The sequence below is a fragment of the Maribacter polysaccharolyticus genome, assembly GCF_028882255.1.
Lineage (GTDB): Bacteria > Bacteroidota > Bacteroidia > Flavobacteriales > Flavobacteriaceae > Maribacter_A > Maribacter_A polysaccharolyticus.
In genome coordinates this window covers 315,704-373,374 of the sequence record NZ_JARBUY010000003.1, presented here as the reverse complement: position 1 = coordinate 373,374, position 57,671 = coordinate 315,704, and the positions used below count along the sequence as shown (strand labels likewise).

The window sequence follows — 57,671 nt, the reverse complement described above, 5'->3', positions numbered from 1 at the left end:
CAAGTATCGGGTAAGGTAGTAATAAAGGATGAATCTATCATATTCCATTTTTCCCTATCATTCTGTTGTTTCTGATAGAGGATCTCATAAATGGCACCACCGCTCTCGCCAACGGTAAAGCTACCGAATTCGGTAAAGATATGGGGAACGGGTACCTCGGCCTCCTGGCATGCGATATTGATCTGATTAATGATCTCATCGACCATATACTCATAATCATACTCAAAAGCCAAGGAGTTCTTTATCGGAAAACCACCCCCAATGTTAAGGCTATCGAGAGAAGGACACATTTTCTTCAATCGCACATAGACCTTTAAACACTTGGCCAATTCGTTCCAATAATAGGCATTGTCCCGTATACCGGTATTTATAAAAAAATGGAGCATCTTCAGCTCAACCTTATCATTCTCTTTGATTTGGTTTTCATAAAAGGGAACGATATTCTTATAGCCTATCCCCAATCGCGAAGTATAGAATTCGAATTTAGGCTCTTCTTCGGATGCGATCCTGATTCCAACCTTAAAGTTGTCGTCCACAACATCGGACAACAGATCGATCTCCTCATAATTATCAATGATCGGAATACAGTTGCGATGCCCCGAATTGATAAGGCGACCTATGTTCTCTATGTACTGTTCGCGCTTAAATCCGTTGCATAAGATGTAGGCATCATCTTTTAATTTTCCCTTTTCCTTTAGGTTCTCGATGATATTGATGTCAAAAGCCGATGAAGTCTCTATATGGATATCATTCTTAAGGGCTTCATGCAGTACATGCTGAAAATGGGAACTTTTGGTACAATAGCAATAATGGTACTTTCCCTTGTACCCATTTTTTTCTATGGCTTTTGAAAACCAATTCTTGGCCCGTAAAATATTATCCGAAATTTTGGGCAAATAAGTGAATTTTAATGGACTGCCGTATTTTTCGACCAGTTCTTTCAAGGGAATACCATGAAATTGGATACTGTCATTGCTAAGGGTAAACTCCTCTTGGGGAAAATCAAACGTTTGATCGATCAGATCGATATATTTTGTATTCATTGGAATAATTGAAATTTAATATTAAAACAATAAAAAAATAAAAGGATGGGGATTTCTTTTAGATGGAATGTCTTGTTTTAAAATCAAATGACAAATTGCTCCGCCGTAGTGGGAATGAAGAAATAATCGTGCTGACTGCAGACGATTGTAGAGAGGTTATCAGAAGTTAGCTTTAAATTCCGGTTTCCCAATCCCTGGGCCGGCAGTGGGTTTGACTTCCTAATTCCCAATGCCCCGAACATACAAACACTATTCATTATGTTCAGCTAATGCCAAAAATCAAACCAAAAACCTTTTTGGTTTGTGGGTGCAAATAAAATCAAAAAAAACAAAAAACAAGCTTTTTACGAAAAAAAATACGTATTTTTTTTATTGCCCCCACAACACTTATAACCAATTCATTTTTAGCTTATTAATTCTTATATTTAAAACCAAAACACCGTGGTATGAAAACAGTCGACAAAGTTACCTTCCTTTTATTTTTCTTGATCTGTACCGGAACACAGACGATGTATGCCCAAATTACCCCAGGGGTGTATTTTTCAAAGGTCAAAAAAACCGTCCATGAGGTCAAATTGACCGACAACTATTTTACCTATACCACCTATGACAAATCCCCCGCGAAGTTCATTAAAACCGTCGGCGGGTTTTATCATATTGAAGATAATCTAATGGAAGTACTTTTGGAATTCAATTCCAATTACACCCAAGACTCCGTGCGGCAATTGCGCTTACCTTTTGAAACCCGTGGGAATATATTGGTCCTTGATATGAAATCCAAGATGGAATTGAAGCAAGCCCCTAAATCAAATCAGGATTTGGACGGACAATGGATGTTCGGTACCCGTGGGCCGGATCAAGGTCAGGAACGAAGGGGTGATAGCAAGGCGCGGAAAACATTGAAATTCTTGCAAGACGGAAGGTTCCAATGGATTGCCTACAATACGGAGACCATGATGTTCAGCGGTACCGGTGGCGGTTCCTTCATCTCAAAGAATGGCGTTTACCAAGAAAATATCGAGTTTTTCTCAAAGGATGATTCCAGGGTCGGGGCCGAGCTTATTTTCGAGTATAATATCCAAGGGGACGATTGGCATCACCAAGGAAAAAACAGCAAAGGGGAACCTATGTACGAAATATGGGTGAAACGAAAAAGATGACCAAAACCCAATTTTAGTGCAATGCCATAAAAAATTTTGTTTGAAGGCCATAATTAGTACAAAAAACTTTACTTTTGCCTTCCTATTTCAAGGGCCTCGTAGTTCAATGGATAGAATAGAAGTTTCCTAAACTTTAGATGCAAGTTCGATTCTTGCCGAGGCTACTTTTTTAATTTTAAGATCCCTATCCCTTTTTTATTACTTTCCGCGTACGCCATCCCAAAATATATTTTGTAGGTAGGATTTCCTGTTCGACACCTTGCGGTAAAAATGATTTTTTTGGATATCTCCATACCATTTTAGGGGACACTCCCCCCGTTCGGGTCATTTGATAACCTGAAAGCCAAAAAATGTGAAACACGGTAACCTAGAAATCTAATCTTCAAAAACCTCTACCACCATTTCAATTTCAACAGCCATATTATTTGGTAATGAACCCATACCAACGGCAGCTCTTGCATGCTTTCCCCTATCGCCAAAAACCTCGACCATAAAGTCGGAATACCCATTGATCACTTTGGAATGATCTTTAAATTCAGGTACCGCATTGACCATGCCGGTAACCTTGACGATACGTTTTACCTTATTGAGATTGCCCAGCTCCGATTTAAGTACGGATAATTGCTGTACACCTATCGATTTCGCCGCAGCATATCCCTGTTCCACATCCAATTCCTGACCTAGCTTACCGGTAATCGTTTCCCCGTCGGCACCTTTCGGCCCTTTACCCGCCATAAAAATAAGGTTACCCACACGTACCGAATTGACATAATTTGCCAAGGGTGCTGAAATCTCTTCAAATGGAATCCCTAACCCGACCAAATTTTTTTCAGGATCATACCCTTCCGGTATTTTTTCTTTGATGATTTCCATTTTCACTTCTTTACCTTCACTTTTTCCATCCGTAGTACAGGATACCGTTAAGGCCAGCAAGGCAAACAATGTAATATATTTCATGTAAAAGGTCTTTAGCCCAAAAATACTAAAAATAACCTATGGAAAAAGAAAAAGGGATAACCGAAAATTCTTCCGTATTATCCCTGAGGGGAACATCACAAACACAATCCGCATCATCTTACATCATGAAATTGAACCCCTATTCGGATCACCTCAAGTATGTATTCAAATTTGAAATTCAGCCTTTATATTCTTTTTTACTTTCTTCCTTTTCTTCGTATTCGATCAAAACCGGTTACTGCGGGCTTTAGAATATACAAAGCAGGTTCATGATCCCTAAAAGTAGCAACAGCCCTTACCGTATTCCTTTTTCATAGCAATTTTATGGTTCGATAACCGTGATACCCCAATTACACAACTCCTTTCCTTCGCAATCCCGTACGGGTAATTCAAAATTTAAGACATCTCCTAAAAAAACCGAACCCACAAATAACCCTTCTTCCCTATTACTTTGACCCATCACTTATTTTATATCAGGGATTTCCCCATTTGATGTAATTGCGCTTATCTTCTTTTTATTACAGGTTTATAGCCCCTTAACGATCTTTCCTTCTTTAAAAAAAAGGCCCTGTATTCAGGGCCTTTTTAAACCAACCAAACTAGTTAAACCTAAATTACCTCTATTACTATCAAAACCCTGGTTGGTTTTTACGTCCACTGGAACAACCAATTCAAATTCCAGTGGACGGTTTGGATAAAACGGTTAGTGTTTATATAGCATTTTACCCATCTGTATTATTTAATGCGCCTACAAGTACATCTTACCATCCGGCACTTGATGCTTCATTTTCTTTTTTTCATGGTACTTTCAACATCGTTTCGAAGCACCCTTGACTTTACCATCGTTTTACGCTTTTGCAAGGTTGTCGGCACGATGATATATAGGGTCGTTAAAAAAACCATCAAACTGATTATGAAAAGAATATCCATTAAAATCGATGTATCCATAAGTGTCCTTTACATGTAAAATCGTTCTCTTTATTTCCCGTTAAGACAAATCTATGGCACTCTCCGATTTTTTTTGCTCTCAAAAATTTCGAATAAAATATTACATCGATGAAATACCTTATTTCATCGACGAAATACATTTTTGTAGGTTTTTTCTGATATTGTTATTTAAAAAACTACCTATACAACAAACGGATAAACGCAGTTGACGGTTAAGGGGCGTTTACCGTAGCGATTTAACAATGGCCTCAAGGAGTTCGTTGAAATCAAATGGCTTTGTAACCACGGCGTTCATCCCCATTTTTAAATAAGCGTCCATATCTTCCTCAAAGACATTGGCCGTAACCCCTATAATGGGGATTTTCTTTATATCCTTAAAGGGGAAATCGCGTATCAACCTTGTTATTTGATCACCGGGTACATTGGGAAGATCAACATCCATAAGAATCACGTCATAGGGATTGTTGATTACCGTTTCCAAAACCAATGCCCCGTCATTGACCAGATCAATATAAAACATATCGGTATCCATTAGGGTCTTGAACAGCACCATTTGTGTCCGTTCGTCATCCTCAACCAACAATACCCTATATTTCTTATTTGATTTGGGCTTTCGCAGGTCAAGGAGTTCCTTTTTGTTTTTTTTCAAGGGTTTGGACGCCAGGTCCAACGCATAGGTCAGGGTGACATCAAAATAAAAGGAGGATCCCTTGCCCAATTCCGATCGTACATAGACCTCACTCCCCATCAATCCCAGTAAACCTTTGACTATGGAAAGTCCCAAACCAGCACCTTCCTTTTTGCCTTCTTCCTCCAATTGTGTAAAACTCTCGAATATTGCCTTTGTCTTTTCCAAGGGAATACCGATCCCAGTGTCGGAAACTTCGAATCGCAAGCTCACTTTATTGGCCCTTTTTTGATTGAGTGATACCTTTAGGGCGATACTACCTTCCTCGGTGAATTTCAAGGCATTATCCAGTAAATTCGTCAAGATTTGGAATATACGTATACGATCCCCCTCGATATATTCCGGGATCCTACGATCATAATCCAGGTCGAATCGAATCGGCGTTCCTTTGGTTTTCGACCCATAGGTAAACGCAATGAGTTCAAGTAAGCTTATCAGGTTGAATACTTTATGGCGTAAAATCAACTTTCCGGAAGCGATCATACTGATGCTCATGATATCTTCGAGCAACAATTTTAAGTGGGCATTCGATTCTTTAAGGAAATCGACCATTTGACTTTGTTCCCTGTCCAATTGGCTTTTTTCGAGAAGGTTGGTAATCGAAACAATGCTGGTCAATGGATTTCTAAGTTCATGGCTGAAGTTCCGGATAAAGGTATTTTTAAATCGTTCCCTTTCTTCCAATTCCAGATTTTTCAGAACGACCAATTCGGAATTTATTATCGATTCGTTCCTTGCTTGGGCTATTTTTTGCAAGGACGTATAGTGTTCGGTAAGATCGTTTATGACCAGAAGGATATGGTTCCCTTTATTGATCATACCAACGTCGGTAATGAAATTTTGGCCCGCAACCCCAAGATGCACACCATTATAGGTAACCGATCCTTCCTTCGTTTCCAAAATGGAAGCATAGGATGCAAAGAACGGATGCACATCGTAAATAAAATCGCCTGGATTTATGGCTAAAAATACCCGATCGCTTTCCAGTACCCTACCATCCAAATCAATGACGACAAACTGAACATTCCGGCTAATGTATTGTTCCCTGTATTGTTTAAGAGTGGCCATTCAATAACATTGCTAAATGGGTGAACATTTCATTGACATCATCCCCTGTTTTTGCACTGGTCAAATAATCGGCCTTGATATCGTTGTCATCCAGAAGTATTTGAAGTTCATCCTCTATGGCCAGGTCTTTCTTGTTGCCTACGACGACCAAAGGGGTTTCAGGCATTTTATCCGCAACTATTCTTAAATCACGGTTTAGGTCCTGAAACGTTGAAGGCCTACTGATATCGAAAACAAAGACCACCCCATGGGTACCCAATAAATAGGCTTGCCGGATCATTTGCACTTCATCGGTACCTTCCAGATCCCATATAATAAGTGACACCGATTCTTCAGGACCTACCTCAACAACTTTTTTGGAGATATGCACACCGATGGTAACCTGGTATTTATCTGAAAAACTATTTTCAACAAACCTCCGGATCAATGATGTTTTGCCAACGCCAAAATGACCGAGGATCACGATTTTCTTAGATCTTTGTATTGCCAAAATATGCTGCTAGCTTTTTTTCAATGAGTTCTGTACTTATGGTAACTACCGGATGCTCCAGATGACGGCTTGTATAGATCAGATCAAGGTTCATCTCCATAAAGTTATGGTAAAAATCAAAAATGATATTTTGCACCTCATCCTTTGTTTTTAAACCATAGGCCCCGGAGATTACAACCGCGACATAATAGTTGACAAAACTTTGGATATGGATATTATACAACTCATATTCAATAAGTTCGAGCTCTTGGTTTTTTTGATTGAAGGCATCCTCGACAAAGGACTTAATGGCGGTGAGCATTCCGGATATCATCTCTTCATCTATGGTTTCGGTTTTGGAATACGCCGCTTTTAAAAGGCCCGAATCCCTTTCTATCAAAAATACCTGTTGAATTTTACCGGAAGCAAGATCGTCGAGCAATAGTTTTTTTTCATTTCTTCCCCAAAAGAACGATCTTATCTTTCTTTTCCAAGCAGAAATAAAACTCAACTGATTGTCTATTTTTTCCGATAGGACCCGGATTTCTTGGGCGACATATTTTTTGACCATCTTACCAAGAATGGGATAAATGGCATCTACGACCTCGTCTTTGTGGTTATTTATTTCCCGTTTTAAGGTCTCGGTAATTACGGGGCCCAGGCTTTGGGGTATGTTCTTGGTATATTCCTTTAACTGCCTTTCTACGATGGGATCTACCTTAGCGGCAAATTTCTCCCTATTGCTATAGGCTTCTTCCAACAATTCGATACGCTCGGCGATTTTATCAATATCTTGCCGATCCTCGGTGAACAAAATATCCTTAAGGATTTCCAATCTGTCTTTTTCGCTCATTCGAATTGCCGTTGGAACTATTATTTACTACTGACTTTCTCACCCAATTCGATGAGCAATTTCCCTAGGGTATCCTTTGCGATACTTTTTTCCTCTAAATCTTCCAACTTGGTTTCCAAACTTTTCTCCAAGTCCGTAATCCTGATATTAACGTCGGTGGAAACATCATCCAATGATTTTCTCAAGTCCGACCCAACCTCCTCGATCAAATCCTCCAAAATCTTCTTCTTATTGAGAATGTCCTCTTTTAAAGCTTCGAACTCGGCCTCGTAGGCCTCCATATTCTCCCCAAAAATCAGATTTTTTATCGCCTCTATCTTAGCGTTCGGATCTTGGTTTCCGTGCAATTTGATTACATCTTTTTGGTTTTTTGACATTTGACTTTGATTTGAAGGTTTTGATGCATTTAACAGCTTATGAAATAACGTTAGACCTTGTAGCCTTAAACTTCACTTAAAATTAAGGATAAAAGTCCAATGCTAGGGCATATAGTGGTTCTAAGTTAGCTTTCAAATATATAACAAATTTAATTTTGAACCCTTCCCGACCATTTTTAAACCCCGATTCATGGAAACGCTTGCCCTATGGCGGCAAAATAGGTTGATGTTGACCGAACCCCATATTCAAAGGTCACCGGTGGCATTAAGGTCAAAATTACGGACGGAAATCGCCGATCCGATAGGCTAATTTCAACCCGGCGATCCTCAAGGTACGGGTTGCTTTACGCACGACGACCTCAAATAAACCCGTTTCAAAGGCCTCCTAGATTACATATTTCATGAATATTCGCTTTTGCGAATCCCGCACTACCGGTCAATCCCTTCCCACCAATTCCGGTAACAATATGGATGTTATCGTCGATCGTTGCCTGAAAGACGTCTGCCGTTTTACAATGGGAAAACAGTCCGTACCATCTTCTTTGTATGTTGTAGGTGGGTAAATCGATGATTTTTTTGGCCTCTTTAAGGATATAGTGGTCAATCTCCATATCCAAATCCGTTCCCAGGGAATTGATTTTGGACACATCGACCGATCGATGCGAATCCCCAATAATGATCGAACCGTCCAAGGTTTGGTTAAAGTGGATCTGCACCCCATATTCCTTATCCGTGAAGCCTTTACCACCGTTGGAAGGTATATGGGCATAGGACGGACATTCTTGAAAAGCCCCATAGGCACGTATGCTCTGACCGGCAAGTACCGAACCCGACAATTTATAGTGCTTTTGTGGGGAGGTTTGCATCAGCTGCATTTTTGACACCATGAGGTCACTTTCTTGGAACAATGTCGGGTACAAGGTCTTAAATTCGGTACCATTACAAATGATAACCTTCGCAGCAGACAAAGAAGTATTGTTGGAGCACTGTACTTCTATCCCGTTAGACAAGGCGATACAATCGATCACTGTACAGTTTAGATAAAGTACCAACCCTGAAATTTTTAAGTATGCATGCAATTTATTGAGCATGAGCCGTGGGGCCACCACCAATTCCTCAGGAAAAAAAAGCCCGGAGCGAACATAATCATTACGTAATCCCGGGTAGGCCTTGAGGCATTCGTACTTCGTCAATAATTCCGATCGATAGTCGTTGTCCCTATTGATTTGATGCAGCTCTACAAGCAATTGTTCCTCTTCAGGATTGGAAGCAAAATACACACTACCTTCTTGGCGAACCGAAATATCGAAATGTTCCTGTATTTCTTTGTAGATCCTTAAACTTTCCCGTCCAAAAAGCTGCCATTTGCTATTCATCGCAGAGGGCACCACATGTCCGTAATTGGTAATGCTGGCACCTTGGGGGGTACTGTCTTTTTCTACCAAAGCCACCTTCAACCCTCTTTCAAGCGCATGGTAGGCATGAAAAGTTCCTAGAACCCCTCCTCCTACGACAATAAGGTCATATTGTGGTTGTATCTTCATATAACTGTCCATTGAATTCTTGCTACCTACATCGTCAACCTAAGATAATTTCATGTGAATTACTTCCAAGCCAACAAATCCCCAATACATTGACGATAATCACTAAACCCTTTATGGAACGGCAAGCCCATGATACCGGGGGAAAACAATATTCATGAATATTATATTGAAAATAAATTTTTGAAGGTTATAAGATGGTTATTTCATGCCGTGTAAGAAGTATATTATTAAACTTCGCTTAACCAAACATTAAAATCGATTTTACAGAAGTATCGAAATTTATTCGAAACCTTTGTCCTGGTTGAAGTCATGACAATGAAAAAAATTTCGGTTTCGCTTACAACTTTACTGATCGATCTTCTCCATATTCGATCGGTTAGCTACGCCCCTGCCTTTAGAGGTGGGAAAAAACAACAAACCAATCCGACCCTTCTTAAATGAAAAAAAGACCTGTGGATATAGTGGTCATTTCCGATGTACATCTCGGCACCTATGGTTGCCACGCCAAAGAACTCCTAAAATATTTAAAGTCGATCAAACCATCCCATGTCGTCCTCAATGGTGATATTATCGACATTTGGCAGTTTAGCAAACACTACTGGCCCAAATCGCACATGAAGATCATAAAGCTCCTGTTGGAATGGGTTTCCAAGGGGATAAAGGTGCAATACATTACCGGCAACCATGATGAAATGCTCCGTAAATTCGTGGGTTTTAAAATGGGATCGTTCAGTATCGAAAACAAAGAACTCCTTAATGTCCATGGTAAAAAGGCCTGGATTTTCCACGGCGATGTTTTTGATGTTACCATGCAACATTCCAAATGGATCGCAAAACTAGGGGCCATAGGGTACGACTTTTTGATCTTACTGAACAGTGCCGTGAACTATATTTCTAAAAAAATGGGTAAAAAGCCCGTTTCCATGTCCAAGAAAATAAAAAACGGGGTAAAGTCTGCCATTAAGTTCATCAGTGATTTTGAACAGACCGCCGCGGATATCGCCATTGAAAAAGAATTCGACTATGTGATCTGTGGACATATACACCAACCGGTCATTCGAAAGGTAACTACGGCCAAAGGCTCCGTAATGTATTTGAATTCGGGGGATTGGATCGAAAACCTTACGGCCTTGGAATATTCCAAAGGCCAATGGGAATTATATACCTACGATAAAGATATCGCCATACATTCCCGGGATATGGAGGTTATGGAACCCACCGAATTACTAGGTAAAAATGAGCTTTTTGAACGAATGATGCTCGAATTCAAAACCTTTTCCGTAACCGGCAATACCCTAAAAACCAAGTAAGCCCTCATGAAAATATTATATGCCATTCAGGGCACCGGTAATGGTCATTTAAGCCGGGCCCGCGACATTATACCCGAAATCCACAAAAAAAATGTTGCCCTCGACATTTTGGTCAGTGGCAGCCAAGCCGATGTTCAAATACCTTATCCCATTAAATATCGCCTAAAGGGCTTGAGTTTTGTTTTCGGGAAAAAAGGTGGGGTAGATATGTGGCGAACCTATCTGAAATTAAATTCGGCCCAATTACAAAACGAAGTCAAACGTCTGCCGATTTCCGATTACGATTTGATCATCAATGATTTTGAACCCGTTTCGGCATGGGCCTGTAAATTAACCCAAAAGGATTGCATTGGTTTTAGCCACCAAGCAGCGGTAATCGCCCCCAATACCCCGAAACCGACAAAAAACGATCTTTTAGGAAAGATGATCCTAAAAAAATACGCGCCTACGACACAATCGTACGGCTTGCATTTTAAGGCGTATGGCGAAAGGATATACACCCCCATCATACGTAAGGAAGTACGGGAATCCACAAAGACCGCTGGTGATTATTATACGGTGTACCTACCGTCTTATGGTGACGAAAAGATATTGAAGGTATTGTCGAAACTGAAAGGGGTAGAATGGCAGGTTTTTTCCAAACATACCGATACGGACTTCTTTTATAAAAATATTACCGTTCGCAAAATCAACAATAAAGCCTTTGTACACAGTATGGCAAATTGCAAAGGTATCCTTTGCGGTGCCGGATTCGAAACCCCTGCAGAGGCCCTGTACTTAGGTAAAAAGTTAATGGCCATACCCATGAAGGGGCAATATGAACAACAATGTAACGCCAAGGCACTCGAAGAAATGGGCGTCCCCATTTTGAAATCGCTGAAGATGAAACATTTCGAAACCTTACGCCATTGGGTAGATACCAACCATAAGACCGAGGTTTTTTATCCGGATATCACCGCTGAAATTGTCGATCGCCTTCTACAAGAAGCTCCGATCGGCCAAAAGTATCATTCGATTTGACAAAACCACTGGCTTCGCTTACCGATTTTGATCTACATAAAAGGGATTTCGGTCCTGAATTTATCTGGGGGGTTTCCACCGCCGCTTATCAGATAGAAGGTGCCCATGATAGCAATGATAAGGGCGAATCGATCTGGGACCGGTTCACCCTCAATACCAAGAACATCCATCTTGGGCAAAATGGCCAAAAAGCCTGTGACTTTTACAATCGCTATAAGGAAGATATTCTTTTGATGCGATCCATGAACATCCGGCATTTTCGATTTTCCCTATCTTGGTCAAGAATAATGCCTGACGGTCAAGGCACTTTGAGTACCGCCGGCATTGATTTTTACAATCGGGTAATCGATTTTTGCCTGGCCTGCGGCATCACCCCTTGGGTCACCCTTTACCATTGGGACCTTCCACAGGCCCTTGAGGAAAAAGGGGGATGGACCAATAGGGACATCCTGAATTGGTTCGAAACCTATGCCATACATTGCGGACAGCTTTTCGGGGATCGTGTAAAACACTGGATGGTATTGAACGAACCCATGGTTTTTACCGGGGCAGGTTATTTTTTAGGTGCCCATGCCCCCGGAAAAAAAGGGCTAAGCAATTTCTTGCCTTCGGTACACCATGCAACACTATGCCAGGCATTGGGCGGGAGGGCGCTGCGAAAGGTTGTCGAAAATGCCTGTATCGGCACCACCTTTTCCTGCTCACAAATTAGTCCGTACTCCTCAAGAAAAAGGGATATTAAAGCGGCGAAAAAGGCAGATGCCCTATTGAATCGTTTATTCATAGAGCCCAGTTTGGGATTGGGTTATCCTTCCAAAGACCTTAAAGTATTAAAGCGCTTGGCGAAGTACCAAAAACCGGGAGACGAAAAAAACATGGTTTTCGATTTTGATTTTATCGGTATCCAAAATTACACCCGGGAGGTGATCAAATACAGTTTTACCGTCCCCTATCTTAGGTCTAAACTGGTACATGCCACGAAACGCAAAGTACCCACTACGTTGATGGATTGGGAGGTGTACCCTAAAAGTATCCATACCATGATCTCTAAATACAATGCCTATGAAGGGATCAACAAATTGATCATTACCGAAAATGGAGCTGCTTTTGAGGATAAGGTCGTACATGGGGAAGTTGATGACCGGCTAAGGCTGTCCTATCTGCAGGCCTACATAAAAGAGGTATATAGGGCGAAGAAGGAAGGCTTGCGTTTAGACGGCTACTTCGTATGGACATTTACCGATAATTTTGAATGGGCAGAGGGCTATCGCCCCAGATTTGGATTGGTATACAACGATTTCGATACCCAAAAAAGAATCGTCAAAAGCTCAGGGAAATGGTACAAGGAATTCCTGGTCGACCCCTAAAACAAAGAGGGACAAAAAAAGCCAATGTCACCATCAGCTTTAAACTAAACTAACTCATATAAAGAACGTTTCCTCCTTAAAAGGAGGCCCTACAAAAGTATAGATCATTGGGAGTTAGGCGGTTAATTTACCTTAAAGCTTAGGTTAAGCTATTGTCGCCGAACGAACCTTAGTAATCCCTTGAAAATCGGCCTTGGATCATTCCATGATCAAGGCGTTCACATCAAGGACCAATTGGGCGATCGACGCCCTATTAAGACCATTGTAAATTCCCCGTATGTGCCTGTTCTTGTCAATAAGCAGGAAATTCTCGGTATGTAGAAAATCGTTTACATCTTTGGGAACTCCTAAATCATTTTCCACGAAATATTGATTTCTGCCCAAATCGTAGATTTCGGATTTATCCCCGGTGACCAAATGCCATTTATCGGCCAGCACCTTGTTTTTATCCGCATACCTTTTAAGGACGGAAACCGAATCTATACTCGGTGTGACCGTATGTGAGAGCAATAACACCTCAGAGGTTTCCTTGAACTCTTCCTGTACCTTGATCATGTTTGCCGTCATTTTAGGGCAAATTCCCGGGCAGCTCGTAAAAAAGAAATCGGTGATATAGATCTTATTCTTAAACGTATCCTGGGTAACCGAATCCCCAAGTTGGTTCACCAACTTAAAATCGGGAATTTTATGAAAAGCCTTTTCTTCTTCACTATTGGGAAGCAACCAATGGGGGGTAAAAGATCCGTCATTGTAATAGGGTAAATGTACCACCGTATTGGTCATCCCTGTCTTGGCCTCCCTATTGTCCTTTCCTTGATTACAACCCATAACCAAAAGGAAAACGGCCAATAGCCCGACTAGGGCCTTATTTTGATTTGACGACAACTTCATCTTCCAACTGATAACATGAATTCGCCCTTCGCATCCCGAAGATGCGCCCGTCTTTGGCCTCATAGTTCACATATAATTTTCCGTTCTGCAGCCATGCTTTTTGCAAGCCTTGTTCCTTACTGTTGACCAAATGCCGTTCTTTGGCCAATTGCCCATTGGGGTACCATTCTTTCGCAATACCCTCCAATGTTCCGTTTACGTAGTGCGATTCCGAAGCCAATACCCCATTTTCCCACCAGGTCCTATACCTGCCTACCAATCGGTTTTGTTTATAATGGGATGCTATCCTAAGTACACCGTTCTCTGACCATTTTCTTGCCACACCTTCCCTTTTCCCTTGGTAATAACCAAGCCTTTCGCCCAAGGTATCGTTTGGGTGGTATTTTAAGGAATACCCATTAAAAGGTTTGCCCTGATAATACCACTTCCCCTCTATGGGACGGAGTTCCAATGCGCTTTTAAGCACCTCAAAATCGGTAATTGCGATCGCATCGTCTGCCTTGGCCTTATCTCCCGAAGCATCTTTACAACCGAAAAAGGAAAGCGGTATGATCAATAAGTAAGGGAAAAAAAGTTTCATGATCGATCTAGTAACCTTGAAAGGGTCCGGCAAAGGCCAAATAGGATCCTGTAGTGGAATAGACCTCGTTGATAATGTGATAGTGGTACTCCGCTTCACCGTCGGTGTACTGGGTGGTTGATGTATGTCCGCCAGAAGCATCCAAATCGGTAGGGTAAGTCCCTGTTGAATTGCATTTTCTTCCATAAAGGAAAATCCCATCAAGTAGGATCCCCACTAAATTCCCATCATCATTGGAAAACGCCTTGGGCTCTAAATGATAATGGTATACCCCAGGACCAATATGGGCACCGGTCCAATCCAAACTGGCAGCTGCCTGATCCAAGGCCCCAGCCCCTTCTTGGTCATTGAAAATAGATGATCCGCTTACCGCTATCCCGATCGTATTCAATTCGGTTTCTACCGTATTACCCGTTAAATCGGGTGTTGCATCGACCCTTATGGTGGTGGCATTGTTGTTACTTGACATGATACTCGGGGTAACCGCCACATCGGGCTCTTCGATATAGAGGTCGTTACCTTCCCCCCAATATACGGTTTCATGGTTTGGCAGCCCCGTAGTTTCTATGACCACTTCCGAACCATCCAAATAAATGGTCGTGGCATCGGAATTGAATGCCGCAAATGCCGCATGCAATTCCGTTACAACCGTATCATCTTCACTAAACTCCACATCATCGGTACTATCAGTACTACAAGCCGTAAGACCAAAAAAGCACGGGGTTAAACCAAACAACATCAACACTAAATTTTTCATATGCAAAATGTCTTTTATATTAATAATCATATTCATCAAACCTACTTTATCCTTAGGGTCGCAACACCCTCCTTACCCAAAAAAATCATGTAAAACAGTGAATTACAACCCCCCTTTCGACCAGCATGGTGGTGGAAACATCGGGCTGATCGGCATTTACCGCCTATGTCAAAAACAATATCCCCAAACTTAAAATCCTCTTGCACATTCAACTCTTTTTTATGCCTTGTAAATACCTATTGGACTTGGGTAATTTTAGCAAGGATGATAGCGACCACCACCATTAACGCCTCCATATCGTTTTCACAAAGATGCATAATGCCCTCATGGAAATGGAGACCATTAAGTGATCGGTCCATAGTTTTCAGCGAATACCCAGCCTTGGTCCGTTAGCGTTCCTTTTAGGTAGTCTTATGCCCTTCTTGCCGATATTTGGATAAAAAATATTTCTCTTTATTTGCAGTATGAAGCGAACAAAGCGATTTCTATTCCATATCTTTTTATGGTTTGCCATATGGCTCATCGCCTGGATGGTCATCCCTGATAATGATAAATTTATAACGGATAACGGACCCTCGTTTTTAGTACAGATCGTGATTATAGGTGTTTTGATATTTTATACAGCACCGGCCCTCTTGTTCAAAAAGAAATATGTTCTTTTTATCGCTGTCTCCTTGGTACTGCTATTGCTCTGTGCAGGAATCACATCCGATTTGTTCATGGCACCATCCGGAACACCCCCTCCATTTCTACAAGAACCTCCTCCGGGAAGGCGACCTGCTACCCCCCCAAAGTTCCTTATCCAATTTTTGGTACTGGCCATTGCGTATTTAATAGCCACTTTCGTAGAAACCTTTATTTTCGCACAACAGAAAGAGGAGGAAACCATTCGGAATAAGAGTGAAAACCTGGCGACCGAATTGAAATTATTGAAGTCCCAAATCAATCCGCATTTCCTGTTCAATTCACTCAACAACATCTATGCCCTATCGGTAACCGACTCCGATAAAACCCAACAAAGTATCAGTACCTTGTCGAACATGCTCCGTTACGTACTCTATGAATGTGAACAGCCATTTGTACCTATACGGAAAGAGATCGCCTACATCGAGGACTATCTAAAAATGTTTGCCTTAAAAAGCAGTAAACCTTATCCGATAACGACGAATTTCAGGATATTGGATAAAAATATTTTTATTGCCCCGATGCTATTGATCCCCTTTGTTGAGAATGCCCTTAAACATGGTAATATTGAAAAAATAAACAATACTTTTTTAAGGATCGATTTATATACCGATGCCAATGAAGTCATTTTTAAAATCGAAAACAGCGTTCCTGAAACCCCGTCACAAAAGGATGAGGTAGGCGGCATAGGGATCGAAAATGTAAAAAAGAGGCTGCATATCCTCTACCCCAAAAAACATAAGTTGGTTATTAAGGATGATTCGGCTACTTTTAAGGTGCACTTGAAGTTTTATTTGAATGGCCAAGATTAAATGTCTAATCATTGACGATGAGGAACTGGCAAGGACCTTACTAAAGACCTACATACAAAAACTGGATTCCCTATACTTGGTGGATTCCCTTGAGAACCCCCTAAACGCGTTGCAGACCATTAAAGACCACGACATCGATCTGTTGTTTTTGGATATTCAAATGCCTGAATTGAAAGGAACCGATTTCGCCAAATTATTGCCCACGGGCATCCATGTCATTTTTACCACCGCTTATTCGGAATATGCCTTGGAGGGTTATGAACTCAACGTTCTTGATTATTTAGTGAAACCGATCACTTTCGAACGCTTTTTAAAGGCCGTGAACAAAGTGCAGATCAAGTCCGTACCCCCACCCTCGAATGAATTGGATACCTTGACCGTAAAGTCGGGCTATGACCTTCACAAAGTTAAATACCAAGATATCCTATTTATCGAAAGTGATAGCGAATATGTGATCTACCATACGGCCCAAACAAAAATATTGAGCAATCAATCCTTAAAGAAATTGGAAGAAAACCTACCGGCCGATTTGTTCATGAGGGTACACCGATCATTTATCGTCAACCGTAAAAAGGTGACGGCTTTAAAGGGTAGGGATTTGATCATCGGCGATCATCGGATACCTGTCAGTACGCGCTATTATGATTCAGTCAAGGAAAGATTATTCTAAAAGCTGTCTTTTTTTGTAATCGTCATCGCATTGGCAAAACCAAAAACGACATGGATCATTAAAATTACTTTTTTGCACGATTGATCTCCTCGATCAGATTGGCCACCAATGCCGTCCAGCCCGTTTGGTGGGAGGCCCCGACCCCACGGCCATTATCGCCATGAAAATATTCGTAGAAAAGAATAAGGTCCTTGAAATGTTCATCGGTATAATGATTTTTGTGCAAGGCATGTATAGGCCGATGGCCTTTTTCATCCTTATCGAACATCGCAATCAGCCTTTTGCTGATCTCAAACCCTATTTCCTTTAAATTCAAATAGTTACCACTTCCTGTAGGGAATTGGTATTTGAGGTCATTTTCATAATAGTTGTGATATTCTTTTAAAGTACCGATAAACAGATAATTCATTGGCATCCATATGGGTCCCCGCCAATTGGAATTGCCCCCGAATAAATTTGTTTGTGATTCGGCAGGTTCATAGGTGATTCCATAAGTGGCCCCATCAATCTCAATGGAATAGGGCTTTTCATGCGCCTTGGAAAGGGAGCGGATACCATGATTCCCTAAAAATTCCGATTCGTTCAACATGCTCTTGATCAAAATATCCATACGCTTTTTGGGCACCAGGGAGAGCAATACATCCTTACCCGCGGCATAATCTTCGATAACCTGGTATTTGGCATTTTCCTTACGGTATTTACGAAACCACTCCATACTTTTACGAAAACGGGGTAATTTGTCCAAGGTTTCCTTTCTAATGTTCAATACTGCCGCAAGGGATAACAAGCCCGAAATGGAACGGACCTTGATGGGTATCGACTGTCCATTGGGCAAGATCAACGTATCGTAGAAGAATCCTTCATTCTCATCCCAAGATCCAGGGGCTCCTTCCTTAAGTTTGTTCAAGGCTTCGGCAATGAACACGAAATGACCAAAGTATTTGATGGCCATATCCTCAAAAGTTTCGTCCTCAATGGCTATTTCGAGGGCCATTTCGAGCATATTAAGACAATAGAGCGCCATCCAGGAAGTACCATCGACCTGTTCCAGAATACCTCCTCCCGGAATTCCGTTACTCCTATCGAATACCCCGATATTATCCAAACCCAAAAATCCCCCTTCGAAGATATTCTTATCGAACCGATCCACGCGATTTACCCACCAGGTAAAATTGAGCGCCAATTTATTGAACATCCGTTTTAAAAATTTCAGATCCCCTTTTCCGGTGCTCCGTTCCTCAATTTGATAGATATGGATGGCTGCCCAGGCCTGTACGGGAGGATTCACATCGCTAAAATTCCATTCATAGGCAGGAATCTGTCCATTGGGTGCCATAAACCATTCCTTAGTGAACAGCAACAACTGTTCCTTGGCAAAATCGGGATCTATCATAGCGAAGGTAACACAATGGAAGGCCGAGTCCCAAGCGGCAAACCAAGGGTATTCCCAAGTGTCGGGCATCGAGAGGATATCATGGGTGCGCAAGGTTTTCCAATTGCTATTCCTTAAATATGCCCGTTCAATTCCCGGCAATTCATCATTCGGATCGGGATGCAACCATTTTTCCACCTCGTAATTATAGTATTGTTTCGTCCAAAGGAGTCCGGCAAAGGCCTGTTTTTGGATTTCCCGTTGTTCTTTTGAGGATTTTTGTGTTATCCCCTTGTAAAATTCCTCCGATTCTTCTTCCCTATCCGAAACAACGGTATCGAAATTTTTATCAAAAGGTGTTTCCAGGCGTCCTTTTACCAATCTCAACTTAACGGTTTGGGTTTCCCCTGCTTTCAACTTCAACCTGTAGAGTGGTGCGAACTTGGTTCCTTCCCCTTTCTTTTTGGCCAGCGAATAATCATCTTTGATGACCACATCATGAAAAAAGTCTTTTTTATAGGGATGGTCATTTTCATCACCGAAAATCCTTTCCCGATTCGTTTCGTTTTCGGTAAACAAAAGTTCGGTTGGCTTCTCGAAATAAAGGGTATATTTCCCAACGTAGGAATGGTTTATGGTAACATGGTCCGGATATTTTCCTTTTTTGATAATGGGTTTTTCTTCCATTTCACCGAAACTCCAGAAATTGCGTATCCACAGCGTAGGCATTAAATAAACCGGTGCTGTCTTGGGTCCCCGATTAGCGATCGATATCTTTATCAATACATCTTCCCCATCGGCCTTGGCGTATTCCGTAACGACATCAAAGTATTCATTGTTGTCAAAAATCCCGGTGTCGAACAGTTCATATTCCAGTTCTTCTTTGCCCCTTTTTTTGTTCTCCTCTACCAGTTTTACGTAAGGGAACTCATTCTGGGGATATTTGTACAGGTGTTTCATGTACGAATGGGAAGGTGTGTTCCCCAAATAATAATAAAGCTCTTTTACATCTTCCCCATGGTTGCCTTTTGGTCCGGGAAGCCCGAACAAACGTTCTTTTAGAATGGGATCCTTTCCGTTCCAAAGGGTTATCCCGAAACAAATGTTGCAATACCGATCGGAAATACCCGCAATACCATCTTCGCCCCACCGATAGGTTCTACTCCTGGCGTGATCGTGTGGGATATAGTTCCATGCATCACCATGTGCACTGTAGTCCTCACGTACGGTACCCCATTGACGTTCACTTAAGTAGGGACCCCATTTTAGCCAATCTTTTTGTTTTGAGTAATGCGCTTTAAGTCGCTTGAGCTCTTCAGATTTTTCTTTCATAGCAATTGTGAAAAGAAATGAATATAAGGTAAAGTTAAAGTTTTGGAAGGGTTATATTACCTTTCAGTACCTCATATTTTCAACAAGCCTTCCCCCAATGGAGGCTAAAAAGAGCTTTGTTGCTCACCTATTTAAGGAATCAACCAACTTAATATACTATGAATGGATTACGGTACCCAACTTCAAAATAAGACTAACATAAAATGCCAACAGTCTTAAATTACGTGGATAAAAAAAATTACCAGGTTAGGAACATTGAAAAAGCCATTCTTACGAATGGCCCTTCCGATGTTCATTAATGGACACAAACCAAGGTTTCCTTGTTGGCGTCCCAAAATTTCATAAAAACAAGGGTTTAATTCCCCGTTTCCGGTTCCGTTGCGATAAGTTCAAAATCTTGAACGGTCTTATTGGCCGCAGTAATGGTAACTTCCTCGACAGTCTCGGAATCGTACCCTTCCAGGTCTACGGACACGTCATAGCTTCCAGCCAAAAGTCCCATGACCATATAAGAACCCGTCTCGTCGGTAAACGTGGTGGTATTCAAGGTGTCGGCAGCCATAACCGATATCTGCGCCCCTTCCAGGCCTACGGCGACTTCCTCTTGTATGGTGGTCACGCTACCTATTAGGCTTCCGGCGGTAGAAAGGTTACAGGCTTTGATGACAGGTTTAAAATTAAATCCGGTGATACCGGCCAAAACCTTACTGTTTCCCTTAGCTACAAAAGAATTGCTTACATCAAAATCCAGCAGCAAGTCTGCACTCAATCCACCAACAACAGTCAGTCCTGGCTTAATAAATACCTTTATACCGGTCTGTTCGCCACTAGGAACCTTTAAGTCGTATGTCGTACCATCGGTCAGGACCACATTGACCCCCTTTACATAGACCCGTACCAAATCATAGGTACCCACGGGGACTTCTATATCGGCAAGATTTTCAGTAACACCATTGGTGAGCTCCAAAAGGTTTACTTGGATTTCTTCCTCCATGAGTACAACAAATGGTGAATAACTTTCATCGGATTTTTCCGTTTCCATAGCAGTATCGGATGCCAAATCCTTATTACGGGCATCCACCTTAAAGATAGTAACATTGGCCTCGGCCACCAGATCATGCGGAAAAGGGGCATCGGTCAATTTTACCGACATTCTTCCTATATCCGAACCTGTATCGTTACTATCCGAACAACCGATGAACATCGCCAAAGATGCCACTAAGCATATTGAAAAATTCTTGACTCCCATAATTCCTGATTTTTTTGATTAAAATGTTTATTTAGGTTATGCCCATGAGTTAATGGGCCTGACCCTTACAACAATACAATATTCATGAAACCCTACCTCAAAACTTGATTTTCTTGAATTTTTTCGATGAAATGCATGTTAACACCAGATTTTCAGACCACAAGTCGTTAGGCACAGACCGATATTAATGTCCATTTCACAACAATATTTTTAAATTTCCTCGAAAAAGAGCCATCTTTCGAACAATACTCAGTCCAACTCCAAAGTGGCGTTAAAATCCTTTGGCAACTATTGCTCATGAAAAAGCCCACTATAGTCCATATTCGTACTTTAGGGAATGGTATCCGGTGTATTCTTTATAAACTCACCCCGTTATTCCTGTTATTAATGCTCACCGTTCCTATCTATTCCCAAACAGGAACTGGGGCGAATTTTGGCATTGAGGCAGATGCCTATTCCGGAGATATTATTTCTGGGATTACTTCAGATGACTGGTTTCACAACGGAGGAGTATTATCTGCAGGGGTAATTGATGAGGCCACGGCGGTTTCCAATGGGTACGCCGGCCAATTATCGGCAGGTAACAACATTGCATTCGATCTAAGGCAGAGCATTCCAAATTATGCATCCAATTCAGGTTATATCTGGTACAGTTCCCGCTACGGCAGGGATTATGTCAATTATTCCTCAAATGACCAGACTTCTTTCGCTGGTGGTAAGAACGGGGACAACCCTGAGACTTCATGGCCAGTGGTCAGTGGCCCTGTTCCCAACAAATCGGATATTGTCGACACTGGAGTACATATGCGAAGGGATGGCATCAATGTTACGGATGACCTGTGGGTAAACCTAATGATTTCTACCTTGTCCTCTTCCGGTAATCATTTTGTCGATTTTGAACTCTTTGTTTCTGAGTTGGCCCAATCGGGTTCGGGGTTTACCAACAGTGGTAGTCAAGAAGGCCATACGGCATGGGAATTCGATGGCAGCGGTAACGTTACCCAAATAGGGGACATGATCATCGGTTTTGCCTATGGTGGCGGTGGTGTTTCAGGGGTGGAAGTGCGGTTATGGGTAGACCGTTCCGTATTCAATTCCGGGACTTCCCCTGGAGGGACATCCACTTTTACGTGGGGTTCCAATATTGACGGTGGGAGTACCTATGGTTATGGAGAGATCGTAGTGACTTCAGGAGCCCTTTTCAGCAATGTAAATACCTTTTCCACTACTGCTCCACCTTGGGGAACCACCAACACCTCTGGCTATACCAACACGTATAATGCGGGCTATATGGCAGAGGTAGGGATAAATTTTACCCAATTGGGATTTGATCCTAGGGCATTGTTCGGTACTTCCGCGGCATGTGATTCCCCGTTCAGTGCAGTACTTTCCAAATCCAGGGCTTCGTCTTCCTTTACCTCCAATCTAAAGGATTTTGCAGGACCCTATGATTTTTTGGGAAGCTCAGCGGGAACCCAAGTGAACACTACTTTAGTTGCACCCTCTAGTTTTGATTCCTGTACATCCGGTGAAACAAGGACGATACAGGCGGAATTTACTTCTACCACCGCCGAATATACCTGGTATTCCCTTACCCCTGGGGTTGTCTTTCCCGCAAACGGACTTTCAGAAATATCCGGAGTAGGAATGGATAATGTTTTAATAGACACCCCTGGAGATTACCAACTGGGTATTGCGCCACTTTTGGGGTGTACCCCGACCACCGACCCGGCGGATATTATAAGTGTTAATGCCAATCCCTGTGCGACAGCAGACACTTTCAATGCCACTGAGAATACGACACTGAACGTTTCCGCAACAGGAATTTTAGCCAATGATACCGATATGGAGACTAATGATTTGTTGACGGTTAGCACCACTCCCATAATCGATGTGTCTTACGGGACATTGACCTTGGCAGGCGATGGAAGTTTCACTTATGTGCCCGATCTCGGTTTTACGGGCACCGATACGTTTACTTATGAAGTCTGCGATGACAGCAATTCGAATTTATGTGATACCGCAGTGGTCACCATCACGGTATTCGATGATTATGATGGTGATGGAGTCAAGGATATCGATGACCTTGATGATGACAACGATGGTATTCCCGATACGGTAGAATCCAATGGTAACGATCCGACTGCAGATCCCGACAGTGATGGAACACCGAATTATCAAGATGCGGATTTCTGTACCTTGAACACTTTTTCAATATGTTCCGATTTGGATATGGACAATGATGGTATTCCGAATCATTTAGACCTTGACAGTGATGGAGACGGTTGTTACGATGTGTTGGAAGCTGGGTTTACCGATGATAATAACGATGGCCTTTTGGCAGACCTACCCACTACCGTGGATGGTAATGGCCAAGTCACCGGTTCCAATAAAGTCGATGGTTATACCGCACCGACAGATGCAGATAGCAGTGGTACGGCGGATTATCTCGAATCGGGAGCTGCACCTACCATCACAACACACCCCTCCGATGTTACGGCCTTTGCAGGATCGGGAGGCAATTTCACCGTTTCGGCCAACAATGCAAATGCCTATCAATGGCAGTTAAGCACTGATGGGGGAGTGACTTTTACAGATTTGACGGACGGGTCCCTATATTCAGGTTCTTCAACTGCTACCTTGACATTAAGTACAACGGACTTATCCATGAACGGCTACCAATATAGGGTAGTGGTACAAAATTCCTCTTTTATCTGCGCATCTCCGGTAACCTCCAATGCCGCAACGCTTTCGTTAAATGTACGGACCGTGATTTCCAATAGAAGAATTACCTATCGGGTCAAAAGTAACTAGGGATGTATAGCCTTGGTGACTTCCCGTAGAAAAATACAGTAGCTATAAAAGATCGTTGTACTTGGTAATAAGTCCCGCATGGAACATCATTTATCCCATGTGCCCCATTTTTGTCGAACAGATTCCGAGAATGAAAAAAGCCATTCTATCGAATGGCTTTTGTTAGTTTGAAAAAAATAATTTGTTAGCTCGTGGCTCATTTATATCCTTATTCCCTATTTCATTGTTTTATCATTAACTAGGCACAAGAAACCCTTACGGAATGTGTATGTCCGTCTCCAGTGGATGACCCTACTGTAATAGCGTTATTACTTTTCAAGGCATCGAAATTTGCCACGGTTAAGGTAACTTCATGATTATGCCCCGAACTACCCTGAATTGAATAAACCTTCTCTACGCCAGCTTGTACATCGGCTTGGGATACGTTCAAACTGTGACCATGATTGGCAGAAATATTAATTTCAGTCCCGTTTTCCAAACAATTACCTTGAGGGTCTGGATCCGGTTCTGGATCCGGATTATTATCCGATCCATTATCGGAACTGGAACACCCGATCAATGAAAAGGCAGGCAGTGCAATAAGCATGGCCCCCATTGTTTTTTGTATAAAAACTTTTCTGTTCATTCTGATCCTATTTTATACAATATACTAATTATTAGCCAATTACAAGCAATTTATTGAAGTAAATAAGGTTTGGAAATGATTTGGACCAGCCTTCTTGCCCAAGATTTTCGAAATAAAAAAAGCCACACTTTCGTGTGGCTTCTTCTTTGTTGCTCCCCCTCTTGGGCTCGAACCAAGGACCCTCTGATTAACAGTCAGATGCTCTAACCAACTGAGCTAAGGAGGAATTTATCCTGCTTTATTACCTAAAGCGGGTGCAAATATAAATGCTTTTTTCAAATACGCCAAACAAAAAAGGTTTTGCAATTAAAAAAATGATTTAAAATATAGGGGGGACGCCCCCCTATATCCCAATTTGATTTAAAAAATGACCTATATTAATGCTTATTGTGCCCACCAAACATCAACGGTAGGTTCTTGCCAATTGGCATTTACAACGTCTTCATTGGAATTTTGTTCAGAATCTGGATAAACTGCCCTTCTATACCATTGTCCGGCATATTCCGAATCATCCCCTTCGCCTTCCAATCGCAATGCCAAGTCCATGAAAACGTCACTTGAAAAATCATATCGCCTAAAATCATTATAAGTTTCCACATTTAAATAATTGGCTATATATTTTTCCTTCATAATGTGGTTAAGCATCAAGTTGCCGACTCCCACATCCACTGAAGTATCAGCCATATAATCCGTTCCTTCCGCTCCCAATTTCTCCATACTTGCCGCAATTCCATCCATATAAGCCTCATAGGCCGTATTATTGGCCCCTACACTGGTTTCATTACCTCCATTAGCCAAGAAAGCGGCTTCGGCCTTTATGAACATAGCCTCAGCATAAGTTATAAGGATCAAAGGGGCGGTAGCGTTGGTATAATATCCTCCATCCTTAAAAAAGGTATTGGCATCTTCTCCATCAAAGGACTCTCCTTCCCCTCCATTTATAAACCCCCTCCAGGGATCACCTTCTGCCCCTTCATTCTGAAACATAATCGGTAAACGAGGGTCAATATCAACTATACCACTCTCAAAAGGATAGCTGTTACCGTTCATCATCCCAACTATTTGGTCGTTTGGGGCCCTATAATAATTCCCGGTGTTCCGGGTCAATACATTATTCGCATACCATGGATTAAGTTCATCACTCGGAAAGTCCAAAAGGAAATCATCATCCACAGTGGTAAAGCCATTTTCGATAGTAGTCAACACATCGGATGCCGAATACACCCCCTTATAGATCAAATGCAATTGAAGTCTCGCCTTAATGGTATAGGCCGCCCTTAGCCATTGATCCATATCCCCTCCATAGATCAAATCCTCATCCCCAACAGAGATATTGGAATTATCTTCAGATAGGAGGGCGGAAATAGCACTGTCCAAAAGATTTATGGCCGATGCATATACCTCTTCCTGTGTATCGAAATTCGGATAAGGATTCTCCGTTCCGTCTGTAGCTTCGGTAAACGGTATGTTGTCCCACATATCGGCAGCCAATCCAATATTCGCTGCCTCAAGAATCTCTGCTATGGCACCATAATGTATAGCGCCAGTTTCTTCCGCTTTGTTTTTGATAGCCTCTGTATTGGGCAAAATATAAAGATAAATCTCGCTCCACGTAGCGGACAATTCTGAGTATCCCGCAGCAGCATAACCATATCCACCGAAATATTGCGTATAATTTCCTACAACAGTTTCAGCATAATATTGGGCATAAAGGGTACTATGTATCACAGGTCCCAAAAGATCACTCATTCCCAAATCTTCAACATCCACCGAGGCAGAAGGTGTGTTCACGTCAAAATAATCGTCGCTGCAGGCCATAATACCGACAAGCAACGTTCCAATAAATATATTTTTTAATACTTTTCTCATCATTCCTAATTTTTATTAAAACCCTATTTTAAGACCCATGGAATAATTTTCCGTCAGAGGAATCCCTTTTCCTGAGAAACCATAAATATTGCTTCCGGCACTATATGCGCTTCCTTCTGGATCATAACCATCATAAGGGGTCCATAACAAAATATTGTTGGCACTGACGCTTAGCACCAAATTATCGAAAAGATTCTTTTTCCCGAATAACTCCCTAAGATCATAACTAAGGCCTACACTTCTTAACTTAACCCATGATGCATCCTGGAGGTAATTCTCCGCAGCACCCGTAAAGTAAGTCCAACTCCTATAATAGCTTTCATCGAGCCCATATGCAGTAGGGGTAGTATTGGTAACATAAGTTCCCGGGGCATCGGGATCTTCCATAACCCCTTCGAAGACATAATCATCAATATTCCTATATTCTGTTACCTTACTTGTACCATTACGGATCATTGTACGTCTTGCCCAACTGTACTTATCCCCTCCTTTTTTCCATTCTACCAAAAAATTCAACCCTAAGTTTTTCCACTTGATATTACTTCCCAAGGACATTGTAAAATCCGGAAGTGCATTCCCCACGATAACATATCCTTCACTATCATCTATTTCCGGGTATCCAGCGGAATTAATAAAAAGTTCCCCATCTACATAGGTCCAGTTGTATCCGTAAAGTGATCCCATTTTATCCCCTTCCTTGACCCTTAGGTACAATTCCGGGGCCCCGTCACCTGCAAATGTCACGTTTTCAACATCATCAGGAAGGTCCAATACTTCCCCTCTATTCGTTGAAAAATTATAAATCAATTCAACATTTAGGTCTTCCGTTTTTACAACATCGCCACTTATTAAGAGTTCGTGTCCCCAATTCTTATAGTTCCCTGCATTTCTGGTTACTGAGGAAAGGCCGGTTGAATAGGCCATATTGACATCAAATATTTGATTATTGACCTTTGATGTGAAGTAAGAATAGTCAAACCTCAATCTATTTTTAAAAAACCTAAGGTCTGTACCTACCTCCCATGTTCTTGTGCGTTCGGGAACAAGATTCAAGCCTGTACTTGTACTGGACCGAAATCCACCCACGCCATTAAAAGGAAAATCCCCATCGGCCACGAAATAATGACCGCTGTCACCGAAGCCTGGACCTTTACCTACTTCTGCCCAAGAAGCCCTTAATTTTCCGAATGAGAAAATATCATTGTCCGAAACAATATCTTCCGAAAATAAATATGCACCACTAATAGACGGATAAAAGAAAGAACGGTCTTCTTGAGGAAGGGTAGAGACCCAGTCGTTTCTTCCCGTAAAAGTAACAAACACTTTATCCATATATTCCAATTTGAGTTCTCCAAAAACCCCTACATTTCGAACTTGGGTGACACTATTGGAATTGTCCAATATGGTTGCATTGCTGATATCATTGTAATGGGCAATGTTCAAATTTTCACCATACATACGGTCGTAGTTGCTTTTGACATCCGAAATTTGGTTACCCAAAGACAAGGAGGTATTGAAATCCTCGCTCCAATTTTTGGTCATAGTCGCTAAAAAATTCGACTCAATCCCTGTAAAAAGTACATTTTCATTTATGATAAATCCTCCCACTTGTGATCCTGTATCCAATTCAGGTGGCACAAATCGATTCCTATGATCCGAGTAATTATCAATTTGTGCTTGGTAAGACAGGTTGAGCCAATCCAAAGGGCTCCAATTCAGGGTAACATTCCCGATCCAACGGTTTACATCGTCTGTCAACGCACTCACTTCTGCAAAATAACGTGGATTGTCGATCCAAGGGGTGTAATTTCGTTGTGTACCATCTGCATTTTTATAATCGTTCAAATCGAAGGTGGGTGAATAATAGGCCAAAGAGCTGATAATGGACTTGTCCCCACCATTGGCCCTACGCCCCCCGGAATTTGTATACTGAATGGATGAACTGATCTTGAAATTATCGGTAACCTTGTAGCCCCCTTTAAACCTAAAGGACAGCTTTCCGTAATCCGAATTAGGGACAATACTCTGGTCGCTACTGTTACCAACCGAGAAAAAGTAGTCAAACCTATCATCGGCACCACTAATATTAAAGTTGATCTGTGTGTTTATTCCTGTTGAGAACAAATCGTCATAGATATCGTGGAACTTGTCATTACTCAAATCCAACACGGTATCCTCATCATACTGAAATGAATCTACCGAATATTCCGGCCCAAAGGAATAGAAGGGCGTACTAGTACCCGTTAAAGTATAGCCCGTTTCCGTTTCCGGGGTGTAAAGTACCCTAGGAGAACCAAGATAACCCTCCCTATAGGTGGTCTGTAATTCGGGTACTTTGGTCACTTTTCTGAACGTGGTATTCATGGTTACATTTATCCTTGCCTTACCGAATCGCCCTTTTTTGGTAGTGATTACTATCGCACCATTTGCTGCCCTAACCCCATACAATGCCGTTGCCGCAGCACCCTTAAGCACACTATAATTCTCAATATCCTCTGGATTGATATCTCCCGACCTACTTGAAAAAGCAAATTGCTCCGAGCTACTGGGCGCATTGGATCCGGAACTTGGCAAAATGTTTCCCGATATGTTATCGTTGTTGATCGCCAGACCGTCCACGATGATCAAAGGCTGGTTATTTCTACCGGGATTAATGGAAGATATCCCTCTGACCAAGATATCCACACCACCTCCAGCGGATCCCGATGCCCTGTTGATCTGCACGCCAGCCACCCTACCCTGAAGGGCTTCAACAGCACTTACCTGACCCGCCAATATAACATCCTCAGTATTGACTTTAGTCACAGAGTAGCCTAACGACTTTTCCTTTTTTTCAACCCCGAAGGCAGTGACAACAACTTCATCGAGTTCATTGGTGTCTTCTTCCAAGGTAACGTTCAATTGATTCCCGGTTACCTCAATTTCCTTGGTGGTAAAACCCAAATAGGAAAATATAAGAAACTCTCCCGAAGAAGCCCTAATCTGAAATTTACCATCAAAATCTGCAGAGGCACCACGTTGGGTTCCTTTTACCAAGATGTTCACACCTGGCAACACATTTCCCGTACCATCATATACGATACCCGTAACAATCATTTCCTGAGCCATAACAAAAGATGCCACGGCATTTAGAAAAACAAGAAAGAATAGAAAAGTTCTTTTTTTCATAAAATTATAGTTTGATTATAAGTTTAAAACTAACGAAAAATTACACTTTTATTTAACTTTTTGTTAAAAAAGTTATAATTATCATAATTTTTGTTACAAACTCAATTTCAAGCTATAATCTTTCTTTATTGTTGAAATATCACAAAAAAAGCACCCTTATTATTAAAATATTGTTAATAATGGCACGAATGAACCCAATAAAAATATGTATTTCTACTTAATATGGAATAATTAAGCAATTTCTAAGAGGTTAAGATCGCTTTCTCTATTTAAATAACCATTTGTATAGATCATTACCGTTGGCAAACAGCAATAATGCTATTAAAATAAAGAAACCGATCATCTGGGCATACTCCAAAAATTTGTCGCTCGGCTTTCTTCCCGTAACGATCTCATACAACAGAAACGATACATGCCCCCCATCCAAAGCGGGTATGGGCAGAATATTCATAAAAGCCAGTATTATCGATATGAATGCAGTGGTGTTCCAAAAAACCGGCCAGTTCCAACTATCGGGAAACAGCCCCCCAATGGCCGCAAAACCACCCACTTCCTTATAGGCCCCGGTATCGGGGTTGAAAATCTTCTTCATGCCCTTGATATAGGTACTTAAGGTAGATACTCCCTTATCGACCCCGGCAGGAATGGATTCCAAAAATGAATATTTCTTCGTTTTTATATCAAAATAACCTTTATCCGCATATTCCTGCATCGTCAACCCCCCTAGCTGAACGCCTATGGTAGCTTCATCGCTTACTTGTACCTTCAAATCGACGATATCGCCATTTTTTCTTTTAACCGTCAACACCAACTCCTGTCCCTTATTGGCTTCCAAAATGGGCTTTACTTGATCTACATAGGATACTTCGGTACCATTGACCTTTATCACCTCATCAAAGGCCTGAAAATCAACCCCCTTGTTTATGGATCCTTCCGCCACGTTCTTGATGATAAATGGGAGCCTATAGCTCAAAAAACGGACCTTATCCTTATCTTCCGATAAAGTGGCGATAAAATCAACGGGGATAGCCTGCTCAAAAGTCCTCCCGTCGCGAACCACCGTCATGGTCTCCCCATAAACGATCTCTGGCAATATATTCCGAAATGCTTCGACCTTTTTACCATCTACGGCAATGATCTTATCCCCGGTGAGCACCCCTAACTTATCGCCCAAGGTTTTCTCAGTTACCAAAAAACCATCCTTTAGGCTTTCTGCGGGTACATACTCATCCCCATAGGCAAAAGCAAGGCCCACATAAATGATCACGGCCAAGATAAAGTTGACCGTTACCCCACCCAGCATAATGATCAATCGTTGCCAAGCCGGTTTACTCCGGAACTCCCACTCTTTGGGCTCTTCCTTTAAGGCTTCGGTATCCATACTCTCATCGATCATTCCGGCAATCTTCACATAACCCCCAAGAGGTAACCAGCCGATACCATAAACGGTTTCCCCGATTTTTTTCTTGAAAAGTGAAAATTTGACATCGAAAAACAGATAGAATTTTTCTACCCTGGTCTTAAAAATCTTGGCTGGAATAAAATGCCCTAGCTCGTGAAGTACGATTAATAGGGACAGACTTAAAAAGAATTGGATAATTTGTATAACGATCGGACTCATCTATAATTTCTAAAATTGATCGCACAAAAGTACGCTTTTACATAGTCTTACAAAAAGAAACTGTTAAGGCGAATTCCTTTTTGTGAAATTTTTAGCAGCATCAAGACCCTGATAATTTGAAAAGAAGGGCGGACTGCTGTACCTTTGAAAAAAGATCATGCGTTCCTTTTTCGGCAAATACAAACTCTTCGCCATAGTGTTTTCGACCATTTCGATCGCTATCATGGTACTCTTCTACAGGGCCCTCCAACCTAAAAAAACATTGACCGTTTACCAGCCAAGCATGGTGAATCCCGAACTGGTTGACAGTACTTTGCAACATGTAAAAAAATACCACACCGTAGCGGATTTCGCATTGACCAACCAAAATGGAAAGACCATTACCCAAAAAGATTATGAAGGCAAAATCTATATCGCCGATTTTTTCTTTACCACTTGCCCTACCATTTGCCCGATTATGACAAAGAACATGGCCGGGATACAGGAAATGATCAAAGATGACGATGAGGTACGCTTACTTTCCCATTCGGTAACCCCTGTCATCGATTCGGTTGCCCAATTAAAAAAATACGCTATTGAAAAAGGGGTCGATGATACGAAATGGAATTTGGTCACCGGCGACAAAAAACAGATCTATGAATTGGCCCGGAAATCCTATTTGGCGGTAAAGACCGTTGGCGATGGCGGTCCGTTCGATATGATCCATACCGAAAATTTCATCCTTGTGGATAAAGAACGTAGGATCCGTGGGTTTTACGACGGGACCAAAAAGGAGGACATCGACAGGCTTATGGAAGATCTTAAAATACTTAAATCGTCATATGCCGAATAAAATCTTGCAAGATTTGCTTTTGATTTCACGTCCTAATTCAGTTTTTTCCTTTACTTTTGCCCTTACTTATAATCATTCTAAATAAATGAGTACCAGTATTGCACATCTCAAGCCCGGGCAGAAAGGGGTCATCAAAGAATTCCCCGATGATCTTTTACCCATTAAATTGCTCGAATTGGGATGCTTGCCTGGCAATGAAGTTGAATTGGTGCAAATAGCACCCTTTAAAGATCCCATATACATCAATGTTAATGGCTCCCATATAGCCATACGGCGTTCCATGGCGCTTAAAATTGAACTTGATCTTATCGAAGATATCCAAAGAGTATGAGTAAGCAGATCAATGTTGCTCTAATCGGCAATCCCAATACCGGAAAAACCTCGGTTTTCAACCAACTGACCGGACTAAATCAAAAAGTAGGCAACTATCCGGGGATAACCGTAGAAAAAAAAGAGGGTATCTGCAAACTCCCAAGAGGTGTAAAGGCGCATATTATAGATCTTCCCGGTACTTACAGCCTAAATACGACCTCCCTTGACGAAAGTGTAGCCGTTGAATTGCTGCTGAATAAAAATGACAAGGACCATCCCGATTTGGCCATTGTCATTTCCGATGTCGAAAACCTGAAAAGGAATCTCTTGCTGTTTACCCAGATCAAGGATTTGAAAATACCTGCCATCCTGGTCATTAACATGGCCGATAGAATGGTGCGAAAGGGGATATCATTGGATATTGCCCTGTTGGAAAAAAAGTTGGATACCAAAATCGCCTTGGTCAGTACCCGTAAAAAAACGGGTATAGACCGATTAAAGGTATTGATCGCCGATTATAAAAACCTGTCGATCAAACCCAACCTGGATATGACGGTCATTGCGCCCGAATACTTTAAAAGTCTACAGGAAACCTTCCCCAATGAGGATCTTTATAAACTTTGGCTGGTCATTACCCAAGATGTAAACTTTATGCCCTTGGAGAAAAACTTGGTCAAGGATGCCTCTTCGTTCAATACCAAATCAAAATCCGAGTTAAAGCGTCTGCAACAAAAAGAGACCATCAAAAGATACCAATTCATCAACTCCATTTTAAAGGAAACCTATAAGGTCGATATCAACGCAGCCAAAGGTATTAAAGCGACACTCGACAAAATATTGACCCACAAGATATTCGGTTATTTGATTTTCTTCGTCATATTGATGACGATTTTCCAGGCCATCTATGACTGGAGCAGTGTTCCCATGGATTTCATTGACGAAACCTTTGCCGCTGCGAGCGAATGGGTCAAAACGTCATTTCCACCGGGCATGCTTACCAACCTGATTGCCGAGGGAATTCTCTCGGGTATCGGAGGTATCGTGATCTTCATTCCCCAAATCGCCTTCCTGTTCCTGTTCATTTCCCTTTTGGAGGAATCAGGATACATGAGTAGGGTGGTTTTTTTAATGGATCGTGTTATGCGCCCCTTTGGATTGAGTGGCAAGAGTATTGTCCCTTTGATTTCCGGAACGGCATGTGCCATTCCGGCCGTTATGGCCACACGTACCATCGAAAATTGGAAAGAACGTCTGATTACCATCCTGGTCACACCTTTTACCACCTGTTCCGCGAGGTTACCGGTTTATCTTATCATAATAGCTTTGGTCATCCCTGAAGGACGGATTCTCGGCTTGGGGTACCAGGCCATGACCTTAATGCTTTTATATTTAATAGGATTCGTTGCTGCCATTCTTTCGGCCATGGTACTCAATAAGATCTTAAAGATCAAAAGCCATACCTTTTTTGTGATGGAAATGCCCAATTATAAACTTCCCCTGTTCAAAAACGTCGCCTATACGGTTTGGGAGAAAACCAAAAGCTTTGTTTTCGGGGCAGGTAAGATCATTTTGGCCATATCGATTATATTGTGGTTTTTGGGCTCCAATGGTTTTACCGACAATTATGAAAATGCAGCATCTATAATAGAAAATCGCATTCAAGAAGAAGGATTGTCCGCATTCAATCAAGAAAATATTGCCAAAGATATAAGGACCTACCAAAATGCACTGAACGATAGCATTTCAAAAAATGTCTATGACCTAACTCCCCAACAGGTATCCGATTCCGTCCATAACTTCAAGCAAGAATTGCACCATAAGGCAAAGCTTCAGGAAATTGCAAGTTATAAATTGGAGAACTCCTATATCGGAAATATGGGCAAGGCCATTGAACCCATGGTACAACCATTGGGTTATGATTGGAAAATAGGTATCGCCCTGATAACCTCCTTCGCGGCAAGGGAAGTTTTTGTAAGTACCTTGGCCACCATCTACAGTGTTGGCAGTGACGAGGAAGATACCATTAAAAACAGGATGTCGGCCGAAGTTAACGCAGACACCAATAAACCCTTGTTCAATCTGGCTTCCGGTATATCCTTACTCCTTTTTTACGCATTTGCCATGCAGTGTATGAGTACCTTGGCCATTGTTAAACGGGAAACCAATTCTTGGAAATGGCCTGCGGCCCAATTGGCTTTTATGAGTCTTTTTGCCTATCTTGTAGCATTGATCGCTTATCAATTACTGAAATAACATGGAACTCTTTCAACACATAGTGGTTTATGCCATCGTAATTCTTGCCTTTGTGTACCTCATAAGCAAATTCGTGTTGCCCAAATCCCTGTTTTCATCCAAAAAAAGCCCTAAGAAAATTTGTGGGGAAGATGGTTGCGGCTGTCATTGAATACCGGCAACGGCCTTATTTTTACCATCAGGATTTATATTTCCCCCTACCTTCTGTAACGAATTGACCAAAAGGTCGTCTTCTTTATATTCATCCTAACGCATAATAAAAAGCTAAAGGTGTCTTAAGGAAACTAAAAACCGTACGGACATTTTTACGGCTATGTGTTAGTTTGTGATAACCAATCATCGATCATTCGCCCATGGACAAAGTAATTTTATGGCTGTTCGCCATGCTGATCATTGTTTTTTGCAGTACCGTACAAAGTCAAACCCTGACCAACCGGGTGTTGGATTCGGTTACACATGAACCGATCCCCTACGCCACGGTACAATTGAACAAGAAAGGGGTCATCACCAATGAGGAAGGTCGGTTTAGCCTTCCAGTGGACGATAATGTCCTTGCCACCGATTCGCTCTTGATCTCTTGTATCGGCTATGCATCCTTAGGCAAACCCTTGAACGAATTTGAAGGGGATGTCATTTATTTAAGCCCTAAGGCCATTGAACTGAATCCCGTGGTAGTTACGAACAGGAACTATTCCGCCGATGAGATCCTGGCATTGGTAAAAGAAAACTTGGACAAGAATTACGACAAGGAGCTTCGTAAAAAAAGAATGTTCTTTAGGGATTCGTACTTCCAGGATTTCAATAAGATGGACTATACCTTCGTAAAATCGACCATCAAGGAACTCAATAAAACGTTCCTCGATAGTGTGTTGAACACCGTCCCTAAAAAATCGAGTTATTTTACCGAGATCCTTTGCGACCTATATGGCAATATGGACGCGGAAAATCAGAAAATAGCTATCATCAAGGCCTCTGAACTTTATGACAAGAGCAAAGAACTCGATGAGGGGAAGCTGGAGGAAAAATTCAATGAGATCCTTACATCGAATATCAAAAGGGATTCTTACTTCAAGATCAAATCCGGATGGTTCGGAACCAAGATCAAGGGGGAGGATTTTCATCGGATCTTTGAATCCGATATCGACTCCACCGATCAAGCCGCCTTGGAAAAAGAGTTGGAAGAAAAGAGAAAGAGGGAAGCCGAACGAAAGACCAATTTCGCGAAATACGGCAAAAACAGTATTGTGGACATGATGGAAGATCTCTTTTATTTGGAAGGTTCCCCCCTTGACTTCATCAATAAATCAAAAAAATACGAATACACCTTAAAAGAGTTTACCTATATGGGTGAGGATGCGGTCTATATTTTGGAATTCTCCCCTAAAGGTACCGCAGATTACAAAGGCCTACTCTACATCAATCCCGACGATTTTGCCATTGTCCGATTGGATTATGAAAACGTAAAATCGTTGCGGAAATTCAATTTACTGGGCATTCATATGAACAATTATTCACGTAAGGGGAAAATGATTTTTGCGAAATCGCCCAAGGGTACCTATGACCTTCGTTTTATGGAACAGGAAAAAGGCACTACCGTTGGTATTCGAAGACCCTTGAAGATCATTGAAAAGAACAAACATGTAAAAGGCCGGAACAAACAAAACGAACTTTCGTTAAAGATCGATATGGAAACCACAGGGGTCAAAAAACAGGAACTCATTGTCTTTGATTCCAATTTAATATCCCATGCCGCCTATACGTCATTTACCGAGAACAATTCCGTTTTACCCACCTATATGCCCAACTACGATCCTGAATTTTGGAAAGGACAAACGATCATTGAGCCGAACCAAGCCATTCGTGATTTCACTTCCGATGTGGAAATTTCCAAATAGGGATCAAATAAGATTGGTGATAAAATTATAGAACAACAGGCCCCAACCGATAACCAGAAGAAGTCCGCCCAGGGGGGTAACCGGACCGAGGAAAGCCATGTTCATTCCTTTTGATTTTCCTAGGACCAACGCATAAATACTGAACGAAAACAAAACTATGCCAATCATGAAACAGTAGACCATATAGCGCTGTATACCGGTATCGAAATTAAGGTTGAAACTCAATACCAACAACAAAATAGCATGGTACATTTGGTATTTTACACCGATTTCAAAGCTTTTTAACTGCTCATTATCCAGTGATTTCTTTAAGGCATGGGCACCGAAAGCCCCAAAAATAACCGCCAATAAACCTAAGAGTGAACCGACAACCTGTGCTAAGAGAACCATATAACAAATAATTTTGCCCTAAGATATGGAAACGTACCGAAGTGGGAGGTTCCTAGGGATACATACTTGCCAAAAAACAGGTTCAGGGTTAAAGGCCCCTTTAATAAAGGGTCTTTGTTACCACCGTGATTTTATGGGCATCGTTAAAACAAAAGGCGGTTGTTCCTAAAGCAAACGGCCAACCCAACAAAAAACCCGAAGCAAGGGGCTTCGGGTTTTTCTTCTTTTCATCCGGTTTTAATCGGCAGGCGTTATTTTACCCTTCAATAAATTGAACAGGCCTACTGTCTCCAAACTGTCCTTGTAATTTACATACAAGCTTAAGGAATCCTTATAGACTATTTTTATTTTTCCGTTCGAAAAGTTATCGATAAAGACACTCACTTTTTTAGTGGTAAGGGAGTCCTTGAATTCCCTGAAAATCCCCTTTTCCTTATCAAATCCCGAAAATCCATTCAGCCGCTCCATAGGGGGTATCCTTTCGACCCAAAGCACACTGTCCAAATCGGCATATTTCAATTTTTTATAATAGAACCCCGACAAGATCTTGAATTGGTCATCATCGGTTTGAGTCCAATTTTTGGAATGGGCCAAAAAAGCCAATAGACATACACTGATGGTCACTACAATGATCAGATTCCAAAAAAGAGTGCTTTGTTTTCCCATTTAATTCCCATCAGATCCTTTATACTTATCAAACCAAGCCAATGTATGGGTGATCTTGGCGATCAAATTACTTGGCCTATTGGCTATCCCATGACTGGCACTGGGTATTTCTACGAATACCGTTTCCTTTTTCCTCAATTTAAGGGCATGGTATAGTTGTTTCGCCTCACTGGGCGGGGTCCTTAAATCGTCCATCCCTACCATAACCATGGTTGGGGTCTCAATATTACCAACGAGAGAGAGGGGGGAAAATTTCCAATACCCTTCAAAATTTTCCCAGGGTTGACCGGGATAACGGGAATTCGCATACCCAAAGTAATTATCGGCAACAAGGGTTTTACTGATCCAGTTCATAACCGGTTTGGCTACCACCGCAGCTTCAAATCTATTGTTCTTGCCAATAATCCAAGCCGTCATTATACCGCCTGCACTTCCGCCGGTCACAAACAGTCGATCTTCATGGGCAATACCCTTTGCAATGCAATAATCCACACCATCCATCACATCCTGATAATCATCCCCTGGATAATTATTATAAAGCAGGTTTCCGAATTCTTCCCCATAACTGGTACTCCCTCTGGCATTCGGGTAAAAAACCACATAGCCCGCGGCCGCATACAACTGCATCTCCACCGAAAAACGGTCCCCATAATTTAATATCGGGCCCCCATGGTTCTCTACCAAAAGAGGATATTCCTTTGAGGCATCGTACCCCGGTGGATAAACGACCCATCCTTGGATATCGCGCTGATCCACGGATGATTTGTACCCTATTTCCTCCACCTTGCCCAAGTTCCTATACGATAACAACCCTTGGTTCAAATCGGTGATCCTTAAGGGTGATTTGGCCTTACTTTTCAACACCGCCAAATCCGCAGGGTACTCAGGTCTTGTCTTGGTGTACGCGAGGGTGCCGTTTTTTGATACACTGAAAGACCCACTACCGTACGGACGCCCTATGGTCGTTCCGCCCATATCATCGGCGAGTTTTGTAACCTTTCCTTTTAAGGAGATATGACCAATCTTGCTATTGCCCTTATCATCGAAAGAAAAATACAACCCTTCACTCTTTTGGTCCCAAACAATCCGGGACACACTTCTATCCAACGCTTGGGATACCACCCGTGGGTTACCGCCATCAACATCCATCACGTAAAGGCGACGAACCTGATAGGTCTGTACCTTATCATCAAAACCTATGTAGGCGATATATTTCCCATCGGGGGATACGACCGGATTGCTATCGGGCCCTTTTCTATCGGTTAAAGCCGTAATCATGCCATCTTCGACACCTACCCCATAGACCTCACTGTTTCTGAAATCATATTCCCAATCCTCATTTCTATTGGCGGAAAAGTAGATTATATCGGCCTGTGGGCTCCAACTTAATTTCCCCCTATGCTGAAAATCCCCAGAGGTAAGCTGACGGGGCGCCCCACCATTGGCAGGAATGGTGAAGATATGGCTGAAACCCGGTTTTATATACCCCCGACCATCGGCCTCGTGATACAGTCTATCGGTAATCCTGGGGGTTTCGGCCCATTTGGCCCCTTTGGGTTTCTTGGGCATTTTAGCAACAACCGGAGCTTTGCTCTCTACCTTCATGGTAAAAGCCAATCGATCTCCTTTTGGCGACCAGGTCAAAGAACCCGGACTTGATGGCAATTGGGATATTTTGGCGGTTTTCCCCGAATTGAACCAATAGATGTAGATTTCAGCCCCTTCATCGGTACTGCTTACATAGGCTATCCGATCCCCATTGGGCGACCATTGTGGACTGGATTCACTTTGTTCCTTAGCCGTAAGTTTTTGATGTTGGGAACCATCACTCTTGATCAACCACAAGTCGCCAACGGCCCTATCTTTCATGACGTCCATTTTCATCCTTCGATACACGATCCACTCACCATTGGGCGAAATCTGTGGATCCGTAGCGTATTGAAGGTCAAAAAGGTCCATATAACCAAAATCCTTTTTCTGCGCGTTTCCGTAAAAGAAGAAACACAAAAGTACCAGTACAATCGGTAGGGTCTTAAATCTCATAACATTAAAATATTGATAAGCTAAACTTAAACAATAACCCGGATACTACAAAGCGATCAACCATATGGCAGAGTAGACAGGCCCACGAAACCAACACCTCCCAAAGTTCCTTTGGCACCATACACTTAATATTCAACAGGCTTTCAATCAAGCCTTTCCCGAATATACCTCGTACGGAACATCGCATATCCAACTATAAAAGTCTTAAAATTATTAACAGAATCGTCCTTATGGATTGAAACAAAGCCGTATTTTTGCCCTTATTTTTATTTTGTCTAAATTAATATTGTGTTCATGCAGCCACTATTTCGCCTATTGGCATTCGTACTTTTGATTTTTCCTTTCGCCCTGACCGCGCAACAAAGCCAAATACAGGGTACCATTACCGAAGGGGGTATTCCCATTCCATATGCCAATGTATTTTTGGGCGGTACGAGCCATGGTACTTCCAGTACTGATGACGGCACCTATGCCATTACGGGCTTAGTTCCGGGAAAATACGATCTGGTGGTTTCGGTAATTGGGTATATGCCCTATTCAAAACGCATTGAATTGCAAGGGGAGGAGTCTAAAATATTTAATATTGAACTTAAACCCAGTACCGAACAATTGGAAGAAATGGTGGTAACCGGGACCCTAAAGGCAGTTAGCCGCTCGGAAAGCCCAGTACCCGTTGAGGTGTATAGCCCAACGTTCCTAAAAAAGAATCCTACGGCAAGTATCTTCGAGGCCCTTCAAAACGTGAACGGGGTAAGGCCCCAAATAAATTGTAACGTGTGCAATACCGGGGACATCCATATCAATGGTCTTGAAGGCCCATATACCTTGGTATTGATAGACGGAATGCCCATAGTAAGTGGATTGGGCACGGTATACGGCTTAACGGGCATACCGAATTCGTTGATAGAACAAATAGAGATCGTAAAGGGACCCGCATCGAGTCTGTATGGCAGTGAGGCAGTCGGTGGCCTTATCAATGTCATCACAAAAAGTACCGAATTGGCGCCCGTTATTTTCGCCGATAGTTTTGTTTCCGATTGGGGCGAATTCAACCTGGACGTTGGCACCAAATTCAACCTCGGACAGCATGCGGATGCCCTGCTGGGAATCAATTATTTCAATTACAGCAACCCTATCGACAATAACGACGATAATTTTACCGATTTAACCCTTCAAGATCGGATTTCCATTTTCCAAAAATGGAATTTCAAACGGAAAAACCACCGCCTTTTCTCTTTGGCCGGGCGTTATTTCTATGAGGACCGTTGGGGAGGTGAAATGCAATGGACCCCCGAATATCGGGGAGGAAATGAAATCTATGGTGAAAGTATTTATACCAGCAGATGGGAAATCCTCGGTAAATATGAACTTCCCGTAAATGAGAAAATGATGCTTTCTTTCTCGTACAATGACCACCACCAGGATTCAAGATATGGAGACACGAAATACATTGCCTACCAACGTATCGGTTTTGGGCAATTGACTTGGGACAAGCAGATGGGCAACCACGACCTACTCTTTGGCTCCGCAATACGTTATACCTATTATGATGACGATACTCCCGCAACTACCGGAGATTCAGGCAACGAAGTTGATGAAGTGTTGATTCCCGGGGTCTTTGTCCAAGATGAGTGGAAATTTGCGGAGCGGCATTCCTTTTTGGCAGGTATACGATATGACCATGACTCGAGGCATGGCAATATTTTCACTCCAAGGGCAGCCTATAAATGGAAGCCCTCCGATAATGACGTCTTCCGTATTAATTTCGGAACCGGCTTTAGGGTCGTCAACCTATTTACGGAAGATCATGCCGCGTTGATCGGGGCTAGGGATGTGATCATTGAGGAAGACCTGGACCCGGAACAATCGATAAACTTCAATGTAAACTATTTACGGAAATTCTATTTTGACAATGGTTCTTTCTTAAGTTTGGATTTATCGGCATTCTATACGCGGTTCTCAAACGCCATAATCCCGGATTATGATACCGACCCCAATTATATCATTTATGATAACTTGGATGGCCACTCCATATCACAAGGGTTTAGTGCCAATATGGACTTGTTTTTACCAAACGGATTGAAATTCATGGTTGGCGCAACCCTGCAAGATGTCAGTAATACCGAAAACGGCATCACTCAAGATCAGATCCTGACAGAGCGCTACGCCGGTACTTGGAACGTATCCTATACCTATCAGCCCTGGAACCTGAGCATGGACTATACCGGAAATCTTTACGGGCCCATGCGCTTACCACTGCTGGGTGATTTGGACCCTAGGGACGAATATTCCCCGGTTTGGAGTATTCAGAATGTCCAATTCACCTATAAAGGCCTAAGGCATTTTGAATTTTATGCAGGCGTTAAGAACCTATTGGATTGGACCCCCAATAAAGGGAATCCCTTTATCATAGCACGGGCAGACGACCCTTTTGACGAAAACGTCACCTATGACGATAATGGGGATGTTGTCGCAACGGAAGACAACCCCTATGCCTTGACGTTCGATCCAACTTACATTTATGCCCCCAATCAAGGCATACGCACGTTCTTTGGATTGCGTTATCAATTGGATTAAAGGCGGTAGACTATAGCGAAATGCCTATTTTTGAATTGAATCATTCTAAGGTATTCACAATTGAAACCATCCACGGGACACTATGATCATATCATCATCGGGGCGGGAGCGGCAGGATTAATGCTCGCCGATGCCTTTGGTCGGGATTCCTATTTCCGGGACAAAAAAATCCTGCTTTTGGATAAGGATTCCAAGAACACCAATGACCGTACATGGAGCTTTTGGGAAAAAGGGACCGGACGATTTGATGATATCGTGACCAAATCATGGAAAAACATCTTCTTTGGTGGACAAGGTTTTTCAGCTCAATTCGATATCTCACCCTACCAATACAAACTGGTTCGTGGACTTGATTTTTACCGGTGTTATCTCGATAAAATAAAAACCTACCCCAATATCGATCTTATCCATCAGGAAGTTACCGCCATTAATGAGAACAAGGAAGGTGTGACGGTTACCACCACCGAAAAGGAATATACAGGTACCCGGGTATTCAGTAGTGCCTTCGATTTCGATGCCCTAAAAAACGATTCCAAATATCCCCTTTTGCAACAACATTTTGTGGGTTGGGTGGTAAAGACCAAGGCGCCGACCTTCAATCCGGACAAGGCCATATTCATGGATTTCTCCATACCACAAAAGAACAATACGCGATTTATGTACGTATTGCCTTTTTCCGAAAACAAGGCCCTCCTGGAATATACCCTGTTCTCCAAAGATCTTTTACCATTGGATGCCTATGAAAATGGGATAAAGGATTACTTAAGGGATACTTATGGCTGTACGGATTTTGAAGTCCTTGAAAAAGAAAAAGGGAGCATCCCCATGACCTGCTATGATTTTCAGTCCCACAATACAAAAAGGATCCAATTCATCGGTTCTGCCGGTGGCTGGACCAAACCCAGTACAGGGTATACTTTTTACAATACTTCAAAAAAAATAGCCCAGATAATACCCTTGATCAAAGAAAACAAGCCTTTGACACCCCTTCGCCCCAAACGGAAATTCAAGTTTTACGACCTACTTCTTTTGGATATCCTCTTTGCCGAAAACCACAAGGGACAATACATTTTTGAAACCCTTTTCAAGAACAGGCCCCCTCAATTGATCTTTAAATTTTTGGATGAGGAAACAAACTTGTGGGAGGACTTTCGCTTTATTTCCGGTTGTCCGAAAAAAGAATTTATCCTGGCCTTGTTCAAAAGGATGCTCCGGCACATATAAATCGTCGAGGAACGCCAGAAATCACCAATCATAAAATCCTTATGCGAAGTAATTATACTTCACGGCGCATTAATCCTTCGCCAAACTGTTTGAGCACCGATTTCTTTTCTTCCGAGACCTGTAAGGTATCCAGAATACGGAATGCTTTTTGGGTATACTCCTCGATTTCCTCTTTTGTTCTTTCCGCAGCCCCGGTCGTAATAAAGATATCCTTAACCGAATTTATCTTCCCTTCGGGATCCCGTGGCTGAATGGAATACAGATCGAGGAGCTGCTTTTGTTCCTCGGCACCCCCCAATTGCAAGGCCAATAGATACAAAATGGTCTTTTTGTTTTCAATGATATCGCCCCCCACCTGTTTACCGAAAGTTTTGGGATCTCCGAAAGCGTCCAGATAATCATCCTGCAATTGAAAGGCAATGCCCAGATTTTTACCGAAATCGTAAATAAGATCTTGCTCCTTCGTGGAAACCCCTGCAACGATTCCACCCATTTTCATGGCCGCACCGACCAAAACCGCCGTTTTGTATTCGATCATTCGTAAATACTCCGGAATCGTTACATCATCCCGGGTTTCAAAATCCATATCGTATTGCTGCCCCTCACAGACTTCCAAAGCCGTCTTACTGAATAACCGCGCCAATTCCCGAAAGGTATCACTTTGGTAATTTTCAAAAAAGCGGTACGCCAGGATCAACATGGCATCGCCCGATAAGATCCCGGTATTGATGTCCCATTTTTCATGTACGGTACGCTGGCCCCGTCGCAGTGGGGCATCATCCATAATATCATCATGGACCAATGAAAAATTATGGAATACCTCTATGGCCAAAGCAGCATCTAGGGCCTGCCGATAATCCGCCCCGAACAAATCGGTTGTCATTAAGGTTAGAACGGGCCTTAGGCGTTTGCCCCCAAGTCCCAAGATATAAATGACCGGATCATAAAGCTTTGTAGGCTCCTTTGAACTTATCTTTTCCCCAAGATAGCCGATGAATTCGTTTCGATACTGTTCTATGGCATGCATTGCAAATGATTTTCCCCAAAAATACAGCCATTTTCACAAAACGCATTCATAGTAGTTCCATTTCAAAAACAAAAAGCCGAAAATAATCCATAAGCGTCCCCTCCACGATTTTTCGAAGCATGACCGGAACGACGAATTCCGGGAAGAAGAAGGTAGTTATGCCTTTTAAGGTTTCAAACAGGCATTAAGCAAGCAGGCCATGCTCCCCATAACGAAACGGATGGGCAATAACAGACCATGAAAAAATGCATCCGCGATGTTAAATTAACGTAATACTTTGGAAACTTTTACTGTTTTTCAAGTTTCCTGCTTATATTTGCCCGCTTTATCACTCAAAAATATGAGAGAAAAAATATTGCATAAGGCTACGGATCTATTCCTTAACCTAGGGTTCAAAAGTGTGACCATGGATGATCTGGCCCACGAACTGGGTATTTCGAAAAAGACCATTTATGCCCATTTTCCCAACAAAACCAAATTGGTGGAAGAATGCACCCTAGCACTGTTCTGCACCATTTCGAATGAGATCGACAACGTATGCTCCTTACAAATGAACCCTATTGAGGAATTGTACGAAATAAAAAAAATAGTGCTTTTACATCTTAAGGATGAAAAAACATCCCCCCAGTATCAATTGCAGAAATACTATCCGAAAATCTTTGAAAATCTTAAAAACAAGCAATTCGAGGTCATGCAAGGTTGTTTTGTGTCAAATATTGAAAAAGGGATCCAAATGGGCATCTATCGTAAGAACCTTAATATGGATTTTATCTCAAGGATTTATTTCTCAGGCATAACCAGTCTTAAAAATCATGTCCTATTTCCTGTAACAATGTTTACCATGTCAAGTCTTATGGATGAATATTTGGAATACCACATTAGAGGTATCGCTACCCCTAAAGGACAACAACTATTGAATACGATAATCAACTCAAATCAAGAATAGATGAAAATCCGTTTTATACTCGCTTTCATATTTTTAATAGTGGCCAAGGGCCATTCCCAAGACCTTTCCGAAAATTTATCGCTTGAGGAGGCCATCACCTATGCCCTGGAGCATAATTACAGTGCCATAAATGCCAATAGGGATATCATCGACGCCCAAAAACAAAAGTGGGCGACCATAGCCGATGGACTACCACAGATCAGCGGGGCCCTAAGTTATCAAAATCAATTAAAGCAAGTCATTACCCTGATTCCGGCAGAATTCTTCAGTGGGGAAGCCGGTACTTTTGAACCGGTTATCTTTAGCGAACCCCAACAAGTATCCGCTTCGGCTACCTTGTCGCAACAAATATTCGACGGCACCTATATCGTGGGCGTACAGGCCACCAAAACCTTTTTGAACTACAGTGCCAACAATAAGGAGAAAACAGACCTTGAGGTGCGTAAGGCCGTGGTAGAGGCCTATGGGAATGTCCTTTTGGCCCAAGAGAGTATTTCCATCCTCGAAAAAAACCAGGCCACCTTGGCAAAAAACCTATTTGAGACAACAAAGATCTTCGAAAACGGCCTGGGTGAAGAGGAGAGCGTTGAGCAATTGCAGATCACGTTATCCTCGGTTGAAAGCCAATTGAAAAATGCAATCCGATTACAGGACATTACCCTTAAAATGTTGAATACGTTGATCGGGAAACCCATAGACTCCCCTACCCGACTGACCGAGAACCTCGATGACCTTACCGTAAAGCAAATAAATTTGGATTTATTGGAATCCCCTTTAAACATCGAAAATAATGTTGATTATAAGTTGGCCCTCAATCTTAACGAACAACGTTCATTGGAACTGAAATTGGAGAAAAGCAGGGCGCTTCCGACATTGAACGCCTATATAAACTACGGCAGTACTTCGTACAGCGACTCCTTCGATTTCCTTAAAGGTGACCCAGAATGGTACGACTACTCCATATTGGGCTTCGATTTGAACATTCCTATTTTCAGTTCGCTCAAACGTAGTGCCAGTACACAACGGGCTCGAATTGCCCTGGAAAAGGCAAAAACCCAATTCACCGAGGCACAAGAACAGATCCGATTGCAATGGCAGCGGGCCAAGAGCGACTATACATTGGCCATTGAAGAATATGAAACGGCAAAAAACAACTTGGCCCTGGCAGAACGTATTGAGAAAAAGAACGAAATAAAATATTTCGAAGGTTTGGCCAGCAGTTTTGAACTGCGACAGGCACAAACCCAATTGTATTCGGCCCAACAAGAATACCTACAATCCATGGTAAGGGTAATCAATACCAAGACCGCCTTGGAAACCATATTGAACAACGATTAAACACAAGCAATAAACAATCAGTAAACCATGAAAATAATACGATATACATTTCCCGCCCTTCTTTTGGCAATGGCCTGTGGCAATGAACAAGGACAATCGGTAGACGAATTGATCGATACGGGCGATTTGGATGCCATTAGGGGGAAAAAGACCGAAATTTCCGAACAACAAAGGGCACTTGAAAAAGAAATGACAAAACTGGATTCGGTAATCGCCATTCTAGGTGGTGAAGAAAAATTACCCCTAGTAACGACCTTATCCGTTTCCAAACAAAACTTTGTCCATTTCCTTGAATTGCAGGGTGAGGTACAGACCAAACAAAATGTTTTGATCTACCCTGAGATGGCCGGTACATTGGAAAAGATTTATGTTCGGGAAGGGCAACGCGTATCCAAAGGGCAGCTCCTTGCCAAAATAGATGATGGTGGTTTGGGCAACCAATTGGAGCAGCTAAAAACCCAGGCGGAATTGAACAAGACCACCTTTGAACGCCAAAAAAAGTTATGGGAACAGAAGATAGGTTCCGAAATACAATTCCTACAGGCGAAAACAAATTATGAAGCTTCCGATAACGCGGTAAAACAGCTAGAAAGCCAATTGGAAAAATCAACCATACGGGCCCCCTTCGCAGGCATATTGGATGATGTCATAAAAGACCAAGGCACCGTGGTATCCCCAGGTCCCGGCTCCGAGGTATTCCGCATCGTAAACCTGAGCAATATGTATATCGAGGTCGATGTACCCGAAACCTATTTGGGACAGATCACCAAGGGAAAAGACGCCGTTGTATACTTTCCGGTACTTGGGGATAGTGTGGTGACCAAAATACGGGAAACCGGTAATTTCATCAATCCCAGTAACCGTTCTTTCCGTGTTGAAATCCCGGTTCCCAATAAAAACGGTCTTATTAAACCCAACCTTACGGCGAAGGTGAAACTTAATGACTATACCAATCCTGAAGCCATACTCATACCACAGAGCATTATATCCGAGAATGCCTCAGGGGAACAATACGCCTATGTAAGTTCCCAACCAAACGATAAAAACGAGGCGGTCGTAACACGAAGTATCATCCAGACCGGGAAGACCCAAAATGGTCTTATCGAAGTGATCGACGGTTTGGAAGATGGCAACCAAATCATCAATGAAGGGGCAAGGACCGTTAAAAATGGCCAGAAAGTAAAAATCCTTAAATAAGACGTTGTACCAATGAGCAAGCAGCTAAAAAACTCCCAAAAGGAATTTGGACTTTCATCATGGGCCATAGATAACCCTTCGGTAATTTATGTCATGATCGGCATCTTCTTTTATATAGGGCTTAAATCCTATTTCTCCATGCCAAGGGAAGATTTTCCTGAAATCGTGGAAACCAAAATCTATATCAGTACCCCATACCCCGGTAATACCGCCGAGGATATTGAACGGTTGATCACCGACCCCTTGGAAGATCGCCTAAAGGGCATCAGTAATGTCGTTGAGATCACCTCTACCTCCCAGGAGGATTATGCCATTATCACCGTTGAATTCGATGAAAATATTACCGTTGAGGCCGCAAAGCAAAAGGTAAAAGACGAGGTAGACACCGAAAAGGCCACTGAAGATTGGCCAACCTTCAATAACGCCAAGGTAGACCCCAATGTATTCGACCTCAACATATCGGAGTCCTTTCCCATAATGAACGTGAATTTTACCGGGGATTATCCGGTAGAAAAATTAAAGGAATTTGCCGAACACCTTCAGGATGAAATCGAAGATCTTACCGAAATAAAAGAGGCCCAAATACGCGGTGCCCAGGACAAAGAAGTCGAGGTTGCCGTGGATATCCATAAAATGATGGCTGCGAAAATCAGCTTTCAAGATGTGATCAGTGCCATTGGCAACGGAAATACGACCATGTCGGCAGGGAACCTTAAATCTGGGGGGCAACGTCGTACCATCCGTATTATCGGTGAGATCGAAGACCCAAAGGAATTGGACGATTTCGTCGTCAAATCCGAAGATGGCGCCGTCTACCTGAAAGATATCGCGACCGTTACCTTCAGTGAAGAGGATAAAACCACTTATGCAAGGGAATTTGGTCAAAATGTGGTGATGCTCAACGTAACGAAAAGAGCTGGGGAAAATGCCATCTCGGCATCGGACAAGATCAAAAAACTTGTCGAGGAGCAATTGGAGAATTATTATCCCGCCGATCTGCAAATATCCATTGCGAACGATTCCTCGTCCCGTACTTTGAACCAAGTGGATGACCTGGTAAACAATATCATCTTCGGTATTTTATTGGTGGTTACCGTTTTAATGTTCTTTTTAGGGTTCCGAAACGCACTGTTCGTAGGGTTCGCCATTCCCATGTCTATGTTCATGTCATTCATGATCCTGAATTATTTGGGGGTCTTCGTCGATGGCATGAGTTTTACCCTGAACACCATGATACTTTTCGGAATGATCATGGGACTGGGAATGTTGGTCGATAATGGGATCGTAGTGGTGGAAAACGTATACCGTTTAATGGACCAAGAAGGAATGTCCCGCATAGAAGCCACAAAAAAGGGGATCGGTGAAATCGCATATCCGATCATCATCTCAACGGCAACAACCGTTGCGGCTTTCGTGCCGTTGGGACTTTGGCCGGGCATTTTCGGACAGTTCATGATCTATTTCCCCATAACACTTTCGGTGGTACTGGGATCTTCGCTCTTCGTTGCCATTTTCATGAACTCTATGTTGGTTTCCCGTTTTATGGAAATCGGTGAAAAAGAATTGACGCGGAAACAACTGGTTCGGTTAAGCATCATTTTGGGCGTATTCGGTATGTTCATCTTGATCGTAGGTGGCCCTGTTAGGGGGTTGGGCTCCTTAATGATCCTTACGGCCTTACTGTTCTGGGTGTACAAATATGTGATTAAAGGGGCTGCCCTAAGTTTTCAAAGGGTAATCATGACCCGTTTGGAAGACCTTTATGAAAAACAGTTAAAGACGGCCCTTAGGGGAAATAATGTATACTGGTATTTTGGGTTGACCGTTTTATTGCTGATCATTACCTTCATGCTCTTCGGTATGTCCATTGCCAGCGGTAGGACAAAGATCGAGTTCTTCCCCGACAACAAACCCAATGAAATCTATGCCTATATCGAATATCCTCAAGGGACGGCCATCGAAAAGACCAACAAGCTTACCATGGATATTGAAAAACGGGTCTTTGAGGTCATCAATCGGGACAAATACAAAAAAGGGGATTTCAATTTCTTGGTAGAATCCGCAGTCTCCCAGGTGGGTGAAGGGGCAGGAAACCCCTACACCGACGGTGGTTCAACTGCAGAAATGCCCCATCGTGGAAAGCTGACATTATCCATGCGGGAGTATAAATATAGGAATGGTCTAGATACCGAAGAGCTACGGCTTCAAATCCAAGATGCGTTGAGCGGCATATATCCCGGGGTTGCCATTTCGGTAGAGAAAGATGTCAATGGTCCGCCAGCAGGCTATCCCATCAACATTGAATTGGAAGGAAAGGATTATGACCAACTCATCAATACCGCTGAAGACATGAGGAATTTCATCAACAGCAAGAACATTGCAGGTATTGAAGAGTTGAAAATTGACGTAAACAAAGGCAAACCCGCCATGGAAGTGCTTGTCGACCGTGAAAAAGCCGGTGAACTCGGGGTATCGGTGGGTCAGGTAGGCCAACAATTGAGACGTTCCTTATTCGGGGAAAAAGCCGGGGTCTTCAAAAAAGAGGGGGAGGACTACGATATAAACGTGCGTTTCAATGAAGATCTACGCTATAACAAGAGCGCCCTCTTTAACCAAAACATCACCTTTAGGGACCCTGCCAATGGGCAAATAATGGAAATCCCGGTATCTGCCGTAGCTTCGGAGCGCAACACTTCTTCATTCAGTGCGATCAAACACAAAAACAATGAGCGTGTTGTCACAGTTTATTCACAATTGAAACCTGGCTTTACCGATGCTGGGGCCATCGTGGCGGAAATACAAAAAGAGATGGAAGATTTCAAAGACCTTCCTAAGGACATCAAAATAGATTATACGGGTCAAATCGAAGAACAAAACAAACAAATGCAGTTTTTGGTCGGGGCATTTTTCTCCGGCTTGGGATTGATCCTTTTAATATTGATTTTCCAATTCAGTGGGGTATCAAAACCTATAATAATTATGATCGCCATCTTTCTGAGTTTCATTGGGGTCTTTGGAGGTTTGATGATAACCGGTAGACCTTTCGTGATCATGATGACCATGATGGGAATCATTTCACTGGCAGGGATCGTGGTGAATAACGGTGTGGTCTTATTGGACTATACCCAAATCCTTATCGATCGTAAAAAATTGAAATTAGGGTTAAGTGACACCGAACTGTTGTCGAAAGAAGACGTTACCGAGACGATCGTCAAAGGCGGGAAAGCAAGATTACGTCCTGTATTATTGACTGCAATAACCACGGTCCTTGGATTGATACCCTTGGCCATTGGTCTTAATATCGATTTCTTTTCCCTCTTTACCGAATTCGATCCCAAGATTTATATCGGAGGGGACAACGTGGTATTTTGGGGACCATTGGCATTGACCGTAATCTATGGTCTTATCGTCGCGACCTTCCTTACCTTGATCATAGTTCCCGTTTTATTCAGTATCGAATATCGAATGAAGATAAGGGCAAGGGACTGGCGTAACCGTTCCAAGGAAGTATCGGCCTAAGAACGACGACCATTAAAAACCAAGCGGTCTTTTTCCAAGGAAAAAGACCGCTTTTTTTATCCGCCGTACAAAACCCTTTCCAATGAATACGCTAACCAACGATAAAAGGGATCTAAAATAACCAAGGATGGGTACCCCTAAAAAGGTAGCTTTTACCCCCTTCCTTTGGCCCATTGGCAGTAAAATCGACATCGGACAACTTATCCGGATATTGGTAATAAGGTGACGGCATACGGGATACCATCTACCGAACAAAGGTCGAATCGCCGAAAGACACCAAAACACAAAGGCCTAAGGCGTTTTTGCACAAAATGGATTTCTTTCCCTGCAATCCATGCTACCCATTGGGTATCTTGCGAATAGGTTACAAAACAATTTTGGAAAATCGAAGAACTAAAATGGCCAAGAATCGGTTAGACTTAGTAAATTTGCCTTTTTAAATTAGCCAATACATGTACAGAAGCCACAACTGCGGGGAATTAAGGGAATCACATATCGATAAAGAAGTAACATTGGCCGGATGGGTTCAAAAAACCAGGGACAAAGGTTTTGTTGTCTGGGTGGATCTACGTGACCGTTATGGTATAACCCAGTTGATATTCGATGAGGAAAGAACTTCCCAAGAACTTTTGGAATTGGGTAGGAGCCTAGGGCGTGAGTTCGTGATCCAAATTAAGGGAACCGTGATCGAAAGGGCTTCAAAGAACGCCAATATCCCTACTGGGGATATTGAAGTCTTGGTCAAGGAACTTACGATACTCAATAGTTCCAAAACCCCACCTTTCACCATAGAGGACCAAACCGATGGCGGCGAGGACCTGAGAATGAAATACCGCTATTTGGATATCCGCAGGAACCCTGTAAAGGAAAACCTTATTTTTAGGAGTAAGGTCTCCATGGAGGTGCGAAATTACCTGTCCAAAGAAGGTTTTATCGAAGTTGAAACCCCCTATCTTATAAAATCGACCCCTGAGGGCGCCCGTGATTTCGTGGTGCCAAGTCGAATGAACCAAGGGCAGTTCTATGCCCTCCCACAATCGCCCCAAACCTTTAAGCAATTATTGATGGTCGGCGGTTTGGACAAATATTTCCAGATCGTAAAATGCTTTAGGGATGAAGACCTAAGGGCCGATAGGCAACCCGAATTCACCCAAATAGATTGCGAAATGGCCTTTGTGGAACAGGAAGACATCCTCGATGCCTTTGAAGGGTTGACACGACATTTATTAAAAGAGATCAAAGGGGTTGAAACCTCGAAATTTCCAAGAATGACCTTCGACGAGGCCATGGCCAAGTATGGCAATGATAAACCCGACATCCGTTTTGGGATGGAATTCGGGGAGTTGAATGCCGTGGCACAACATAAAGATTTCAACGTTTTCAATGCTGCGGAATTGGTAGTGGGTATAGCGGTTCCCGGAGGGGCTTCCTATACCCGAAAGGAAATCGACGCTTTGGTAAATTGGATACGTCGACCGCAGGTAGGGGCCAAAGGCATGGTTTATGTAAAATGCAATGAAGACGGTTCGTTCAAATCATCGGTAGATAAATTTTATGATCAGGAAGACTTGGCCCAATGGGCAAAGGCGACCGGAGCAAAGGCCGGAGACCTGATCTGTGTTCTTTCCGGGGATGCAAACCCAACAAGAACCCAATTAAGCGCCTTGCGAATGGAACTTGCAGAACGTCTTGGACTTCGAAAGAATGATGAGTTTGCCCCATTATGGGTCATTGATTTCCCGCTGTTGGAACTTGATGTGGAAACCGGACGATACCATGCCATGCACCATCCTTTTACCTCCCCGAAACCCGGGCAGATGGAATTATTGGAAACCGATCCAGGAAGCGTAAAAGCCAATGCTTATGACCTGGTTTTAAATGGTAATGAAATTGGTGGCGGTTCGATAAGAATACACGATAAAGACATTCAAAGCACCATGTTCAAACACTTGGGTTTTACCCCGGAGGAGGCCAAGGCCCAATTCGGGTTCTTGATGGATGCCTTCCAATACGGTGCTCCACCACATGGCGGGATCGCATTTGGGCTGGATCGCTTGGTCGCTATCCTAGGCGGACAGGAGACCATTCGTGATTTTATCGCTTTTCCTAAAAACAACAGCGGTAGGGACGTTATGATCGATGCCCCTTCCCCAATCGATAAGGAACAATTGGATGAACTACATCTTAAATTGAATTTGGGTGAATAATTGGTATTGATCACATAAGATCTATAGGAAAATGGCTGCACTAAAAAAATCTTGGCTCACTAAATTTCTTATTTGGCGGGCTAAACATATCAACGACCGCCAGTTTATATATTTCTTGAGTATCCTCGTCGGGTTCACCTCGGGTATCGGGGCCGTGATCCTAAAAAACCTCACCCATTTCTATCAACATTTGTTGGAGGGCAACTTGGTACGGGAATACCACCAAGCCTTCTACTTTGTTTTTCCCCTCATCGGCCTGATTTTGGTGTACCTCGTCATAAAATATGTGATCAGGAATAAAGTGAGCCACGGAATCCCCTCTACCCTATATGCCATATCGAAGCGTAAGGGCATTATGAAAAGCTATCAAATGTTCGGATCTATATTGACCGCTCCGCTCACGGTAGGGTTTGGGGGATCGGTCGGACTCGAAGGACCTTCCGTAGCCACAGGGGCCGCCATTAGTTCCAATATTTCCCGACTGTTACATATTAGCCAATCTTCAAGGAACCTATTGATCGGTTGTGCCGCTGCGGGTGCACTGTCCTCCATTTTCAAAGCTCCCATAGCCGCGATCATCTTTGCCATAGAGGTCTTTAGCTTGGATTTGACCATCGCCTCCATGATTCCCTTATTGTTGGCATCGATATCCGCAATAATCACCTCGTATTTCTTTTTGGGGGACGACGTCCTCTTGCCTTTTAAGATAGAGGATGGTTTTAAGATATCGGATGTTTCCTTTTATATCATTTTAGGGCTGGTTGCCGGTATTACTTCGATGTATTTTACCGAGGTATATACGAGGGTGCAGGCCTTTTTCGACAAATTGGGCACTCCGATCAAACGACTGTTCGTCGGGGGCGTAAGCATCGGGATCATCGTGTATTTCATACCCCCGTTGTACGGTGAGGGATTTGATGTCATCAACAATTTGGTCAAGGGCCATCCAGGGAATTTTCTGGATAACAATGTCTTTAATCTTAATTTGGACAATGTCTGGACGTTGATCTTATTATTGGGCGGACTCGTCGTCTTTAAGATCTTTGCAACCTCCATCACCTTTGGTGCCGGCGGGGTCGGAGGTATTTTCGCTCCTACCCTTTTTATGGGCAGTCTTATGGGGAATTGCGTGGCCAAGATCATAAACAATATCGGCTTTTTCAACTTAAAGGTTTCCGAAAGTAACTTTACCCTGGTAGGTATGGCCGGTCTAATGGCCGGGGTACTGCATGCACCACTTACAGCCATATTCCTTATCGCTGAAGTCACGGGCGGTTATGAACTATTTATTCCCTTGATGATCACTTCCGCCATTTCATACTCCTTGGCCAAATATGTCCACCCCCATTCGGTCTACAACATGCAATTGGGACGAAAAGGGGAATTGATCACCCACGATAAGGATCACGCGGTCCTTACGCTTATGGAGATCGATCGGGTGATCGAAAATAACTTTGTGACCATACATCCCGAAATGACCCTTGGGGATATCGTACACAAGGCCGTGGTAAAATCGAGCCGAAATATCTTTCCCGTATTGCATAAAAAAGACGGGACATTTTTGGGCATTATACTTTTAGACGATATCCGTTCCATCATGTTCAAACAATCCCTTTACGACAAGGTATATGCCAAAGAAGTAATGCACAAGGCCCCGGCCATCATTAAATTGGAAGAGGATAAAATGACCGATATCATGGATAAGTTCCAAGACAGTGGTGCATGGAACCTCCCCGTTCTTAGAAACGGTAAATATGTCGGTTTTATCACCAAATCAAAGCTCCTGACCGCATACCGCAGAAAGTTGATTACTTTTACGAAATGAAATATCTCATCCTCTTCATCGTCATAGCCTCCTTTGGATCGATCATCTACGGATTCAATATCCTCGAGGATCAGGAAAGCCTCGGCCATAAATGTATCGGTCTTGGTACGGCGGGTATTTTTTTATTGGCGATGCCTTTGTTTCTCTTCAAAGCTAGTAAAGGGAAAAAAATGAAAGATTATATGCTTACCGAGGAAAATATTAAAAAAATGAAAGAAGAAAAGGCCGAAAAGCCTGAAAATCAATGATCAATACAAGTTTTCGCGTCCAATTTGCGAAGGTCTGCCATAAAAATTATAAATTAGTATATTAATTATTTTATTTAATATCAATTGGAATGACAGGCACAGTTAAATTTTTCAATGAGTCCAAAGGATACGGATTCATTACGAACGACGAGACCGGAAGCGACATCTTTGTACATGCTACAGCGTTGAACGGTGTTGAATTAAACGAAGGTGACAAAGTAGAATACGTAGAAGAAGAAGGAAGAAAAGGAATGGTTGCAGGCCAAGTGCAGGTAATCGGTTAAAATATTCTATTATTGATGGTATTGAAAAACCCTGGCCCAACGTCAGGGTTTTTTGTTTTCACCTACCGATCAATTCAAGTTCCTTCGCTCTATAAAAAACCGTTTCAATAAATAAGAGGCCTCTTTTTCCAAAACACCCCCCAAAACAGTCGTTTTTGGGTGCAACTTCGTTCCTAAGGCCTTATAACCCCTTTGCGCATCCGTAGCCGCATAAACGATTTTCGATATTTGGCTCCAATACAAGGCCCCCGCACACATTTGACAAGGCTCCAAGGTTACATACATGGTGCAATTTTGAAGGTATTTTCCCCCTAGGAAATTCGCAGCAGCCGTAATGGCCTGCATTTCCGCATGGGCCGTGACATCATTGAGTTGTTCCGTCAAATTGTGGGCCCTGGCAATTATCCGATCATTGACAACAATCACGGCGCCAATGGGGACTTCCCCCTTATCAAACGCCAGTTCCGCTTCTTGCAAAGCCTTTTTCATGTAATAAGTATCGTCAAAAGGTATATCCATAATGCCAAAAATACACTTTTGGCCCTATAGAATATAATTGTTACATACGATTTTCCCTTACATTTGCCATCTATCATGGTACTATTGGACAAAATACAATTCCCCGAAGATCTTCGCTTGTTGCAAAAAGACGATCTGCCCCGACTCGCACAGGAGTTAAGGGATTTTATCATCGATATCGTTTCGGTCAAAGAAGGACATTTGGGGGCCAGTTTGGGAGTGGTCGAACTAACTATCGCCCTGCATTATATCTTCAACACCCCTAAAGATAAATTGGTATGGGATGTTGGACACCAAGCCTACGGACACAAAATCCTGACCGGTCGTAAAGATATATTCCATACCAATCGACAATTGGGGGGAATCAGTGGTTTTCCCAACAGGCTCGAAAGCCAATTCGACGATTTTGGCACGGGACATAGTTCAACGGCTATATCCGCAACTTTAGGAATGGCCATCGCAGCCCGGTTGCAAGGGGACATAAAGCGAAACCATATCGCCGTGGTCGGTGATGCCTCGATCGCCAGTGGAATGGCTTTCGAAGGTTTGAACCATGCCGGGGTTACCCAGGCCAATATTTTAGTCGTACTCAATGATAACACCATCGGTATTGACCCCAGTGTAGGGGCCTTGAAAAAATATTTGACCAATGTCAAAAAAGGAACCGCCAAGGATGAGAATATTTTCGAATGTCTCAATTTTGATTATTCCGGACCTATTGATGGACATGACCTCAACCTTTTATTGACAGAACTTGAACGCCTAAAAAATGTACAAGGCCCGAAACTACTCCATGTGATCACCACAAAGGGGAAGGGTCTGAAAAAAGCGGAAGAAAATCAGGTCACCTACCATGCCCCCGGAAAATTCGACAAACATACCGGGGAACTCCAAAAAAGATCGGAGTCCGATTTTCCACTTAAATACCAGGATGTTTTTGGCCTTACCCTAGTGGAACTTGCCAAGGAAAATAAGGATATCGTAGGTATAACCCCAGCCATGCCTACAGGAAGTTCACTGAAGTTCCTAATGGACGAAATTCCCGAAAGGGCATTCGATGTAGGTATTGCGGAACAGCATGCGGTGACCTTGGCCGCAGGAATGGCCAGCCAAGGGCTTAT

Annotated in this window: 43 protein-coding genes and 2 tRNA genes (2 of these 45 running past the window's edge); 23 read left to right on the top strand and 22 right to left on the bottom strand. The window is 42.5% G+C overall.

The window, feature by feature from the left end; genetic code table 11:
• Window positions 1-1,043, bottom strand: the 5' portion of a protein-coding gene (locus PHU20_RS11190; protein WP_274825456.1) for an arginine decarboxylase. 409 nt of this gene lie to the left of the window's left edge; the window shows 1,043 of its 1,452 coding nt (coding positions 1-1,043); it begins with the start codon at window positions 1,041-1,043; its stop codon lies beyond the left edge, outside the window.
• Between the two features lie 446 nt (window positions 1,044-1,489).
• Here PHU20_RS11190 and PHU20_RS11185 point away from each other — a divergent pair, with 446 nt between their 5' ends.
• Together PHU20_RS11185 and PHU20_RS11180 are read left to right on the top strand one after the other, a co-directional pair.
• A complete protein-coding gene (locus PHU20_RS11185; RefSeq protein ID WP_274825455.1) occupies window positions 1,490-2,203 on the top strand; it encodes a hypothetical protein in 714 nt (237 codons plus the stop codon).
• Between the two features lie 92 nt (window positions 2,204-2,295).
• Window positions 2,296-2,367 (top strand) — tRNA-Arg (locus PHU20_RS11180).
• A gap of 211 nt (window positions 2,368-2,578) precedes the next feature.
• On the opposite strand, the gene PHU20_RS11175 is transcribed toward PHU20_RS11180, so the two are convergent.
• The 6 genes from PHU20_RS11175 to PHU20_RS11150 form a co-directional block, all read right to left on the bottom strand.
• Window positions 2,579-3,160: a RidA family protein gene (locus PHU20_RS11175; protein ID WP_274825454.1), complete on the bottom strand. Its 582-nt coding sequence runs from the start codon at window positions 3,158-3,160 to the stop codon at window positions 2,579-2,581.
• Window positions 3,161-4,331: 1,171 nt separating this feature from the next.
• Complete coding sequence (locus tag PHU20_RS11170) at window positions 4,332-5,864, bottom strand: hybrid sensor histidine kinase/response regulator (RefSeq protein WP_274825453.1); 1,533 nt, start codon at window positions 5,862-5,864, stop codon at window positions 4,332-4,334.
• Window positions 5,851-6,354 carry a Rab family GTPase gene (locus tag PHU20_RS11165; protein ID WP_338040891.1) on the bottom strand — a complete coding sequence of 168 codons (504 nt, stop codon included), beginning with the start codon at window positions 6,352-6,354 and terminating at the stop codon, window positions 5,851-5,853. The genes PHU20_RS11170 and PHU20_RS11165 overlap by 14 nt, the downstream gene beginning before the upstream one ends.
• Window positions 6,335-7,186, bottom strand: coding sequence for a cell envelope biogenesis protein OmpA (locus PHU20_RS11160; protein WP_274825452.1), 852 nt, complete (start codon window positions 7,184-7,186; stop codon window positions 6,335-6,337). The genes PHU20_RS11165 and PHU20_RS11160 overlap by 20 nt, the downstream gene beginning before the upstream one ends.
• 20 nt (window positions 7,187-7,206) lie before the next feature.
• Entirely contained in the window at window positions 7,207-7,563 is a 357-nt protein-coding gene (locus PHU20_RS11155) for a fructose 1,6-bisphosphatase (RefSeq protein WP_274825451.1), read from the bottom strand.
• A gap of 374 nt (window positions 7,564-7,937) precedes the next feature.
• The gene (locus PHU20_RS11150) at window positions 7,938-9,107 is read right to left on the bottom strand and encodes a TIGR03364 family FAD-dependent oxidoreductase (RefSeq protein WP_338040890.1); all 1,170 of its coding nucleotides are present in this window, start codon (window positions 9,105-9,107) and stop codon (window positions 7,938-7,940) included.
• Window positions 9,108-9,544: 437 nt separating this feature from the next.
• On the opposite strand from PHU20_RS11150, the gene PHU20_RS11145 reads away from it, so the two are divergent.
• From PHU20_RS11145 to PHU20_RS11135, 3 genes are read left to right on the top strand one after another with little or no spacing between them, the layout of a single operon-like run.
• Entirely contained in the window at window positions 9,545-10,417 is an 873-nt protein-coding gene (locus tag PHU20_RS11145) for a UDP-2,3-diacylglucosamine diphosphatase (RefSeq protein WP_274825450.1), read from the top strand.
• Window positions 10,418-10,423: 6 nt separating this feature from the next.
• Window positions 10,424-11,437, top strand: coding sequence for a glycosyltransferase family protein (locus tag PHU20_RS11140; protein ID WP_274825449.1), 1,014 nt, complete (start codon window positions 10,424-10,426; stop codon window positions 11,435-11,437).
• Window positions 11,434-12,804, top strand: coding sequence for a GH1 family beta-glucosidase (locus PHU20_RS11135; protein WP_274825448.1), 1,371 nt, complete (start codon window positions 11,434-11,436; stop codon window positions 12,802-12,804). Before PHU20_RS11140 ends, PHU20_RS11135 begins: the two co-directional genes overlap by 4 nt.
• A gap of 198 nt (window positions 12,805-13,002) precedes the next feature.
• On the opposite strand, the gene PHU20_RS11130 is transcribed toward PHU20_RS11135, so the two are convergent.
• The 3 genes from PHU20_RS11130 to PHU20_RS11120 are packed head-to-tail and all read right to left on the bottom strand — an operon-like array spanning window position 13,003 to window position 15,032.
• On the bottom strand, window positions 13,003-13,695 hold the full coding sequence (locus tag PHU20_RS11130) for an SCO family protein (RefSeq protein ID WP_274825447.1): 693 nt from the start codon (window positions 13,693-13,695) through the stop codon (window positions 13,003-13,005).
• On the bottom strand, window positions 13,670-14,275 hold the full coding sequence (locus tag PHU20_RS11125; RefSeq protein WP_274825446.1) for a toxin-antitoxin system YwqK family antitoxin: 606 nt from the start codon (window positions 14,273-14,275) through the stop codon (window positions 13,670-13,672). Before PHU20_RS11125 ends, PHU20_RS11130 begins: the two co-directional genes overlap by 26 nt.
• 7 nt (window positions 14,276-14,282) lie before the next feature.
• The gene (locus PHU20_RS11120; protein ID WP_274825445.1) at window positions 14,283-15,032 is read right to left on the bottom strand and encodes a YHYH protein; all 750 of its coding nucleotides are present in this window, start codon (window positions 15,030-15,032) and stop codon (window positions 14,283-14,285) included.
• Window positions 15,033-15,496: 464 nt separating this feature from the next.
• Here PHU20_RS11120 and PHU20_RS11115 point away from each other — a divergent pair, with 464 nt between their 5' ends.
• A complete protein-coding gene (locus tag PHU20_RS11115) occupies window positions 15,497-16,528 on the top strand; it encodes a sensor histidine kinase (protein ID WP_274825444.1) in 1,032 nt (343 codons plus the stop codon).
• Window positions 16,515-17,198, top strand: a complete 684-nt coding sequence (locus PHU20_RS11110; RefSeq protein WP_274825443.1) for a LytR/AlgR family response regulator transcription factor — start codon at window positions 16,515-16,517, stop codon at window positions 17,196-17,198. The genes PHU20_RS11115 and PHU20_RS11110 overlap by 14 nt, the downstream gene beginning before the upstream one ends.
• A gap of 64 nt (window positions 17,199-17,262) precedes the next feature.
• Here the strand turns inward: PHU20_RS11110 and PHU20_RS11105 are convergent, their stop codons facing one another.
• Window positions 17,263-19,902 carry an MGH1-like glycoside hydrolase domain-containing protein gene (locus PHU20_RS11105; RefSeq protein ID WP_274825442.1) on the bottom strand — a complete coding sequence of 880 codons (2,640 nt, stop codon included), beginning with the start codon at window positions 19,900-19,902 and terminating at the stop codon, window positions 17,263-17,265.
• Between the two features lie 355 nt (window positions 19,903-20,257).
• Window positions 20,258-21,151, bottom strand: a complete 894-nt coding sequence (locus PHU20_RS11100) for a DUF4382 domain-containing protein (RefSeq protein ID WP_274825441.1) — start codon at window positions 21,149-21,151, stop codon at window positions 20,258-20,260.
• A gap of 297 nt (window positions 21,152-21,448) precedes the next feature.
• Here PHU20_RS11100 and PHU20_RS11095 point away from each other — a divergent pair, with 297 nt between their 5' ends.
• Window positions 21,449-23,965 (top strand): Ig-like domain-containing protein, encoded by a 2,517-nt coding sequence (locus PHU20_RS11095; protein ID WP_274825440.1) that lies wholly within the window; start codon window positions 21,449-21,451, stop codon window positions 23,963-23,965.
• Between the two features lie 238 nt (window positions 23,966-24,203).
• Here PHU20_RS11095 and PHU20_RS11090 read toward each other — a convergent pair whose 3' ends face one another.
• From PHU20_RS11090 to rseP, 5 genes are all read right to left on the bottom strand, one after another.
• Window positions 24,204-24,590: a hypothetical protein gene (locus PHU20_RS11090; protein ID WP_274825439.1), complete on the bottom strand. Its 387-nt coding sequence runs from the start codon at window positions 24,588-24,590 to the stop codon at window positions 24,204-24,206.
• Between the two features lie 152 nt (window positions 24,591-24,742).
• A tRNA-Asn gene (locus PHU20_RS11085) sits at window positions 24,743-24,816 on the bottom strand.
• 158 nt (window positions 24,817-24,974) lie between these two features.
• A complete protein-coding gene (locus PHU20_RS11080; RefSeq protein ID WP_274825438.1) occupies window positions 24,975-26,462 on the bottom strand; it encodes a SusD/RagB family nutrient-binding outer membrane lipoprotein in 1,488 nt (495 codons plus the stop codon).
• Window positions 26,463-26,474: 12 nt separating this feature from the next.
• Window positions 26,475-29,627 carry a SusC/RagA family TonB-linked outer membrane protein gene (locus PHU20_RS11075; protein ID WP_274825437.1) on the bottom strand — a complete coding sequence of 1,051 codons (3,153 nt, stop codon included), beginning with the start codon at window positions 29,625-29,627 and terminating at the stop codon, window positions 26,475-26,477.
• Between the two features lie 265 nt (window positions 29,628-29,892).
• Window positions 29,893-31,248 carry an RIP metalloprotease RseP gene (rseP, locus tag PHU20_RS11070; RefSeq protein WP_274825436.1) on the bottom strand — a complete coding sequence of 452 codons (1,356 nt, stop codon included), beginning with the start codon at window positions 31,246-31,248 and terminating at the stop codon, window positions 29,893-29,895.
• Between the two features lie 157 nt (window positions 31,249-31,405).
• On the opposite strand from rseP, the gene PHU20_RS11065 reads away from it, so the two are divergent.
• The 4 genes from PHU20_RS11065 to PHU20_RS11050 all read left to right on the top strand — a co-directional run bounded on the left by PHU20_RS11065 (window position 31,406) and on the right by PHU20_RS11050 (window position 36,540).
• On the top strand, window positions 31,406-32,080 hold the full coding sequence (locus PHU20_RS11065; protein ID WP_274825435.1) for an SCO family protein: 675 nt from the start codon (window positions 31,406-31,408) through the stop codon (window positions 32,078-32,080).
• 85 nt (window positions 32,081-32,165) lie between these two features.
• Complete coding sequence (locus tag PHU20_RS11060) at window positions 32,166-32,411, top strand: FeoA family protein (protein WP_274825434.1); 246 nt, start codon at window positions 32,166-32,168, stop codon at window positions 32,409-32,411.
• Window positions 32,408-34,645 carry a ferrous iron transport protein B gene (gene feoB, locus PHU20_RS11055; RefSeq protein ID WP_274825433.1) on the top strand — a complete coding sequence of 746 codons (2,238 nt, stop codon included), beginning with the start codon at window positions 32,408-32,410 and terminating at the stop codon, window positions 34,643-34,645. Before PHU20_RS11060 ends, feoB begins: the two co-directional genes overlap by 4 nt.
• A 353-nt stretch (window positions 34,646-34,998) precedes the next feature.
• Entirely contained in the window at window positions 34,999-36,540 is a 1,542-nt protein-coding gene (locus PHU20_RS11050) for a carboxypeptidase-like regulatory domain-containing protein (RefSeq protein ID WP_274825432.1), read from the top strand.
• Between the two features lie 3 nt (window positions 36,541-36,543).
• On the opposite strand, the gene PHU20_RS11045 is transcribed toward PHU20_RS11050, so the two are convergent.
• The 3 genes from PHU20_RS11045 to PHU20_RS11035 form a co-directional block, all read right to left on the bottom strand.
• The gene (locus PHU20_RS11045) at window positions 36,544-36,930 is read right to left on the bottom strand and encodes a DUF423 domain-containing protein (protein ID WP_274825431.1); all 387 of its coding nucleotides are present in this window, start codon (window positions 36,928-36,930) and stop codon (window positions 36,544-36,546) included.
• A 237-nt stretch (window positions 36,931-37,167) separates the two neighbouring features.
• Window positions 37,168-37,596, bottom strand: coding sequence for a hypothetical protein (locus PHU20_RS11040; RefSeq protein WP_274825430.1), 429 nt, complete (start codon window positions 37,594-37,596; stop codon window positions 37,168-37,170).
• Window positions 37,597-39,639: an alpha/beta hydrolase family protein gene (locus PHU20_RS11035; RefSeq protein ID WP_274825429.1), complete on the bottom strand. Its 2,043-nt coding sequence runs from the start codon at window positions 39,637-39,639 to the stop codon at window positions 37,597-37,599.
• Window positions 39,640-39,933: 294 nt separating this feature from the next.
• Here PHU20_RS11035 and PHU20_RS11030 point away from each other — a divergent pair, with 294 nt between their 5' ends.
• Window positions 39,934-42,216: a TonB-dependent receptor gene (locus tag PHU20_RS11030; RefSeq protein ID WP_274825428.1), complete on the top strand. Its 2,283-nt coding sequence runs from the start codon at window positions 39,934-39,936 to the stop codon at window positions 42,214-42,216.
• A gap of 60 nt (window positions 42,217-42,276) precedes the next feature.
• Window positions 42,277-43,440 carry a lycopene cyclase family protein gene (locus PHU20_RS11025; RefSeq protein ID WP_274825427.1) on the top strand — a complete coding sequence of 388 codons (1,164 nt, stop codon included), beginning with the start codon at window positions 42,277-42,279 and terminating at the stop codon, window positions 43,438-43,440.
• A gap of 52 nt (window positions 43,441-43,492) precedes the next feature.
• Here PHU20_RS11025 and PHU20_RS11020 read toward each other — a convergent pair whose 3' ends face one another.
• Complete coding sequence (locus PHU20_RS11020; RefSeq protein ID WP_274825426.1) at window positions 43,493-44,467, bottom strand: polyprenyl synthetase family protein; 975 nt, start codon at window positions 44,465-44,467, stop codon at window positions 43,493-43,495.
• 340 nt (window positions 44,468-44,807) lie between these two features.
• Here PHU20_RS11020 and PHU20_RS11015 point away from each other — a divergent pair, with 340 nt between their 5' ends.
• From PHU20_RS11015 to PHU20_RS10980, 8 genes are all read left to right on the top strand, one after another.
• A complete protein-coding gene (locus tag PHU20_RS11015; RefSeq protein ID WP_274825425.1) occupies window positions 44,808-45,413 on the top strand; it encodes a TetR/AcrR family transcriptional regulator in 606 nt (201 codons plus the stop codon).
• Entirely contained in the window at window positions 45,414-46,751 is a 1,338-nt protein-coding gene (locus PHU20_RS11010) for a TolC family protein (RefSeq protein ID WP_274825424.1), read from the top strand.
• 27 nt (window positions 46,752-46,778) lie between these two features.
• The gene (locus tag PHU20_RS11005) at window positions 46,779-47,948 is read left to right on the top strand and encodes an efflux RND transporter periplasmic adaptor subunit (RefSeq protein ID WP_274825423.1); all 1,170 of its coding nucleotides are present in this window, start codon (window positions 46,779-46,781) and stop codon (window positions 47,946-47,948) included.
• Between the two features lie 12 nt (window positions 47,949-47,960).
• The gene (locus tag PHU20_RS11000) at window positions 47,961-51,467 is read left to right on the top strand and encodes an efflux RND transporter permease subunit (protein ID WP_274825422.1); all 3,507 of its coding nucleotides are present in this window, start codon (window positions 47,961-47,963) and stop codon (window positions 51,465-51,467) included.
• A 452-nt stretch (window positions 51,468-51,919) separates the two neighbouring features.
• The gene (gene aspS / locus PHU20_RS10995) at window positions 51,920-53,674 is read left to right on the top strand and encodes an aspartate--tRNA ligase (RefSeq protein WP_274825421.1); all 1,755 of its coding nucleotides are present in this window, start codon (window positions 51,920-51,922) and stop codon (window positions 53,672-53,674) included.
• 31 nt (window positions 53,675-53,705) lie between these two features.
• A complete protein-coding gene (locus PHU20_RS10990; RefSeq protein ID WP_274825420.1) occupies window positions 53,706-55,499 on the top strand; it encodes a chloride channel protein in 1,794 nt (597 codons plus the stop codon).
• The gene (locus tag PHU20_RS10985; RefSeq protein ID WP_274825419.1) at window positions 55,496-55,747 is read left to right on the top strand and encodes a hypothetical protein; all 252 of its coding nucleotides are present in this window, start codon (window positions 55,496-55,498) and stop codon (window positions 55,745-55,747) included. The genes PHU20_RS10990 and PHU20_RS10985 overlap by 4 nt, the downstream gene beginning before the upstream one ends.
• Before the next feature lie 89 nt (window positions 55,748-55,836).
• Window positions 55,837-56,031 (top strand): cold-shock protein, encoded by a 195-nt coding sequence (locus tag PHU20_RS10980; protein ID WP_274825418.1) that lies wholly within the window; start codon window positions 55,837-55,839, stop codon window positions 56,029-56,031.
• Between the two features lie 69 nt (window positions 56,032-56,100).
• On the opposite strand, the gene PHU20_RS10975 is transcribed toward PHU20_RS10980, so the two are convergent.
• Complete coding sequence (locus tag PHU20_RS10975) at window positions 56,101-56,550, bottom strand: nucleoside deaminase (protein ID WP_274825417.1); 450 nt, start codon at window positions 56,548-56,550, stop codon at window positions 56,101-56,103.
• Window positions 56,551-56,625: 75 nt separating this feature from the next.
• Here PHU20_RS10975 and PHU20_RS10970 point away from each other — a divergent pair, with 75 nt between their 5' ends.
• Window positions 56,626-57,671: the 5' portion of a 1-deoxy-D-xylulose-5-phosphate synthase gene (locus tag PHU20_RS10970; protein WP_274825416.1), read on the top strand. It continues 727 nt past the right edge of the window; the window shows 1,046 of its 1,773 coding nt (coding positions 1-1,046); it begins with the start codon at window positions 56,626-56,628; its stop codon lies off the right edge, out of view.

Excerpts from the sequence above, each read along its gene's own strand:
- PHU20_RS11185 (WP_274825455.1), top strand. The coding sequence starts at position 1,490 with ATGAAAACAGTCGACAAAGTTACCTTCCTTTTATTTTTCTTGATCTGT.
- PHU20_RS11175 (WP_274825454.1), bottom strand. The coding sequence starts at position 3,160 with ATGAAATATATTACATTGTTTGCCTTGCTGGCCTTAACGGTATCCTGT.
- PHU20_RS11170 (WP_274825453.1), bottom strand. The coding sequence starts at position 5,864 with ATGGCCACTCTTAAACAATACAGGGAACAATACATTAGCCGGAATGTT.
- PHU20_RS11160 (WP_274825452.1), bottom strand. The coding sequence starts at position 7,186 with ATGAGCGAAAAAGACAGATTGGAAATCCTTAAGGATATTTTGTTCACC.
- PHU20_RS11155 (WP_274825451.1), bottom strand. The coding sequence starts at position 7,563 with ATGTCAAAAAACCAAAAAGATGTAATCAAATTGCACGGAAACCAAGAT.
- PHU20_RS11150 (WP_338040890.1), bottom strand. The coding sequence starts at position 9,107 with ATGAAGATACAACCACAATATGACCTTATTGTCGTAGGAGGAGGGGTT.
- PHU20_RS11145 (WP_274825450.1), top strand. The coding sequence starts at position 9,545 with ATGAAAAAAAGACCTGTGGATATAGTGGTCATTTCCGATGTACATCTC.
- PHU20_RS11140 (WP_274825449.1), top strand. The coding sequence starts at position 10,424 with ATGAAAATATTATATGCCATTCAGGGCACCGGTAATGGTCATTTAAGC.
- PHU20_RS11130 (WP_274825447.1), bottom strand. The coding sequence starts at position 13,695 with ATGAAGTTGTCGTCAAATCAAAATAAGGCCCTAGTCGGGCTATTGGCC.
- PHU20_RS11125 (WP_274825446.1), bottom strand. The coding sequence starts at position 14,275 with ATGAAACTTTTTTTCCCTTACTTATTGATCATACCGCTTTCCTTTTTC.
- PHU20_RS11120 (WP_274825445.1), bottom strand. The coding sequence starts at position 15,032 with ATGAAAAATTTAGTGTTGATGTTGTTTGGTTTAACCCCGTGCTTTTTT.
- PHU20_RS11115 (WP_274825444.1), top strand. The coding sequence starts at position 15,497 with ATGAAGCGAACAAAGCGATTTCTATTCCATATCTTTTTATGGTTTGCC.
- PHU20_RS11110 (WP_274825443.1), top strand. The coding sequence starts at position 16,515 with ATGGCCAAGATTAAATGTCTAATCATTGACGATGAGGAACTGGCAAGG.
- PHU20_RS11105 (WP_274825442.1), bottom strand. The coding sequence starts at position 19,902 with ATGAAAGAAAAATCTGAAGAGCTCAAGCGACTTAAAGCGCATTACTCA.
- PHU20_RS11100 (WP_274825441.1), bottom strand. The coding sequence starts at position 21,151 with ATGGGAGTCAAGAATTTTTCAATATGCTTAGTGGCATCTTTGGCGATG.
- PHU20_RS11095 (WP_274825440.1), top strand. The coding sequence starts at position 21,449 with ATGAAAAAGCCCACTATAGTCCATATTCGTACTTTAGGGAATGGTATC.
- PHU20_RS11090 (WP_274825439.1), bottom strand. The coding sequence starts at position 24,590 with ATGAACAGAAAAGTTTTTATACAAAAAACAATGGGGGCCATGCTTATT.
- PHU20_RS11080 (WP_274825438.1), bottom strand. The coding sequence starts at position 26,462 with ATGATGAGAAAAGTATTAAAAAATATATTTATTGGAACGTTGCTTGTC.
- PHU20_RS11075 (WP_274825437.1), bottom strand. The coding sequence starts at position 29,627 with ATGAAAAAAAGAACTTTTCTATTCTTTCTTGTTTTTCTAAATGCCGTG.
- rseP (WP_274825436.1), bottom strand. The coding sequence starts at position 31,248 with ATGAGTCCGATCGTTATACAAATTATCCAATTCTTTTTAAGTCTGTCC.
- PHU20_RS11065 (WP_274825435.1), top strand. The coding sequence starts at position 31,406 with ATGCGTTCCTTTTTCGGCAAATACAAACTCTTCGCCATAGTGTTTTCG.
- PHU20_RS11060 (WP_274825434.1), top strand. The coding sequence starts at position 32,166 with ATGAGTACCAGTATTGCACATCTCAAGCCCGGGCAGAAAGGGGTCATC.
- feoB (WP_274825433.1), top strand. The coding sequence starts at position 32,408 with ATGAGTAAGCAGATCAATGTTGCTCTAATCGGCAATCCCAATACCGGA.
- PHU20_RS11050 (WP_274825432.1), top strand. The coding sequence starts at position 34,999 with ATGGACAAAGTAATTTTATGGCTGTTCGCCATGCTGATCATTGTTTTT.
- PHU20_RS11045 (WP_274825431.1), bottom strand. The coding sequence starts at position 36,930 with ATGGTTCTCTTAGCACAGGTTGTCGGTTCACTCTTAGGTTTATTGGCG.
- PHU20_RS11040 (WP_274825430.1), bottom strand. The coding sequence starts at position 37,596 with ATGGGAAAACAAAGCACTCTTTTTTGGAATCTGATCATTGTAGTGACC.
- PHU20_RS11035 (WP_274825429.1), bottom strand. The coding sequence starts at position 39,639 with ATGAGATTTAAGACCCTACCGATTGTACTGGTACTTTTGTGTTTCTTC.
- PHU20_RS11030 (WP_274825428.1), top strand. The coding sequence starts at position 39,934 with ATGCAGCCACTATTTCGCCTATTGGCATTCGTACTTTTGATTTTTCCT.
- PHU20_RS11020 (WP_274825426.1), bottom strand. The coding sequence starts at position 44,467 with ATGCATGCCATAGAACAGTATCGAAACGAATTCATCGGCTATCTTGGG.
- PHU20_RS11015 (WP_274825425.1), top strand. The coding sequence starts at position 44,808 with ATGAGAGAAAAAATATTGCATAAGGCTACGGATCTATTCCTTAACCTA.
- PHU20_RS11010 (WP_274825424.1), top strand. The coding sequence starts at position 45,414 with ATGAAAATCCGTTTTATACTCGCTTTCATATTTTTAATAGTGGCCAAG.
- PHU20_RS11005 (WP_274825423.1), top strand. The coding sequence starts at position 46,779 with ATGAAAATAATACGATATACATTTCCCGCCCTTCTTTTGGCAATGGCC.
- PHU20_RS11000 (WP_274825422.1), top strand. The coding sequence starts at position 47,961 with ATGAGCAAGCAGCTAAAAAACTCCCAAAAGGAATTTGGACTTTCATCA.
- aspS (WP_274825421.1), top strand. The coding sequence starts at position 51,920 with ATGTACAGAAGCCACAACTGCGGGGAATTAAGGGAATCACATATCGAT.
- PHU20_RS10990 (WP_274825420.1), top strand. The coding sequence starts at position 53,706 with ATGGCTGCACTAAAAAAATCTTGGCTCACTAAATTTCTTATTTGGCGG.
- PHU20_RS10985 (WP_274825419.1), top strand. The coding sequence starts at position 55,496 with ATGAAATATCTCATCCTCTTCATCGTCATAGCCTCCTTTGGATCGATC.
- PHU20_RS10980 (WP_274825418.1), top strand. The coding sequence starts at position 55,837 with ATGACAGGCACAGTTAAATTTTTCAATGAGTCCAAAGGATACGGATTC.
- PHU20_RS10975 (WP_274825417.1), bottom strand. The coding sequence starts at position 56,550 with ATGGATATACCTTTTGACGATACTTATTACATGAAAAAGGCTTTGCAA.